The organism is Streptomyces sp. NPDC044002, assembly GCF_056434525.1.
This window is the reverse complement of the sequence record NZ_JBWKEZ010000057.1, coordinates 2563-54297: the sequence shown is the minus strand read 5'-3', so window position 1 is coordinate 54297 and position 51735 is coordinate 2563. Positions and strand designations below refer to the sequence as shown.

At 72.7% G+C, this 51735-nt stretch carries 48 protein-coding genes, 7 tRNA genes and 1 pseudogene; 36 read left to right on the top strand and 20 right to left on the bottom strand.

Features of this window, described 5'->3' with window-relative positions; genetic code table 11:
- Window positions 1-379 precede the first annotated feature (379 nt).
- Window positions 380-946, top strand: coding sequence for a TIGR03086 family metal-binding protein (locus tag AC07A6_RS31995; RefSeq protein ID WP_478779453.1), 567 nt, complete (start codon window positions 380-382; stop codon window positions 944-946).
- Between the two features lie 151 nt (window positions 947-1097).
- On the opposite strand, the gene AC07A6_RS31990 is transcribed toward AC07A6_RS31995, so the two are convergent.
- Window positions 1098-1949 (bottom strand): MBL fold metallo-hydrolase, encoded by an 852-nt coding sequence (locus AC07A6_RS31990; protein ID WP_478779452.1) that lies wholly within the window; start codon window positions 1947-1949, stop codon window positions 1098-1100.
- Between the two features lie 918 nt (window positions 1950-2867).
- On the opposite strand from AC07A6_RS31990, the gene cobA reads away from it, so the two are divergent.
- A complete protein-coding gene (gene cobA, locus AC07A6_RS31985) occupies window positions 2868-4091 on the top strand; it encodes a uroporphyrinogen-III C-methyltransferase (RefSeq protein WP_362474937.1) in 1224 nt (407 codons plus the stop codon).
- Between the two features lie 42 nt (window positions 4092-4133).
- Window positions 4134-4949: a TrmH family RNA methyltransferase gene (locus AC07A6_RS31980; protein ID WP_007263096.1), complete on the top strand. Its 816-nt coding sequence runs from the start codon at window positions 4134-4136 to the stop codon at window positions 4947-4949.
- A 46-nt stretch (window positions 4950-4995) separates the two neighbouring features.
- On the opposite strand, the gene AC07A6_RS31975 is transcribed toward AC07A6_RS31980, so the two are convergent.
- Entirely contained in the window at window positions 4996-6171 is a 1176-nt protein-coding gene (locus tag AC07A6_RS31975; protein ID WP_362473944.1) for a serine/threonine-protein kinase, read from the bottom strand.
- Window positions 6172-6698: 527 nt separating this feature from the next.
- On the opposite strand from AC07A6_RS31975, the gene AC07A6_RS31970 reads away from it, so the two are divergent.
- Complete coding sequence (locus AC07A6_RS31970) at window positions 6699-6908, top strand: hypothetical protein (RefSeq protein WP_385771627.1); 210 nt, start codon at window positions 6699-6701, stop codon at window positions 6906-6908.
- A gap of 205 nt (window positions 6909-7113) precedes the next feature.
- Here the strand turns inward: AC07A6_RS31970 and AC07A6_RS31965 are convergent.
- The 5 genes from AC07A6_RS31965 to AC07A6_RS31945 all read right to left on the bottom strand — a co-directional run bounded on the left by AC07A6_RS31965 (window position 7114) and on the right by AC07A6_RS31945 (window position 7588).
- Window positions 7114-7185 (bottom strand) — tRNA-Val (locus tag AC07A6_RS31965).
- Window positions 7186-7233: 48 nt separating this feature from the next.
- Window positions 7234-7305 (bottom strand) — tRNA-Val (locus AC07A6_RS31960).
- Between the two features lie 23 nt (window positions 7306-7328).
- Window positions 7329-7400 (bottom strand) — tRNA-Val (locus AC07A6_RS31955).
- A 1-nt stretch (window position 7401) separates the two neighbouring features.
- A tRNA-Cys gene (locus tag AC07A6_RS31950) sits at window positions 7402-7475 on the bottom strand.
- A gap of 40 nt (window positions 7476-7515) precedes the next feature.
- Window positions 7516-7588, bottom strand: a tRNA-Gly gene (locus tag AC07A6_RS31945).
- Between the two features lie 181 nt (window positions 7589-7769).
- On the opposite strand from AC07A6_RS31945, the gene AC07A6_RS31940 reads away from it, so the two are divergent.
- The 4 genes from AC07A6_RS31940 to AC07A6_RS31925 all read left to right on the top strand — a co-directional run bounded on the left by AC07A6_RS31940 (window position 7770) and on the right by AC07A6_RS31925 (window position 11231).
- Window positions 7770-8855 carry a chorismate-binding protein gene (locus AC07A6_RS31940; RefSeq protein ID WP_362473941.1) on the top strand — a complete coding sequence of 362 codons (1086 nt, stop codon included), beginning with the start codon at window positions 7770-7772 and terminating at the stop codon, window positions 8853-8855.
- Window positions 8852-9673, top strand: coding sequence for an aminotransferase class IV (locus AC07A6_RS31935; protein ID WP_478779451.1), 822 nt, complete (start codon window positions 8852-8854; stop codon window positions 9671-9673). Before AC07A6_RS31940 ends, AC07A6_RS31935 begins: the two co-directional genes overlap by 4 nt.
- A gap of 62 nt (window positions 9674-9735) precedes the next feature.
- Complete coding sequence (locus tag AC07A6_RS31930; RefSeq protein WP_478779450.1) at window positions 9736-10560, top strand: GNAT family N-acetyltransferase; 825 nt, start codon at window positions 9736-9738, stop codon at window positions 10558-10560.
- A gap of 11 nt (window positions 10561-10571) precedes the next feature.
- Entirely contained in the window at window positions 10572-11231 is a 660-nt protein-coding gene (locus AC07A6_RS31925) for a hypothetical protein (RefSeq protein WP_478779449.1), read from the top strand.
- On the opposite strand, the gene AC07A6_RS31920 is transcribed toward AC07A6_RS31925, so the two are convergent.
- Window positions 11228-11722 (bottom strand): DsbA family protein, encoded by a 495-nt coding sequence (locus AC07A6_RS31920; RefSeq protein WP_362473930.1) that lies wholly within the window; start codon window positions 11720-11722, stop codon window positions 11228-11230. The two genes, AC07A6_RS31925 and AC07A6_RS31920, sit on opposite strands and share 4 nt — an antisense overlap.
- Before the next feature lie 153 nt (window positions 11723-11875).
- On the opposite strand from AC07A6_RS31920, the gene AC07A6_RS31915 reads away from it, so the two are divergent.
- A complete protein-coding gene (locus tag AC07A6_RS31915; RefSeq protein WP_478779448.1) occupies window positions 11876-12319 on the top strand; it encodes a hypothetical protein in 444 nt (147 codons plus the stop codon).
- A 19-nt stretch (window positions 12320-12338) separates the two neighbouring features.
- On the opposite strand, the gene AC07A6_RS31910 is transcribed toward AC07A6_RS31915, so the two are convergent.
- Complete coding sequence (locus tag AC07A6_RS31910; protein WP_478779447.1) at window positions 12339-13016, bottom strand: dioxygenase family protein; 678 nt, start codon at window positions 13014-13016, stop codon at window positions 12339-12341.
- Between the two features lie 250 nt (window positions 13017-13266).
- On the opposite strand from AC07A6_RS31910, the gene AC07A6_RS31905 reads away from it, so the two are divergent.
- Window positions 13267-13482, top strand: coding sequence for a hypothetical protein (locus tag AC07A6_RS31905; protein WP_362473921.1), 216 nt, complete (start codon window positions 13267-13269; stop codon window positions 13480-13482).
- Between the two features lie 42 nt (window positions 13483-13524).
- On the opposite strand, the pseudogene AC07A6_RS31900 reads toward AC07A6_RS31905, so the two are convergent.
- Window positions 13525-14073: pseudogene (locus AC07A6_RS31900) on the bottom strand (CGNR zinc finger domain-containing protein); the annotation flags it as partial.
- A gap of 211 nt (window positions 14074-14284) precedes the next feature.
- The gene (locus tag AC07A6_RS31895; protein WP_030011909.1) at window positions 14285-14698 is read right to left on the bottom strand and encodes an SsgA family sporulation/cell division regulator; all 414 of its coding nucleotides are present in this window, start codon (window positions 14696-14698) and stop codon (window positions 14285-14287) included.
- A 177-nt stretch (window positions 14699-14875) separates the two neighbouring features.
- Here AC07A6_RS31895 and AC07A6_RS31890 point away from each other — a divergent pair, with 177 nt between their 5' ends.
- Entirely contained in the window at window positions 14876-15316 is a 441-nt protein-coding gene (locus AC07A6_RS31890; RefSeq protein ID WP_427707369.1) for a TIGR02611 family protein, read from the top strand.
- Window positions 15317-15400: 84 nt separating this feature from the next.
- Window positions 15401-15472, top strand: a tRNA-Val gene (locus AC07A6_RS31885).
- 140 nt (window positions 15473-15612) lie between these two features.
- On the opposite strand, the gene AC07A6_RS31880 is transcribed toward AC07A6_RS31885, so the two are convergent.
- Window positions 15613-17973, bottom strand: coding sequence for an SCO7613 C-terminal domain-containing membrane protein (locus tag AC07A6_RS31880; protein WP_478779446.1), 2361 nt, complete (start codon window positions 17971-17973; stop codon window positions 15613-15615).
- Window positions 17974-18102: 129 nt separating this feature from the next.
- Between AC07A6_RS31880 and AC07A6_RS31875 the strand changes: the two genes are divergently transcribed.
- Window positions 18103-18576, top strand: coding sequence for an SRPBCC family protein (locus tag AC07A6_RS31875; RefSeq protein WP_362474162.1), 474 nt, complete (start codon window positions 18103-18105; stop codon window positions 18574-18576).
- 38 nt (window positions 18577-18614) lie between these two features.
- Window positions 18615-18686: transfer RNA gene (locus tag AC07A6_RS31870), tRNA-Val, on the top strand.
- Window positions 18687-18765: 79 nt separating this feature from the next.
- Here AC07A6_RS31870 and AC07A6_RS31865 read toward each other — a convergent pair.
- Window positions 18766-19491 (bottom strand): 3'-5' exonuclease, encoded by a 726-nt coding sequence (locus AC07A6_RS31865; protein WP_362474165.1) that lies wholly within the window; start codon window positions 19489-19491, stop codon window positions 18766-18768.
- Window positions 19492-19721: 230 nt separating this feature from the next.
- Here AC07A6_RS31865 and AC07A6_RS31860 point away from each other — a divergent pair, with 230 nt between their 5' ends.
- The 3 genes from AC07A6_RS31860 (at window position 19722) to AC07A6_RS31850 (ending at window position 22290) form a co-directional block, all read left to right on the top strand.
- Window positions 19722-20300, top strand: a complete 579-nt coding sequence (locus AC07A6_RS31860; RefSeq protein ID WP_362474168.1) for a DUF4365 domain-containing protein — start codon at window positions 19722-19724, stop codon at window positions 20298-20300.
- The gene (locus AC07A6_RS31855) at window positions 20300-21493 is read left to right on the top strand and encodes a hypothetical protein (RefSeq protein ID WP_478779445.1); all 1194 of its coding nucleotides are present in this window, start codon (window positions 20300-20302) and stop codon (window positions 21491-21493) included. Before AC07A6_RS31860 ends, AC07A6_RS31855 begins: the two co-directional genes overlap by 1 nt.
- A gap of 86 nt (window positions 21494-21579) precedes the next feature.
- Window positions 21580-22290 carry a hypothetical protein gene (locus AC07A6_RS31850; protein WP_478779444.1) on the top strand — a complete coding sequence of 237 codons (711 nt, stop codon included), beginning with the start codon at window positions 21580-21582 and terminating at the stop codon, window positions 22288-22290.
- On the opposite strand, the gene AC07A6_RS31845 is transcribed toward AC07A6_RS31850, so the two are convergent.
- Window positions 22287-22754: a GNAT family N-acetyltransferase gene (locus AC07A6_RS31845; RefSeq protein WP_478779443.1), complete on the bottom strand. Its 468-nt coding sequence runs from the start codon at window positions 22752-22754 to the stop codon at window positions 22287-22289. The genes AC07A6_RS31850 and AC07A6_RS31845 overlap by 4 nt on opposite strands.
- Before the next feature lie 337 nt (window positions 22755-23091).
- Here AC07A6_RS31845 and thrS point away from each other — a divergent pair, with 337 nt between their 5' ends.
- Window positions 23092-25068 (top strand): threonine--tRNA ligase, encoded by a 1977-nt coding sequence (gene thrS, locus AC07A6_RS31840; protein ID WP_385766978.1) that lies wholly within the window; start codon window positions 23092-23094, stop codon window positions 25066-25068.
- A 98-nt stretch (window positions 25069-25166) separates the two neighbouring features.
- Window positions 25167-25727 (top strand): HIT family protein, encoded by a 561-nt coding sequence (locus AC07A6_RS31835; protein ID WP_362471971.1) that lies wholly within the window; start codon window positions 25167-25169, stop codon window positions 25725-25727.
- Window positions 25728-25744: 17 nt separating this feature from the next.
- On the opposite strand, the gene AC07A6_RS31830 is transcribed toward AC07A6_RS31835, so the two are convergent.
- The 3 genes from AC07A6_RS31830 to AC07A6_RS31820 form a co-directional block, all read right to left on the bottom strand.
- Window positions 25745-26146, bottom strand: a complete 402-nt coding sequence (locus AC07A6_RS31830; RefSeq protein ID WP_362471974.1) for a DnaJ family domain-containing protein — start codon at window positions 26144-26146, stop codon at window positions 25745-25747.
- Window positions 26147-26187: 41 nt separating this feature from the next.
- Window positions 26188-27870 carry a hypothetical protein gene (locus AC07A6_RS31825; RefSeq protein WP_478779442.1) on the bottom strand — a complete coding sequence of 561 codons (1683 nt, stop codon included), beginning with the start codon at window positions 27868-27870 and terminating at the stop codon, window positions 26188-26190.
- 170 nt (window positions 27871-28040) lie between these two features.
- A complete protein-coding gene (locus AC07A6_RS31820) occupies window positions 28041-30245 on the bottom strand; it encodes an elongation factor G-like protein EF-G2 (RefSeq protein ID WP_478779441.1) in 2205 nt (734 codons plus the stop codon).
- A 254-nt stretch (window positions 30246-30499) separates the two neighbouring features.
- Between AC07A6_RS31820 and pgsA the strand changes: the two genes are divergently transcribed.
- The 15 genes from pgsA (at window position 30500) to AC07A6_RS31745 (ending at window position 45727) form a co-directional block, all read left to right on the top strand.
- The gene (gene pgsA / locus AC07A6_RS31815; protein WP_478779440.1) at window positions 30500-31171 is read left to right on the top strand and encodes a phosphatidylinositol phosphate synthase; all 672 of its coding nucleotides are present in this window, start codon (window positions 30500-30502) and stop codon (window positions 31169-31171) included.
- Window positions 31171-32073 (top strand): phosphatidylinositol mannoside acyltransferase, encoded by a 903-nt coding sequence (locus AC07A6_RS31810; RefSeq protein WP_386273166.1) that lies wholly within the window; start codon window positions 31171-31173, stop codon window positions 32071-32073. Before pgsA ends, AC07A6_RS31810 begins: the two co-directional genes overlap by 1 nt.
- Window positions 32073-33236, top strand: coding sequence for a glycosyltransferase family 4 protein (locus tag AC07A6_RS31805; protein ID WP_362471987.1), 1164 nt, complete (start codon window positions 32073-32075; stop codon window positions 33234-33236). The genes AC07A6_RS31810 and AC07A6_RS31805 overlap by 1 nt, the downstream gene beginning before the upstream one ends.
- Window positions 33237-33264: 28 nt before the next feature.
- Window positions 33265-33807, top strand: coding sequence for a LemA family protein (locus AC07A6_RS31800; protein WP_042800642.1), 543 nt, complete (start codon window positions 33265-33267; stop codon window positions 33805-33807).
- 136 nt (window positions 33808-33943) lie between these two features.
- A complete protein-coding gene (pdxS, locus tag AC07A6_RS31795; RefSeq protein WP_007263067.1) occupies window positions 33944-34861 on the top strand; it encodes a pyridoxal 5'-phosphate synthase lyase subunit PdxS in 918 nt (305 codons plus the stop codon).
- Window positions 34862-34869: 8 nt separating this feature from the next.
- Window positions 34870-35460 (top strand): pyridoxal 5'-phosphate synthase glutaminase subunit PdxT, encoded by a 591-nt coding sequence (gene pdxT, locus AC07A6_RS31790; RefSeq protein WP_362471994.1) that lies wholly within the window; start codon window positions 34870-34872, stop codon window positions 35458-35460.
- A gap of 57 nt (window positions 35461-35517) precedes the next feature.
- Window positions 35518-36270, top strand: coding sequence for a YebC/PmpR family DNA-binding transcriptional regulator (locus tag AC07A6_RS31785; protein WP_362471997.1), 753 nt, complete (start codon window positions 35518-35520; stop codon window positions 36268-36270).
- Window positions 36271-36392: 122 nt separating this feature from the next.
- On the top strand, window positions 36393-36932 hold the full coding sequence (gene ruvC / locus AC07A6_RS31780) for a crossover junction endodeoxyribonuclease RuvC (RefSeq protein WP_362472000.1): 540 nt from the start codon (window positions 36393-36395) through the stop codon (window positions 36930-36932).
- Window positions 36929-37558, top strand: a complete 630-nt coding sequence (gene ruvA, locus AC07A6_RS31775) for a Holliday junction branch migration protein RuvA (RefSeq protein WP_362472003.1) — start codon at window positions 36929-36931, stop codon at window positions 37556-37558. Before ruvC ends, ruvA begins: the two co-directional genes overlap by 4 nt.
- 295 nt (window positions 37559-37853) lie before the next feature.
- On the top strand, window positions 37854-38915 hold the full coding sequence (gene ruvB / locus AC07A6_RS31770; RefSeq protein WP_042800641.1) for a Holliday junction branch migration DNA helicase RuvB: 1062 nt from the start codon (window positions 37854-37856) through the stop codon (window positions 38913-38915).
- 164 nt (window positions 38916-39079) lie between these two features.
- Window positions 39080-39523 (top strand): preprotein translocase subunit YajC, encoded by a 444-nt coding sequence (gene yajC / locus AC07A6_RS31765; RefSeq protein WP_386273171.1) that lies wholly within the window; start codon window positions 39080-39082, stop codon window positions 39521-39523.
- A gap of 150 nt (window positions 39524-39673) precedes the next feature.
- Window positions 39674-41485, top strand: a complete 1812-nt coding sequence (gene secD, locus AC07A6_RS31760) for a protein translocase subunit SecD (RefSeq protein ID WP_478779439.1) — start codon at window positions 39674-39676, stop codon at window positions 41483-41485.
- Between the two features lie 3 nt (window positions 41486-41488).
- Window positions 41489-42544 carry a protein translocase subunit SecF gene (secF, locus tag AC07A6_RS31755; RefSeq protein ID WP_478779438.1) on the top strand — a complete coding sequence of 352 codons (1056 nt, stop codon included), beginning with the start codon at window positions 41489-41491 and terminating at the stop codon, window positions 42542-42544.
- Window positions 42541-43098 carry an adenine phosphoribosyltransferase gene (locus AC07A6_RS31750; protein WP_478779437.1) on the top strand — a complete coding sequence of 186 codons (558 nt, stop codon included), beginning with the start codon at window positions 42541-42543 and terminating at the stop codon, window positions 43096-43098. The genes secF and AC07A6_RS31750 overlap by 4 nt, the downstream gene beginning before the upstream one ends.
- Window positions 43099-43303: 205 nt before the next feature.
- Window positions 43304-45727: a RelA/SpoT family protein gene (locus AC07A6_RS31745; protein ID WP_125817788.1), complete on the top strand. Its 2424-nt coding sequence runs from the start codon at window positions 43304-43306 to the stop codon at window positions 45725-45727.
- A 96-nt stretch (window positions 45728-45823) separates the two neighbouring features.
- Here the strand turns inward: AC07A6_RS31745 and AC07A6_RS31740 are convergent, their stop codons facing one another.
- The 3 genes from AC07A6_RS31740 to AC07A6_RS31730 all read right to left on the bottom strand — a co-directional run bounded on the left by AC07A6_RS31740 (window position 45824) and on the right by AC07A6_RS31730 (window position 49500).
- Window positions 45824-47068, bottom strand: coding sequence for a glycosyltransferase family 39 protein (locus AC07A6_RS31740; RefSeq protein ID WP_478779436.1), 1245 nt, complete (start codon window positions 47066-47068; stop codon window positions 45824-45826).
- A 230-nt stretch (window positions 47069-47298) separates the two neighbouring features.
- Window positions 47299-48528 carry a DUF349 domain-containing protein gene (locus AC07A6_RS31735; protein WP_362474323.1) on the bottom strand — a complete coding sequence of 410 codons (1230 nt, stop codon included), beginning with the start codon at window positions 48526-48528 and terminating at the stop codon, window positions 47299-47301.
- Window positions 48529-48717: 189 nt separating this feature from the next.
- Window positions 48718-49500 (bottom strand): peptidylprolyl isomerase, encoded by a 783-nt coding sequence (locus tag AC07A6_RS31730; RefSeq protein ID WP_362474321.1) that lies wholly within the window; start codon window positions 49498-49500, stop codon window positions 48718-48720.
- Between the two features lie 152 nt (window positions 49501-49652).
- Here AC07A6_RS31730 and AC07A6_RS31725 point away from each other — a divergent pair, with 152 nt between their 5' ends.
- Both AC07A6_RS31725 and hisS read left to right on the top strand, forming a co-directional pair.
- Window positions 49653-50363: an MBL fold metallo-hydrolase gene (locus tag AC07A6_RS31725; RefSeq protein WP_362474318.1), complete on the top strand. Its 711-nt coding sequence runs from the start codon at window positions 49653-49655 to the stop codon at window positions 50361-50363.
- A gap of 10 nt (window positions 50364-50373) precedes the next feature.
- Complete coding sequence (hisS, locus tag AC07A6_RS31720) at window positions 50374-51633, top strand: histidine--tRNA ligase (protein WP_362474316.1); 1260 nt, start codon at window positions 50374-50376, stop codon at window positions 51631-51633.
- The last annotated feature ends 102 nt before the right edge of the window (window positions 51634-51735 follow it).

Sequence of the window (51735 nt, the reverse complement as noted above, 5' to 3'; positions counted from 1 at the left end):
CGCCGGGCATCCGGGCCCTCAGATGCCCGGTTTCCGGGTCGCGGGCGCGGCTACCCGCACGAGAGGTTGATCTGGGCGACCTGCGGAGCCTCCAGGCGCAGCAGATCGCTACGCGCTCCTCGCGTCTCGGCGTCTGCGGCCCGTCCTGGGGTGTTACGGAGCCGACTCCGGGGGCCTCTGGTGACCGCACTCCAGGCGGGCTCCATCGGCGTCAGCCACTGTGCACTCGAAGGCGAGGTCCACACGCAGCTTGTTGCGTCCCGTTTCCGTCGAGATGCGGACCGAAGTTGTCCGCAAGTGGGTCCACTCTGGGGCTGTCGGCGATCCAGGGCCCCTGACCAGGGGCGGGAGGCGCACCATCGAGGAAGGCGCGATCATCATGACCCAGGACATCCAGCTGCTGGAGAAGGCACTGACCCACACGGCTCAGCTGCTCGGCAACACCACCCCCGGCCAGTACGGGCTGCCCACCCCGTGCGACGACTTCGACGTGCGGACCCTGGCCAACCACATGGTGGCCGGCAACCCCTACTTCGCGGCTCTTGCCGGTGGGGGAGCCGCCGACTTCGGTCTGTTCGGGCAGGACCATGTCGGTGAGCGGCAGCCCGGTGAGGTCTATGCCGAGGGGGCCAAGGAAGCGCTGGCCGCCTGGCAGGTGGAAGGTGCGCTCCAGCGGCACATGCCGCTGCCCGGAGGTCGGCTGGGGCCGCGCCTGGCTGATGTGTACCTGCTGGAAGCCGTGCTGCACGGCTGGGACCTCGCGACGGCCACCGGCCAGGACCGTGCTGGTGACCCGGACGCCGTCGAGGCCGTCTTCCGGACCTGGTACGGCAACTACCCCGATGCCGCCCGTCCCCAGACCGGCTTGTTCGGCCCCGCGAAGGCCGTTGCGGAGGACGCACCCTTGCTGGACCGGCTCGCCGCCTACTTCGGCCGCACGGTCTGACGCCATGACTCCGGCCCCGCCGGGAGGCGGGGTCAGGGCCGGATCACCCGCGCCACCCGCTGGATGAATGAGTCCAAGGGATGGCTGCCTTGTTCACGAGAACCGGTTCTGGCACACCTTCTGTGGTCCGAACACGGAGCTCCAACGCCGCTCACGTTCCCGACGGCCGCGGCTGCTCTGGCGGAACCGAGCTCTCGGCAGCCGCCATCCACTGGTCCAGGTCGGCCTGGGTGAACTCTGCCCACGGTGGGATTTCGGGGAGCTGGCGGAGGAGGTCGTAGGCCTCGGGGATCTGCGGGCCGCGGAGGACTGGGCAATGGCAGCCGGCGATGACCTCGGCGTTCAGGTGTTGGAAGTCGGTGACGACCGTCCCGAACTTCTGGGCGTCCAGCAGGGCGACCCAGGGGGAGACCAGGCGCCCGCCGAAGAACTGGCCGTCGCGGAATTCGTCTGGCGACATCGCTGCTGTTTCGGGCATGGGGGTCGGCACGTTCGTGGCGAAGGTGTCGACGGCCCACAGGACGTTGGCCTTCGGGTCGAAGAGGGCGCGGGTTGTGGGGTTGTCATACAGGGGTGGTCGCTTGGCGACCAGGGTGCGGTCGCCCGCGTCGATCGTGTCGCCGTCGGTCATGAAGCGGCACCGGTTGATGGGAGTCTCCCACTCCTCGGCCATGCGGCCGATGGAGAACCATGTCGTCAGCAGGGTCGCGTTCGGGCATTCCGCGAGGACTGCCAGGAGGTTGCCGGCGTGGTCGCGGTCGTCGTGGGTGAGGAAGATCCACCGTACGTCCAGGGGATCCACGACGGACCAGGCTGCCTCCAGCCACTGGGCGCGCACTGCGGGCGCCCCGGTGTCCACGAGGACCGGTTCGGCTCCCCGGATCACCATCGAGTTCATCGGGAAGTGGCCGACCGGCGGGGCCTCAAGGGCCCACGGGATGACGAACGTCTCCTCGGCGATCTTGTACGGCTGTAGAAGGTTGAACGTATCCATGGTTGTCATCGCTGCTCTCCCTAAGGCGGAGCCGCCGCAGCGTTCATAAATCCAGTGCAGCCCCGTGCCGGGCCGTCGTCAAACGCAAACGCAGGTAGGACCCATGCATACGGTTCGACCGCCTTCCGCGGCCCGGACACTCAGCACCAGCACTTGCGTGGGTTCAAGAACACGAGCCGGTCAACGTCCAGCGGTCGGTACGCCGCGTGCAGAGCGGCCGCTCCACCCGAGAAGGACGCTGCGATCACGTGCGGCGGGCCGGCCATGCCCCCTGACGTCAGGGAGCGGGAGGGGATTTCGGACGCCGAAGCGGACAGCCGTCGGCCTCTCGTGCGGGTATCGGCCCCCTACGGCCGGTGGACGCTGATAAGTGGGGAGCGCGTAGCGATCTGATGCGTCCGGGGGCTTCCCAGGTCGCTCCGGTCGGCCTTTCGTGCGGGTAGTCGCGCCCCTGGTCCGGGATCGCAGATCTGGGGGCCCGGATGCCCGGCGGGCCGGCGTCCGGCCCCTCGTCTCATCCGTGAGGGACCCGTCCCTCCGGCTCCTGCCCCGTGACCGTTTCTTCGGGGGTTTCCCGGCAGTCTTTCGGCGTTCCGGGGCGGGTCGGTCGGTCAAGGGTCGCCGAAGGCGATCACGCAGTGACGCGACCGGAGGGAGCGCCCTTGAGGGACCGGCCCGGCACGGAAGGACGATGGGACTGCCGGGAAACCCCCAGCCCTGCCCGATCCGGCCGGTGGGAATCCCGCCACCCCCACCCCGACCAGCCGAAACCCCCTCCCCGAAGTTCGCCCCCGCAGGTACCGGCGGCGGCCGTGGGACGTATCGTGGTCCCGGACGGGCGCCCCGCACCGTGTGCCCGACCAGCCGCTCCAGCGCAGCAGCGGCAGCCGCCGTCCACACCCCGCCGCATCAGGAGCCGCAACCGCCATGGCAAACCCGGCACACCCCGCCTACCCCGTAGGACTCCGTCTGGCAGGGCGCCGCGTCGTCGTCATCGGCGGCGGGCAGGTCGCCCAGCGCCGGCTGCCCGCGCTCGTCGCGGCCGGTGCCGACGTGCTGCTGATCTCCCCCTCCGCGACCCCCTCCGTGGACGTGATGGCGGAGACCGGCGAGATCCGCTGGGAGCGGCGCCGCTACCAGGACGGCGACCTCGACGGTGCCTGGTACGCGCTGATCGCGACCCGGGACCGGGCCGCCAACGACGCCGCCTCCGCCGAGGCCGAGGCCCGCCGGGTCTGGTGCGTGCGAGCCGACGACGCCGACGCCGCCACCGCCTGGACCCCGGCCACCGGCCGGGTGGAGGGCGTCACCGTCGCCGTGCTCAGCGGCAACGACCCGCGCCGTTCCGCCGCCGTGCGCGACGCGGTCGTCGAGGGGCTGCGCGACGGCTCCCTGACCGCCGCCCGCCCCCGCGTCCCCGGTGTCGCCCTCGTCGGCGGCGGGCCCGGCGACCCGGACCTGATCACCGTGCGGGGCCGCCGCCTGCTCGCCGAGGCCGACGTGGTCATCGCCGACCGGCTCGGCCCCCGCGACCTGCTCGACGAGCTCCCGCCGCACGTCGAGGTCATCGACGCCGCGAAGATCCCGTACGGCCGGTTCATGGCCCAGGAGGCCATCAACAACGCCCTGATCGAGCACGCCAAGGCCGGCAAGGCCGTGGTCCGGCTCAAGGGCGGGGACCCGTACGTCTTCGGCCGCGGCATGGAGGAGCTCCAGGCCCTCGCCGCCGAGGGGATCGCCTGCACCGTGGTGCCCGGCATCTCCAGCTCCATCTCGGTGCCCAGCGCCGCCGGGATCCCCGTCACCCACCGCGGGGTCGCGCACGAGTTCACCGTGGTCAGCGGCCACGTCGGACCGGACGACCCGCGCTCCCTCGTCGACTGGGCGGCCCTCGCCAAGCTCACCGGCACGATCGTCATCCTCATGGGCGTCGACAAGATCGGCCTGATCGCGGAGGCCCTGGTCCGCCACGGCCGCTCCGCCGACACGCCCGTCGCGGTCGTCCAGGAAGGCACCACCGCCACCCAGCGCCGGGTGGACGCCACCCTCGCCACGGTCGGCGAGACCGTCAAGGCGCAGGAGGTCCGCCCGCCGGCCGTCATCGTCATCGGTGACGTCGTACGCGTCAACGCACCCCTCACCGACGCCTGACAGGCCGTTGGCACCGCACCCAGGACAAGGCAGTATCACCCTGTGGCTGATCTCATCACCATCGAAGACCCCGACGACCCGCGCCTGCGCGACTACACGGGCCTGACCGACGTCGAGCTGCGGCGCCGCCGCGAGCCCGCCGAGGGCCTGTTCATCGCCGAGGGGGAGAAGGTCATCCGGCGGGCCAAGGACGCCGGGTACGAGATGCGGTCGATGCTGCTCTCGGCCAAGTGGGTCGACGTCATGCGCGACGTCATCGACGAGCTCCCCGCCCCCGTCTACGCGGTCAGCCCCGACCTCGCCGAGCGGGTCACCGGCTACCACGTGCACCGCGGCGCGCTCGCCTCGATGCAGCGCAAGCCGCTGCCCACGGCGCAGGAGCTGCTGGCGTCGGCGCGGCGGGTGGCCGTCATGGAGGCGGTCAACGACCACACCAACATCGGGGCCATCTTCCGCAGCGCCGCCGCCCTCGGCATGGACGCGGTGCTGCTGTCGCCCGACTGCGCGGACCCGCTGTACCGGCGCTCGGTGAAGGTGTCGATGGGTGCGGTGTTCTCCGTCCCGTACGCCCGCCTGGAGGCCTGGCCCAAGAGCCTGGACACGGTGCGGGAGGCGGGCTTCAAGCTCCTCGCCCTCACCCCGCACGAGAAGGCCTCGCCGATCGACGTGGCGGCCCCGCAGACCCTGGACCGGGTCGCGCTGATGCTGGGCGCGGAGGGCGACGGGCTGTCGACGCAGGCGCTGGTCGCCGCCGACGAATGGGTGCGCATCCCCATGGCGCACGGCGTGGACTCGCTGAACGTGGGCGCGGCCGCGGCCGTCGCCTTCTACGCGGTGGCCGGCAGCGGCCGCGCGTAGTCGCAGCCACGTACGAAGGGGTGCCCGCCGGCCGGCGGGCACCCCTTCAGAGTTTCTGCGCGAGCGCGATGCCCAGGGCGACGATCAGCGTCACCACGACGAACACGATCAGCCGCTGCCGCATCAGCTTCGGGTCCGGCCGCGACGGGCGGCGCCCCGTGCCGGTCGTACGCGGCCCGGGTCGGCCCCCGGTGCGCCCGGCGGTGGATCCCGGGTTGCGGGACGAGGAGGGCCGCGGCTGGGGCCCGCTGTGGGGGCCCTGCGGCCTGGCGACGGGGGTCGCGCCCCCGGTACGCCGCTCCGTGCTGCGGTCGGCCTGGCCCGGGCCCCGCCCGTCGGGCCGTGCCGCGGGCCGCTCCACACGGGCCCGCTGGGCCGGCGGGCGCCCGTCGCCCAGCCCCTGCGCCTCGCGGGCGGCGATCTCCTTCAGCCGCATCGACAGCTGGAGCGTGGTCGGCCGTTCCTCGGGGTCCTTGGCCAGGCAGGCCCGCACCAGCGGGGCGAGCGCGTCCGGGACCCCGACCAGGTGCGGTTCCTCGTGCACCACGCGGTACAGCATCACCTCGGAACTGCCGTGCCCGAAGGGCGAGTCGGCGGTGGCCGCGTAGGCGAGCGTGGCACCGAGCGCGAACACGTCCGTGGCCGGGGTGACGGCGGCGCCGCGCACCTGCTCGGGCGCGAGGAAGCCGGGGGAGCCGACCGCGGTGCCCACGTGGGTCAGGGTGCTGGCCCCGGTGGCCCAGGCGATGCCGAAGTCGATGATCCGGGGGCCCTTGGGGGAGAGCAGGATGTTCGAGGGCTTCAGGTCCCGGTGGACCACCCCCGCCTCGTGCACGGCGACCAGGCCCTCGGAGAGCGCGGCACCGATCGCGGCGATCTGCGCGGCCGTCAGGGGCCCTTCCTCGGCGACCTTGTCGTGCAGCGAGGGGCCGGGCACGTACTGGGTGGCGAACCAGGGGCGCTCCGCGTCCAGGTCGGCGGCCACCAGCCGTGCCGTGCAGCCGCCGCGGATCCGCCGGGCCGCGGACACCTCGCGGGCGAACCGGGAGCGGAACTCCTGGTCCTCGGCCAGGTCGGGCCGGATCACCTTGAGGGCCACGCGCTGGCCGCGCCGGTCCGACCCCAGGTAGACCACGCCCATGCCGCCGGCACCGAGCCGCCGGTGCAGTCTGAACGAGCCGACGACACGCGGGTCCTCGCGCCGGAGCCGCATCATCGCCATGTCCACCCCGCTGACGGTCGTCCTGCTGACCTGGCACAGCTTACGGACCATCCGGCACGAGCGCTCAGAGGCCGCGCCCTCCCGGAGGGATTCGATTGTCAGTGCGGGGCAGGCCACTTGAGGGTGCGACAGCTTCCGCACCCGACCGCGGCCCGCCCTCGGCGCTCCGGCCCAAACGGCCCTCGGGTCAAGGGGATTGGCAGCCCCGCAGCTTCCGCGGCGGGCCGGATCCGAGGGGGATCGGGCGGTCCAGGCGGGCGGGACCGTCAACGCCCCGTACGAAGACATGCGTGTGCGGGGAGTGACGGAAGTGAGCGAAGTCACTACGCTCCGAAAGCCCCCTCCGGGAAGACCCCCATCACGGGGGAGGGATCTCCACCCAGGGGAGTACGCGGGGGCCGGCCCCGTCATCCTCCTGGAGGCCCGGCAAGGGGTACGAGGGCATGAGGCCAGGAGCCTTCCGGCCACCTAGTGTTGAAGACAAGCGGCGGGTGGCGCACTCGTCCCCCGAGGTCACAAGCCCGCCGCTGCCAGACGACAGGGAGAGGACCATGGCGGACATCGCACGGCAGGGACGCAAGGCATTCGCGTTCAACGGCCATGAGTCCGGTAAGCGGCACCCGCTGGTGGCCGCGGCCATGGTCCTCCCCCTGGCCGCCCTCCTGCTCTTCCTCTTCGGGGGCTTCGAGCAGGTGGCGGCGCAGGCGTCGTCCGTGGGCGTGATGCTGGGGCGCTGAGCGGCGCCCCGGGCCCGGAAGAGCGGTCCGGGCCGGGACATCGGCCTGTCGCACCCCGTGGGGACGGGGGAGTGACGGACGGCAGGTGAAGGGTGCTGCCCGTACGACTGGGGAGTCGGACGGGCAGCACCCTTTTTCGCGTACCCGGACGTCCACGGCAACGCGGAAGCCCCGGCCGTCGTGACGGCCGGGGCTTCCGGTGATGTGCGCGATACTGGGATTGAACCAGTGACCTCTTCCGTGTCAGGGAAGCGCTCTCCCGCTGAGCTAATCGCGCGGGGACCTTCTTCGCGTGATGCGAAGCCGCAGGTCGGGCGGTGTTGCGTGCGCGATACTGGGATTGAACCAGTGACCTCTTCCGTGTCAGGGAAGCGCTCTCCCGCTGAGCTAATCGCGCGGGTGGATCCGTGGGGATCCAAGTGGACGATACTGGGATTGAACCAGTGACCTCTTCCGTGTCAGGGAAGCGCTCTCCCGCTGAGCTAATCGTCCTTGGAGGTGGAGACGGGATTTGAACCCGTGTAGACGGCTTTGCAGGCCGTTGCCTCGCCTCTCGGCCACTCCACCTCGGAGTGTGCAGGGGTTCTCGGGAAGATCCCCCACTCAGAGCGGACGACGAGACTCGAACTCGCGACATCCACCTTGGCAAGGTGGTGCTCTACCAACTGAGCTACGTCCGCAGTGTCACCGTGTTCGCTCCGGGGTTTTTCCCCGGCGCTCCCTGGCGACGTGTTGAACTCTAGCGGATTCCCGGGCCAGCTCAAAAACGCGTTTCCGCAGCGTGCTGCCACCCGATCACCGGAGGTCACCCGTCGGTCACCTCACCGGCGCCATCGCGCCACCGGTCATAGACTCGCAGCCGTGCACGACCTGCCTCCCCTGGCCCGCTTCGGCGGCCTTCTCGCGACCGACCTCCGAGACGTCACCAGCGACCCCTCGGCCCTCGACTCCACCGGGTTCTGGGCGGTGACCGCAGACTTCGAAGGCCGGCTGGTCTGCGCGCGCTTCGGCGACATACGCCCCGACCCCGTACCCGCGCCCGTGCCCGGGGCCTGGCGCGGACCGGCGGCCGACCGGTGGTCCTCCTCGCTCGACCGCTCCGCGTACGTGGCGGGCGTCCGGCGGATCCGCGAGTACATCGCGGCGGGGGAGGTCTACCAGGCCAATCTCTGCCGCGTGATGTCCGCGCCCCTGCCGGACCCGGCCGCCGCCGACGTGGACGCCCTGACCTCGCTCCTCGCGCGCGGCAACCCCGCCCCCTACGCAGGAACGATTCGGCTCAGGGCCCACGGCGTCGAGATCGCCACCGCCTCCCCCGAGCTCTACCTCAGCCGCGACGGCCGCCACATCGAGTCCGGACCCATCAAGGGCACCGGCCGCACCGCCGCCGACCTGCTGCCCAAGGACCACGCCGAGAACGTGATGATCGTGGACCTCGTACGCAACGACCTCGGCCGCGTCTGCTCCACCGGCTCCGTCACCGTTCCCGAGCTCTGCGCCCTGGAGGAGCACCCCGGCCTCGTCCACCTCGTCTCCACCGTCAGCGGCGAACTCGCCGAGGACGCCGGCTGGCCCGAGCTGCTCGCCGCCACCTTCCCGCCCGGCTCGGTCACCGGCGCCCCCAAGTCCTCCGCCCTGCGGATCATCGAAGAGCTGGAGACCGCCCCCCGCGGCCCCTACTGTGGGGGCATCGGCTGGGTCGACGCCGACCGCGGCACCGCCGCGCTCGCCGTGGGCATCCGCACCTTCTGGATCGACCGCGAGGCACCCGGCGGCCCCCGCCTGAGCTTCGGCACCGGCGCCGGGATCACCTGGGGCTCCGACCCCGAACGCGAATGGGCCGAGACCGAGCTGAAGGCCGCCCGGCTGGTCGCACTGGCCTCCGGCGGACCCCTGCCCGGCGTACACGAGACGACGCACGACCTGAGTGGAGGAACCGTACGGTGAGGATCTGGCTCGACGGCACGCTGCGCGACGCCGATGACGCGAAGGTTTCCGTGCTGGACCACGGGCTGACCGTGGGCGACGGCGTCTTCGAAACGGTCAAGGCCCAGGACGGCACCCTCTTCGCCCTCACCCGCCACCTGGAGCGGCTGACCCGCTCCGCGCGCGGCCTGGGCCTTCCGGACCCCGACCTCGACGAGGTCCGCCGCGCCTGCGCCGCCGTACTGGAGGCCAACCCCGTCCCGCTCGGCCGGCTCCGGATCACCTACACCGGCGGACTGTCCCCGCTGGGCTCCGACCGCGGCGACGCCGGCCCCACCCTGGTCGTCGCCGTCGGCGGGACCACCCGCCGCCCCGACACCACCGCCGTGATCACCGTCCCCTGGGTCCGCAACGAGCGCTCCGCGCTGACCGGCCTGAAGACCACCTCGTACGCCGAGAACGTCGTCGCCCTCGACCGGGCCGGCCGGGCGGGGGCCTCCGAGGCCCTCTTCGCCAACACCGTCGGACAGCTCTGCGAGGGCACCGGCTCCAACGTCTTCGTCGTCCTCGACGGCGAGATCCACACCCCGCCCGTCGCCTCGGGCTGCCTCGCCGGCATCACCCGCGCGCTGGCCGTCGAATGGACCGGCGCGAAGGAGACCGACCTTCCCTTCGACGTCCTGGAGCGCGCCGAGGAGGTCTTCCTGACCTCCACCCTGCGCGACGTACAGGCCGTCCACCGCGTCGACGGGCGCCTCCTGGCCGGCGCCCCCGGCCCCGTCACCGCCAAGGCCATGCGCGTCTTCGACGAGCGCGCCGCCTCCGACATCGACCCCTGAGCCTCCCCCCGGGCGCCCCACGCCCCGTGGTCACGGCGGCGCGGGGCGGGTAGAACTCGACGATGACCACCACCCTGCGGCCGAGCGGGCCGCTGCAGCAGAGCGACTCCGGCGCACGCTCGCGCCCGTACGAGGTCCGCGTCAACAGCAGGCGCGTCGGGGCGCTGCTCATCGCCGCCGACACGCCCTTCGGGCCGACGGTGGGGGAGATCCGGGACCTGGCCATCAACGAGCCGGACCGCCGCCGCGGCCGGGCCACCGTCGCGGCCCTCGCCGCCGAGGAGGTGCTGCGCGGCTGGGGCTGCCGCCGGGTGCGGATCTCGGTCCCGGCCGGCTCCCCGGGCGGCCTCCGGCTCGCCTCCGCCCTCGGGTACACCGAGTCCAGCCGCAACATGGCCAAGGAGCTCCCCACCGCCCCGCCCGCCCTCTCCGAGGGGGTCATGGGCCGGCCCATGACGCCGGACGAGTACGAGGCCTGGGTCGTACGGGCCCGCGCCGACTACGCGGCGAGCTGGGTCGCCCGGGGGATGCCGGAGGAGGCCGCCCGGGCCAAATCGCTGGCCGACCACGACGCGCAGCTCCCGCGGGGGCTCGCCACCCCCGGGGCCACCTTCGCCGTCCTGGAGGCGGCGGGCACCCCCGTCGGCCACCTGTGGGTGGCGCGGGCCGGGGAGGGCTCGTACGTCTACGACGTCGCCGTCGCCGAGGAGCACCGCGGGCGCGGGTACGGCCGCGACCTGATGCTGCTCGCCGAGCGCACGGCCATCGCCGCCGGGCACCGGACGCTGGCGCTGCACGTGTTCGCCGCCAACACCCCGGCCCTGCGCCTGTACGAGTCCCTCGGCTACCGGCCGACCGACCTCAACTTCGGCAAGGAGCTCATCTAGCCTGGGCGCCGATGGGTACCGAGGAGCGTGAGCGCAAGGTGTACCGGCCGCTGCGGCGGGCCGGGCTGGAGGTGATCCCGGACGCGGTGCCGGACGGCGTGATGCCGTTCGTCGGCTCGTACGGGCGCGAGGACGTCGCCGGGGGCTTCTCCCACGCGTACGACACCCCGCGGCTCGTGGAGCGGCTCAACGAGGACTGGTACGAGCTCGCCGTCTCCACGGGCCTCTTCGACCACCGGCGCGAGTTCCTCGTCATGCTCCCGCAGGGCACCTGGACGCACGCGGCCTGGCTGCGGAACATGCACGAGGGCTACCACCTGAAGCCGCCCGCGCTCTGGACCCGGGTCCGGCTGCTGGAGCGCTGGGACGTGATGGGCCGGGGCGCGGGTTCCGCCTTCCTGGGCGTGCACGCGGGCCACCCGGGCTTCGGCATGATGGCGCTCGACAGCAGCGTGTACATCATCTGCTCGACGGGTGAGAGGGGCGTCGACGTGGTCGCGGTGTCCCACCCGTACCGCTCGGAGAGCGTCCTGCGGCACCTGGAGTGGCTCGCGGGCTGGAGTTTCCCCGGGGACAATCCCGAGTTCAGGCGGCGGATCGCCGCCTGGCTCGCGGGCCGCCGGGAGCCCGCCACGGCGGAAGCAGCCGCCGGGGCGGGCGACGAGGTCTAGCCCGCGAGCAGCCGGTCGGCGATCTCCTCGATGCGGGCGCGCAGGCCCTCCTGGCTCTTGCCGCCGTCCAGGCGCTCGCCGCCGATCACGTACGTCGGGGTGCCGGTCACGCCGATGGCCTTGCCCTCGGCCTGGTCGGCGTCCACGATCAGGATGTGCCGGCCGTCGATCAGGGCGGTGTCGAACTCCTCGACGTCCAGGCCGAGTTCACGCGCCACGTCCAGCAGTACGGCCTCGCCCCGCTGGCCCAGTTCGGCGGTGCGGGCGAGCACGGCCTCCGCGTACGGCCAGCCCTGGCCCTGTTCCGCGGCCTCCTCGGCGGCCTGCGCGGCGGCGAAGGCGTGCTTGTGCTTCTCCAGCGGGAAGTGCCGCAGCCGGACGTCCAGCCGGTCGCCGTAGCGGGCCCGCAGGGCGCGCACGTCGTCCAGGGCGCTGTGGCAGTCCGGGCACTGGAGTTCGCACCAGACTTCGAGGATCACGGAATCGGTCATGCGGACAGTCTCCCAGACCCCCTGAGGAGGAGATCCGACCCCGAGATGTCCCGGAGATCCGTGCGGGCGGGGCCGCGGACATGGCCGCCGCGGCGGGGGCCGGTGCAGGATGGAAGGGACAGATCACCCGCCGCCGACCGCCGGAGGACCGCCATGCTCGCCGAGACCATTTGTTCCGCGGTGTCCGCGGCGGGCCTGGGCATCGCCGCAGTGACCGCGTACCGCAAGCGCTTCCTCGCCGCGACGCGGATCGCTGCGTACTCGCTGGTGCCGGTGGGCCTGGTGCTGACCGGCGTGGTGGAGTGGGTGTCCGGGATGGTCTTCAAGCCGACCGTCTGGATCGGCTTCGGCCTGCTGGGCCTGGCCTGGGTGCTGTTCATGACCACCCGGGCCGTGGAGCGCCGGGGCCTGGGCAGGGCCCCCAAGGCCCCGAAGCAGGCCAAGGGCGCCCCGGGCCGGGAGGCAGTCGCCCCCGGCGCCTCGGCCCCCTCCCTGGGCACGGGAGGCCGCCAGAGCGCCGGGCCGGCCCCCGCCGCGGCGGCCCCGGCCGACGACTTCTCCGACATCGAGGCGATCCTCAAGAAGCACGGGATCTAGAGCCTGGAGCCGTACGGAGCTACGCGAGGCCCACGGTGAACGCCGCGCGGTAGCCGGTGCCGTCCGGGGCCGGGGTCAGGGTCATCTTCCCGTCCGCGGCCCGGTAGCGGTCGTCGTTGCCGTTCGGGTCGCGCGGGGCCTTGCGGCGGGCGTACGGCTGCCGCCCGTAGACCTCCTTCAGGAAGGCGTCGGGCAGGAAGAACTGCGAGGTCGTCTCGGAGCGCTCGTCGGGCCGGACCTTGAAGTGGATGTGCGGCGCCAGCCCCGCGTACCAGCCCGGCACGATCGTCTCGAAGACGCAGCGGCCGGAGGCGTCGGTGACCTGGACCCCGCGCAGCCAGGTCTGTTTGCCCTCCGAGTACACGCCCGACGCGTCGGCCTGCCAGATGTCGACGGCGGCGCCCGCCAGCGGCCGGCAGCCGTCCTTCGCGCGCACCACCGTCAGCTCCAGCCGCAGCGGTACGCCCTCGCGGCCCTCGGTGACGTCCGAGCGGGTCCGGCCGCGGCCGGAGTAGTTCGGGCCGGCGCCGGAGGTCACGGCCAGTACGCAGCCCGGCGTGGCGCCCGATGCGGCCGGTGCGGCCCGGCCGGGTGCGGCCGGGCGGGCGCAGGCCGCCGTCAGCGCGGCGATCCCGGCGGATCCGGCGGTCAGCAGGAGGGCCCGCCGGCTGGTCGGGGTGGTGTCCTTGTCGGTCATGCGGAGCCTCTCGCGCGTGCGCCCGGGGCCGTCGCGTGCGGACGGCCGCCACCGCGCCCACCGTCCCGCACCGCGGCGGCCGGGCCCGCGACCGACACACGGCCGACCGGGTCCTCGTAGCGGATGCGGGGCCGGTGCGGGGGAGAAGCGCGGGGGAACCACCTGATCTGACGAGAGACGGCGAACTGCCGCGCCGGTCATGGCGTGTTGGGGGCGGGACCGGGGTGCGCTGCGCGATCATCGCCCCGACATGCTCGACACATCGCAGGGTGAGCCGACGGCTCCCGCCTCCGAGGCCCCCATCGCCCGGGCCGCCGCCGCTCTGGCCCCCGAGGCCGCCCCGCCCGCCGCGGCCGAAGGGCGCGGATGCCTCTTCGCGCTCTCCCAGCCGCCGCTGATGATCTTCCTAGCGGTGGTCGGGACCCTGCTGCTGCTCGCCGCCCTGCACGACCTCTACCTGCTCTGACGCCTGCTCCGACACCTGCTCCGAGCCCTCGGGCCGGACGTCCGCCTCCTTGCGGCGGGCCCGGTACGCGGCCACGTGCAGGCGGTTCCCGCAGGTCCGGCTGTCGCAGTAGCGGCGCGAGCGGTTCCGGGACAGGTCCACGAAGGCCCGCCGGCAGTCCGGGGCCTCGCAGCGGCGCAGCCGCTCCTGCTCCCCGGAGACCACGATGAAGGCGAGCGCCATGCCGCCGTCCGCCGCCAGGTGGTCGCCCACCGAGGCGCCCGGCGCGAAGTAGTGCACGTGCCAGTCGTAGCCGTCGTGGTCGGTGAGCTGCGGGGTGGTGCCGGCCGTGGCGACCAGCTCGTTGATCAGTGCGGCGGCCGCACGGGAGTTCGGTGCCGCGAAGACCTGGGCGAACTTGCCCCGGACCGTCCGCACCCCGGCGAGGTCGCGGGAGCCCAGCTCGCCGACGTCGCTGATCGCGTGCTCCTCGACGAAGCCGCGCAGCGCCCTGAGGTCGGAGAGGGCGTCGGGCTGCTCCGGTTCGGCCGCGGTGTTCACCAGCGCGACGACGACGTCGAGCGCGCGACGGGTGTCGTGGGGGATCTGCACGGGGTCGCTCCCTGGGTGCCGGGCCTTGCGGCGGCGGGCCGCTGCCGCCCGCTGGGGGCCGACAATAGCGCTTACCGCCGGAAAGGTACCCGAGCACACCGGCGCCGCCCCCGCGGACGGCTTCCGCGGAGACAGCGCCGGCACTGCCGTATGTGGTTGTCCGTCGCGCACCGTCGCCCCGAGTCGGACGGTGGCGGGCCGGGGGCCTGGCTCAGCTTTCGGCCAGGATGTGGGACAGCTCCTTGTCGAGGTCGAAGTGCCGGTGCTCGGTCCCGGGTGGGACCGCGGCGTCCGTCCGCTTGAGGAACGACTCGAGGGCTCGTGCGGGTGCTTCGAGCAGCGCTTCTCCCTCCGGTGAGCTCAGGGCGATGCAGACGACGCCCTGACCGTGGCTGCGGGACGGCCAGACGCGGACGTCGCCGGTACCGGTGGGCCGGTGGAGGCCCTCGGCGAGGAGGTCGCGGGCGAACACCCATTCGACCGTCTCCTCGGCGCCGGTGTGGAAGGTGGCGTGCACGGCGTAGGGGTCGGCCGTGTCATACCGCAGGCCCGCGGGAACAGGCAGTGAGGACTCGCTCGACACAACGAGGCGCAGGTGCAGCTCGCAGCTGACCGTGGTGTTCATAAGCGCCAGGGCCTTTCGCTCAGTGTGCGCTCGGGGATTCGCACGTCGGCGAAATCGACATGCCACCTACGGTGCCGTTGTAAACCCCTCTGACCGTTTTGCGGACCTCTGGGTCCCTCGGACGGCGGATCCAAACCGGCATTCACGTGTGCTTCCGACTCGGGTAGATTCGGCGCCATGAATACGGGGAGTGACCGCGGAACCAACGAATCCGCCCGCAGCGAGCCGACCGCCGAAGAGGCGCCGCAGCACGAGTCGAAGGCACCCGCCTTCATCAAGGCCAACCGCAGCCTGCACCTGAGCTGGCAGGTCGGCGTCTTCATCGTCGGCCTCGCCGTCATCGGCGCCGGCGTCGCCATGCTCGTCCTGCCCGGCCCCGGCTGGGTCGCGATCTTCGCGGGTCTCGCGATCTGGGCCACCGAGTTCGCCTGGGCCTCCCTCGTCCTGCGCTGGACCAAGCGCAAGGTCACCGAGGCCGCGCAGAAGGCCCTCGACCCCAAGGTGCGGCGCCGCAACATCATCCTCACCAGCGTCGGCCTCGCCATCGCGGCTGCGCTGATCGGGTTCTACCTGTGGAAGTACGGCCTCACCCTGCCGTGGAACATCAAGGACCAGTGACCGGCCGGTCCGGTGCCCGGCCGGCGCCGGCTCCGGGGGTGTCACGGAGCACCGCTGACATGCGGTAATGTTTGCGGTGCGTCCGGGCGATTAGCTCAGTGGGAGAGCACTTCGTTCACACCGAAGGGGTCACTGGTTCGAACCCAGTATCGCCCACCCGGAGCAGAGGCCCGGAGACTCGGAAGAGTCTCCGGGCCTCTGTCGTACGCCCGGGCTCCCGTGCCCCGTTCCCCCGGGTTCCCGTTCCCCCGGGCTCCCGGGTTCCCGTGCCCCCGTTCCCCCGGGCTCGCGTGCCCTCAGCGCAGCCGCCCGATCGCCGCCCGCAGCCGACGGGCGTCCCGCAGCCGCTTCTCGTACGTCGCGCCCACCACCAGCAGCAGCAGGCCCGCCAGCGCCGGCGGCAGCCAGCGCGGCAGCACGCCCACCACCTGCACCACGTACGGGGCCAGCTCGTGCAGCGCCACCGCCGCCAGCACCGCACCGCCCAGCAGCAGCGGCGCCTGGAGCCGGCGGTGCGCCCCCGCCAGGGTGAGGGCCAGCGCCGCCGTCCCCAGCAGCAGCGGCCGCTGCCAGTACGCGTCGCCCCAGGCGGCCACCAGGCTCGGCAGCAGCGCCGCCCCCAGCCCCGGCCCGTACGCGGACCAGGACGAGGCTCCCGGATCCCGGCGGCGGCGCAGCAGCCCCACCGCCAGCACCGGCACCGCCACCGGCAGCGCGTACGCCTCCGGCACCACCACCCCCCACGCCGCCAGCCGCACCCAGGCCGCCGCCGTGAACAGCACCCCCGCCGCCCAGCCCAGCGCGCGCCGATCCACCCGCAGGGCCGCCCCGGCGCACACCGCCCCGGCCAGCCCGAGCACCAGCGCCAGCACCGGCACGTCCCCGGCGGCGAGGGCCAGGGCCACCGCCGGGACCCCCACCGAAGCCGCGGCCGCCTCCGCCGCGACCCGCACCGGGCCCAGCCGGGGCGCCAGGGCCGCCACCAGCGCCGGGACGGCCACCGCCGCCACCGCCCGCCAGGACCACGGCAGCCCCGCCACCGCGCCCACCGCCACCACCAGGGCGGCCGCGTACCCGACGGCGCCCACCGCGCAGCCGGCCCGCACCGCCGGCGCGGCGGCCCTGTGGGCGGCTCCCAGGGCGCAGCCGGCGCCCAGCAGCCCGAACACCGCGAAGGTGGCCGCCCGGCCGTCCAGCGCCGCCAGGGACACGCTGAGGGCCCCCACGGCCGCGCACCCCCCGGCTGCGAACGCCACCGCCCGCGCCGGAGCCCGCACCGCCGTCACCCCGGCCGCCGCCACCACCCCGAGCTGCACCGCGAACACCGCCCAGGCCGGCAGGCCCGGCCGCATCGGCGCCGCGAACAGCGCCGCCGAGGCGCACACCACCGCCGACGCCCCCGCCACCGGCCGCGGCAGCACCCCGCCCGGCAGCCACAGCGCGCCCGCCGCGAGCAGCAGCGCCACCGCGAGCCCCGCACCCGGCCCGCCCTGCTGCGGGGCCGTCGCCGCCCACACCTCGCGCAGCACCGCCCCCCGGGCCACGAGCGCCACCGCCACCGCCGACAGCCCCGCGAGCGCCCCGACGGCGGCCACCGCCGCCCCCGCCCGCAGCAGCCCGCGCCGCACCGCCCCCGGGACGGCGCCCGCACCCGAGCCCGCCCGCACCGCCGCCGCCGACAGCGCGAGCGCCGCCGCCACCCGCACCGCGACCGCCCACCACGCGGAGCCCGCCCCGGCCGGGACCAGCGCCCCGGCCGCCGACACCACCGCCAGCCCCCCGGCCAGGGCGGCCGCCGAAGCCCGCGGCTCGCGCCGGGCCACCGCCACGCCCAGCAGGCCCCCCGCCGCCAGCAGCAGCGCCGGCCCGGCCGCACCCGGCTCCCCGAGGGACCGGGCCAGCCCCACCGCCAGCGCCGCCCCGCCCAGCACCCCCGAGCACACCCACGCGGGCACCCGTACCGCCCGGCGCGCCACCGCCACCGCCAGGGCCGCGTCCAGCGCCGCCGTCGCGAGCAGCGCCGCCCCGGCCCCCAGCGGGCCCGCCCCCGCCGCGGCCGCAGCCAGCGGCAACGGCAGCTGCGCGGCCCCCACCGCGGCGAGCGCGGGCAGCCGCAGCCGGCCCAGGGCCGCCCCGTACCCGGCCCAGCCCCCCGCCAGCACCGCCGCCGCCCACGCCGCGTACGCCACCCCGTCGGCACCCGGCAGCCCGACCGCGCGCACCGCGTACGCGTCCAGCACCGTCAGCAGCAGCCCCACCCCCGCGACCGCCTCGGCCGTCGACCGCAGCCCGCGCCGCAGCAGCGCGGCGGGCGCCGCCAGCGCCGCGGCCGTCAGCACCGCCAGCACCGCCGAGCGCCCCCCGATCCCCAGGGAGCCCCAGCTGACCAGGGTGAACGCCAGCGCGGCCACCGCCAGCAGCACCGCGCCCAGCGCCAGCAGCACGTTCTGGGCGCTCGGCTTCGCCGCCGGGGCCACCGCCGCGGGCGGCCCGAACGGCGCGGCGGGCCCGAACTGCCCCGACGGCACCGGCTGCGCCGCCAGGAGCCGCAGCAGCCAGTCCCGGCGGGCCAGCAAGTACCCGCGCCGGGCCTCCAGTCGGGCCAGCTCGCCGTCGATGAGCGCCAGCTCGTGGGCCGGCGGAAGGGGGGAGTCCATAGCCGGAGTGTGGCGCCCGTCACGCCATCAGGACATGGGCGTGCGTACTCAGATCGCCGCTGAGTAGCTACTCGGCGAACTCCGCGGAACACCCCGCACCGCCGCGCCCCGCCGGGCCAGACTGGAACCATGCCGCGCTGGACGCACTACCGCTTCCGCAGCGTGTGGGACCTCGACGCCCCGCCCGCGCTCGTCTACTCCCTGCTCGCCGACGCCGCCCGCTACCCGGACTGGTGGCCCCAGGTCCGCAGGGCCGAGCGGATCGACGGGCGCACCGGGACCGCGCTGATCCGCTCGGTCCTCCCGTACGGGATCCGCGTCACCGTCACCGACCTGCTCCACGACCCGGAGCGCGGAGTCCTCGAAGCCGCCCTGGACGGGGACATCGAGGGCTGGGCGCGCTGGACCGTACGCCCCCGGGGCGCGGCCGGCGCCGGCCGCACGCGGGCGGTCTACGAGCAGGAGGTCGAGGTGCGGGCCGCCCTGCTGCGGAGGTTCGCGCTCGCCGGGCGGCCGCTGTTCCGGCTCAACCACGCGCTGATGATGAGGGCCGGGCGGCGCGGCCTGCGGGCCCTGCTGGCCGCCCCGCACGAAGCGGTTTGATCCGGCCCCGAGGCTCTTGTATTGTTCAGTGCGTTCCCGGGCGATTAGCTCAGCGGGAGAGCACTTCGTTCACACCGAAGGGGTCACTGGTTCGATCCCAGTATCGCCCACCGGGACAGGCCGGTCCGCCTTATGGCGGGCCGGCCTTCCGCATTTCCCCGGCCCTTCGGCCCCGTTCCCGGCCGCCACTCAGGCGGCCTGCGGCAGCTCCGGGCGCAGCGGCCAGTGCGGATCAACCGCCTCCGGAGTGCCCTGCCGGGCGAACCACGCCTGCAGCCCCCGCGCCTGTGCCGCGTGCCACACCGCCTGGAGCGTGTGCAGCTCCGCCGGGGTCAGCCGCTCCAGCCGCGCCGCGAACCTGCGCCCGACCGCCCGTACGACCTCCAGCGCGGCCTGCGCGTCCACCGAGGCGTCGTGCGCCCCCTCCAGCTCTATCCCGTAGTGCGCGCACAGGTCCGTCAGCGTGCGGCGGCCCTTGCGGTAGCGGTCCAGGTGCTTGTCCAGGACCCGCGGATCCAGCACCGTCAGCGGCCTGTTGTCCAGGTACCGCGCCAGCGTCGACGCCCGGTGCCGACGCAACTCCCGGTCCAGCAGCGTCAGATCGAACGGCGCGTTCATCACCACCACCGGCCTCCCCGCCACCTGCTGCTCGCCCAGCGCACGGGCTATCTCCTCCACCACCGGCGCCGGCCACCGGCCGTTGCGCTGGAGGTGCTCGTCGGTCAGGCCGTGCACTTCCGTGGCGCCCGGCGGCACCGGGACGCCGGGATTGACCAGCCACCGCGTGGAGCGGACCCGGCCGCCCGCACATTCCTGCACGACGAGCGCGGCGGACACGATCCGGTCCTGCTCGACGTCCACCCCGGTGGTCTCCGTGTCGAAAGCGGCCAACGGCCCCTCGTACCAGCGTGTCATGGCGAACTCCTCGTCCCCGGTCGGCGGACGGGCCGCACCGGGCACCTCCGCCCCATGACGCGCCGACCCCCGCCGAATCCCTGATACCCGTGCCGTTCACCCCGTACGCCGTTTGGCGGCAGCCGCGTACGGAGACAACTCCCTCGGGGGGTAGCACGCATGACCGGTCGTCACCCCGCCACTCCCGTTCACCGTTCACGGCAGGGCCCGGAAGGCATGGGGAGCCGGCCATGGCGCTCACACAGCCCGAACCGGGCGGGGTGCTGCACGGACAGGGCGATCCGCCGACCGGACCGCTGCGCGGCACACTCGCCACCACCGCCTGCATGGAGACCCTCCAGGTGGGCTACCTGCACGCCGTAGCGGCCGCCGCCGGCTGCTCGCTCTCCCAGCCCTTCCCCGACAACGGCGTCGACTGGCACGTCAGCCACGGCGCGCCCGAGCACGTCGTCGACGACGAGGTGACCATCAAGGTGCAGCTGAAGGCGACCTACCAGATACCGCCCCGCCCCGCCGGGGCCAGCTTCGGCTTCACCCTGGACAACGAGCACCTGGTGAAGCTGGCGCGGACACCCGTCGCCGTCCACAAGATCCTCGTGGTGATGCTCGTACCCCGGCAGCGGGAGCAGTGGCTGAGCGCCGGCCACGACCGGCTCGACCTGCGGCACTGCTGCTACTGGACCAACCTCGCCGGTCACCCCGTGACCGGCCGGCGCCGCACCACCGTACGGATCCCCACCGAGCGGATCTTCGACGACCGGGCGCTGTGCGAGATCATGACCCGGGTCGGGTCGGGAGGGACACCCTGATGGACCGGTACCCCGCGCACCTCGAACCGCTGCCCCGCCCCGGACCCGCCCCCGGCACCCCCGACCCCGGGCAGGTCGACCCGCAGGTCCTCGGCGCGCTGCTGCACCGGCACGGCTGGCTGCGGCGCGGCGGCGCGGTGGGCCGCTACGGGCGCTGGACCCCGCCGGACCGGGCCGGGACCAGCCTGCTCGTCCCCGAGAGCCGGGGCCTGGCCGACTGCGCCGACCTGGTGGAGGAGGCGCTCACCGCGCTGTCCCGCAGCGGGGTGCCGTCCGCGCGGGAGGTGCTCCTCGGGCTGAGCGTGCCCAGCGACGAGGTCCGGTGGGAGCGGGAGGTGCCGCAGGGACCGTACGGCTTCCAGGGCGAGGCCGCCTGGCCCGCGCAGGAGCGGCTGCGCTCGGCCGCCCGCCGGCTGCTGCTGGCCGGGGCCCTCGCCGACCGCGCCCGCGCCGGGTACTACGGCGCCCGCCACCGCGCACAGGCCGAACGCTTCCTGGACGGAGTGCTGGTGGGGCCCGCCCCGGGCGGGCGCAGGCTCGCCGCGTACGTACCCGTGGCCGGGGGGCGCGGGGCGGTGACGCGGCTGCACCACGCGCTGCACGCGGCACGGGAGGCGGTGGACTACCGGAGGGCGACCGGCGGCATGGAGGCCTTCGACGCCGCGGTGGCGGCCGGGGTCAGCCGCGAGCTCGCCGAGGCGCTGGTCTCCCTGGTCCGGGGCTCGGAAGGGGCCCGGATCGCGCTGGCCTGGGCACCGGCGGCCGGGGTCCCGGCGGGGTGCGCGGCCCGGCCCGAGCCGGTGGAGTTCTCGCCCGGCGACCTGCCGGTGCTGCGCGAGGCCGCCGCCCGCTACACCCGGGCCGAGCCGGCCGTCGCCGTGCGGCTCACGGGGGCCGTGGTCCGGATGCGGCGCTCCGCGTCGGGCGGCGGGGGGACGGTCCGGCTGCGGGTGCTGTCGGGCGCGGACGTCCCGTACGTACGGGCCGCGCTCGACGAGGAGGGCTACCGCATCGCCGTCCACGCCCACCTCGCCGGCATGCCGGTCCGGGTCAGCGGCCGGCTCTCCCGCCGGGGCGGCTTCCGCAGGCTCACGCGGGCCTCGGACGTGACGCCGGTCCCGCTTGACGAGATGGAGCGGGACCGGCTGATGAAGTCCCTGGACGCGGCCTTCGACCCGGAGGACGTGCTCTAGGGGGTGTCCGGCGGGGGAACCGGTCGGCGGGCGGGTACGTCCCAGGGGAGCCCGAAGCACAGGGGACCCAGGGGGAACGAGGAATCATGCGCCGTACCGCAGTCACGCTCACCTGCATCGCCGCCGCGCTGCTCACCGGCTGCGGCGCCGCCGACGGTTCCGGCGCCGCGGCCAAGCCGCCCGCGCCGCCCGCACCGGTGTCCGCGGCGCCCTCCGCGTCGCCGTCCGCGGGCGGGGCACCGGCCTGCCCGGGGGCCGAGCGCCCCGAGCCCGGCGCGCCGCCCACCACCATCGACGGGACGCCCGCGAACACCCCCGAGGCCGTGAAACTGTCCCAGGCCGTCGGCGCCCAGGGGTACGGGGCCTTCGCGGACGTGTACGGCACCCACACCACCGACCGGCCCGCCGGCCGGGTCGCGGTGTGCGTGACCGACCTCGCCCGGGGCCGCCTGCTCCTGGAGGCCGCCCGGAAGGCCGACCCCTCCGTCGACCCGGGCCGCGCCGACCTCTACCTGAGCCGGTACACGCACCGCGAGCTCAGTGCCGCCGTGGAGCGGCTCACCGCCGACCAGGGCCGGCCGGCCTTCCCGCTGTACAGCTTCTCGGCGGCCAGGGACGCGTCCGGGGTCGTGGTGACGAGCACCGAGGCGGGCGCCGCGTCGAAGGAGCTGAAGGCCCGGCTGGAGAAGATCACCGGCGGCGTCCCGGTCACGGTCGAGCGGGGCGACCCGGCGAACTCCCTCGTGGGCACCAAGCCCCCGAAGAGCCCGGACACCGCGGCACCGGTAACCCCCTAGCGGGTTCCCGCCAGAGTGAAGGAGGCCATCCGCAGGCCCGGGACGGGGGTGAAGTCCGTGCCGCGGGTGAAGCCGAGGCGCTCGTACAGGGAGACCGCCGGGGTGTTGGCCGCGCCCGTGGTGACCTCGACCCGGCGGCCTGGGAAGAGCTCCGCCAGGGCGTGGCGCAGCAGCAGCGAGGCGACGCCCCGGCGGAACCAGGCCGGGTCCACGCACAGCCGGTCCACGGACACGCCGTCCCGCGTCTCCTCCCAGGCCAGGAACCCCGCGACGGCGCCCGCCTCCGTCACCGCGCCCAGCCAGCGCAGCGGCTGCGCCCGCATCTCCTCCAGGCCCTCGCCGAGCGCCGGGATGCCGTCGAAGCCGATCAGCTCCGCCTCGACGGCGTACGCGGCCAGGCCGATCCGGTGCACGGCGGCGGCCGTCGCGTCGTGGGCGAGGTCCAGTGGGCGGGGCTGCGGCATCGCGGGCCGCTCCTTTCGGGGGGTCGGGCGGTATCGGCCACGCTACCCGCGCCGCGGCGGCGGGCCGGGGGATTTTCCCGGCCGGACCCGCGGCAGGGCCGCCCCGGCGCCCCGCCCTGACGGCCCGGCGTCCTGCCCTGCCCCGGCGGGGCGCGTCCACCTGGCCCACGGGGTCCGCTGACCGGGCCCGTCGGCCGGTTTCGCGGCGCGCACGCGGGCCGGGTCCGCGGCGGGGCTCGGGGGCGCCCCGGTAACCGTTTCGCGGCGCGGCCACTCGGCTCGGTACGATTCAGGCGCGCAGCGTTCGCCTGCGTACCCCCAGAGTCAGGAGAGACCGGTGTCAGACGTCCGTGTGATCATCCAACGCGATTCCGAGCGGGACGAGCGCGTGGTGGCCACGGGCACTACGGCGGCGGAGCTCTTCGCCGGTGAGCGCACCATCGTCGCCGCGCGCATCGCCGGTGAGCTGAAGGACCTCTCGTACGAGGTGCGGGACGGCGAGACCGTCGAGCCGGTGGAGATCTCCTCCGAGGACGGCCTCAACATCCTGCGCCACTCGACCGCGCACGTCATGGCGCAGGCCGTGCAGGAGCTGTTCCCCGAGGCCAAGCTCGGCATCGGCCCGCCGGTCCGCGACGGCTTCTACTACGACTTCGACGTCGCCAAGCCCTTCACTCCCGATGACCTGAAGACCATCGAGAAGAAGATGCAGGAGATCCAGAAGCGCGGGCAGAAGTTCGCCCGCCGCGTGGTCTCCGACGAGGCGGCCCGCGAGGAGCTCGCGGACGAGCCGTACAAGCTGGAGCTCATCGGCATCAAGGGCTCCGCGTCGACCGACGACGGTGCGAACGTCGAGGTGGGCGGCGGCGAGCTGACCATCTACGACAACCTGGACGCCAAGACCGGCGAGCTGTGCTGGAAGGACCTCTGCCGCGGTCCCCACCTGCCCACCACCCGCAACATCCCGGCGTTCAAGCTGATGCGCAACGCGGCCGCCTACTGGCGCGGCAGCGAGAAGAACCCGATGCTCCAGCGCATCTACGGCACCGCCTGGCCCTCGAAGGAGGAGCTGAAGGCGCACCTCGACTTCCTCGCCGAGGCCGAGAAGCGCGACCACCGCAAGCTCGGCAACGAGCTCGACCTCTTCTCCATCCCGGACGAGATCGGCTCCGGCCTCGCCGTCTTCCACCCGCGCGGCGGCATCATCCGCCGGGTGATGGAGGACTACTCGCGCCGCCGGCACGAGGAGGAGGGCTACGAGTTCGTCTACTCCCCGCACGCCACCAAGGGCGCCCTCTTCGAGAAGAGCGGCCACCTGGACTGGTACGCGGAGGGCATGTACCCCCCCATGCAGCTCGACGGTGGTACCGACTACTACCTCAAGCCCATGAACTGCCCGATGCACAACCTGATCTTCGACGCGCGCGGCCGCTCCTACCGTGAGCTCCCGCTGCGCCTGTTCGAGTTCGGCACCGTGTACCGGTACGAGAAGTCCGGCGTGGTCCACGGCCTGACCCGGGCCCGCGGCTTCACCCAGGACGACGCGCACATCTACTGCACCCGTGAGCAGATGGCCGAGGAACTCGACCGCACCCTCACCTTCGTGCTGAACCTGCTGCGCGACTACGGTCTGACCGACTTCTACCTGGAGCTGTCCACCAAGGACCCGGAGAAGTTCGTCGGCTCGGACGAGGTCTGGGAGGAGGCCACCGCGGTCCTCCAGCAGGTCGCCGAGAAGCAGGGCCTCCCGCTGACCCCCGACCCGGGCGGCGCGGCCTTCTACGGCCCGAAGATCTCCGTGCAGGCGCGCGACGCCATCGGCCGCACCTGGCAGATGTCGACCGTGCAGCTGGACTTCAACCTGCCGGAGCGCTTCGACCTGGAGTACACCGGCCCGGACGGCTCCCGCCAGCGCCCGGTCATGATCCACCGCGCGCTGTTCGGCTCCATCGAGCGGTTCTTCGCGGTGCTGCTGGAGCACTACGCGGGCGCCATGCCGCCGTGGCTGGCCCCGGTCCAGGCCGTCGGCATCCCGATCGGCGACGGGCACGTGGAGTACCTGCAGGAGTTCGCCGCCGCGGCGAAGAAGCAGGGCCTGCGGGTCGAGGTGGACGCGTCCTCCGACCGCATGCAGAAGAAGATCCGCAACCACCAGAAGCTCAAGGTCCCGTTCATGATCATCGTCGGTGACGAGGACATGGCCGCGGGCACCGTCTCCTTCCGCTACCGCGACGGTTCGCAGGAGAACGGCATCCCGAAGGACGAGGCGCTGGCGAAGCTGGCCAAGGTCGTCGCCGACCGCGTCCAGGTCTGATCCAGGTCCGGCCCGGCCCGCCCGGCCGGCCGACGAGCGGGGCCCCCGGAAAGCGATCACTTTCCGGGGGCCCCGCTCGTTCCTCCGGACGAGGTCATATGCTGCATGGCATGACGATTGAGCCGGAGCGGCAGAACGGTGTGGGCACGCACGACGGGTTCCAGCGCCTGTGGACCCCCCATCGGATGGCCTACATCCAGGGCGAGAACAAGCCGACCGGCCCCGATGCCGGGGACGGCTGCCCCTTCTGCGGGATTCCGGAGATGTCCGACCAGGACGGCCTGATCGTGGCGCGGGGCAAGCACGTGTTCGCGGTGCTGAACCTCTACCCCTACAACGGCGGCCACCTCATGGTCGTCCCGTACCGGCACGTCGCCGACTACACGGAGCTCGACGGTCCGGAGACGGCCGAGCTGGCGGACCTGACCAAGCGGGCCATGGTCGCGCTGCGGAAGGCGTCGGGCGCGCACGGCTTCAACATCGGGCTCAACCAGGGCAGCGCCGCCGGCGCCGGCATCGCCGCGCACCTGCACCAGCACATCGTGCCCCGCTGGGGCGGCGACACGAACTTCATGCCTGTCGTCGGGCACACCAAGGTGCTGCCGCAACTGCTCGCGGACACCCGCCAGATGCTCGCCGACGCCTGGCCGAACGACTGACCCGACCCGGTCGGCGGTCAGCCCGTACGGCCCTCGCGCCGCTCGGCCAGGACCGCCTCCACGTCGAACTCGGCGAGGCCGAGCGGCGGGCCGGGCGGGGGCCGGCGCAGGGCCGTGCGGATCTTCTCGTTGACCTCCGCCAGCACCTCCCGGGCCCGGCGCTCCGTCGGGGCCGCCAGGGCCGCCTCACGGGCGTCCTCGGCCTCCTTGCGCAGGGCCAGCGCCGGCGGCAGCGTCGAGAAGCCCTCGCCGTGCAGCTTGCGCCTGATCCACCACAGCTCGTCGTACGGGGCGTCCAGCGAGGCCAGCGGCTTGCCCCAGCCGGGCAGCTTCTCGAACTCGCCCCGGTCGGCGGCCTCTCTGATCTGCCGGTCCACGAAGGACTCGAAGCTGATCCCCGGCGGCTTGCGCTCGGTCATGACGGCTCCTCCCCGGGGCGGCCGGTACTCCTCCAGCCTACCTACGCGTCGTAGACGTCCGCCTTGCGCGGGGACGGCTCCTGGATGAGGCCGTTCATGATCGAGGAACGGTTGGTGAAGGCCGCGGTGTCCACGCCGTTCTCCTCCAGCACCTTGAACGTGGCCGTGTGCACCGACCGCAGCACGGGGGCCACGGTGCGCAGCGCGTCGTCCGCCATGAAGCGGTGGCGCCACATGGAGCCCGCCCAGACGTGCCGCAGGCCGAAGGGCTCGGGCAGGACCAGCTTGCCGCCGAAGTACTCCAGCAGCGGCGGGTACCAGGTCAGCGGGGCGCGCGCGGCGAGGCGCACCACCTCCATGGTGTCCACCAGCGGCAGCGGGCGCTCCACCGTCTCCCAGAAGCGGATGGACTTGGGGACCTCGACCACCGGGGGCTTGGACTTGGTGGTGAAGAGGCCGTGCACCGGACCGAGGGCGTGGGCGGTGACGTCCACGCGCAGGGTCTTGTAGAGGACGGTGACGGTGACCAGCATCGTGATGACGAGCTGGCCGTCCCAGAGCGGGTACTGGATGCCGAGGTAGTGCCGGTTGCCGGCGCTGAACTGCTGCTCGTTGCAGATCCGGGTGATCTCGTGCGGCTTGACCATGAAGGTGTCGATGTTCTCGCCGCTGGGGCGGGCCACCTCGCCGGCGCCCTCGCCGACGGGGGTGACGATCCAGTGCTGGATGGAGGCGGCCGGGAAGCCGCCGGTGTGCAGGGGCCCGCGCTCCAGCTTGCGCAGCTGCGCGTCGATCGCGCGTATGACGTCCCAGCTGCGGAAGGGGTGGATCTCGTGCCCGTCCGCCTTGGGGTTCAGCTCCTCGGCCATCTGCCAGCTGCCCCAGCGGGTGCCCATGCCGAGGATGCCCTTGGGGCCGGCGTAGAAGACGGAGTTGCTGCGGTCCTCGGCGGTCAGTTTCGCCAGCTGGTGGCGCAGGTCCTCGCGGGCCTTCTCGTCGGGGTTGCCGGGGACCGCCTCGGGGATCTTGGCGGCGACGGGGGCGCCGCCGCCGAGCAGGCCGTCCCAGCGGGAGCGCAGGTCGGCGGCGGTGTTCTCGCAGATCCGGCGGGCCAGGTACCAGCCGAGGACGGGGGCGATGATCGCGCCGAGCAGGTACAGCTCCAGCAGGCCGCTGCCGGGCTGGCGGTACACCACCCGGTAGAGCAGTACGGAGCCGACGAGGACCACGCCGACGAGCAGGGCGGTGCCGATCCAGGTGCTCTTCCTGCCCTCGCCCTTGGACAGGGTCTTGCGCAGCTGGAAGAGGCCGAGCCAGAGCAGCAGTCCGGGCAGGAACACGATGCCGGCGACCAGCATGATCAGGCGCAGCTTGCGGTCGCGTTCCTTGCGGATGCGGGAGGCGGCCAGGCAGTGCTCGACGACGGTCTGCGGGTCGGCGCCGAAGGACTGGATGAGCGGTTTGCGGCCGGCGCCGAGGGTGCGGGCCTCGACGGCGCGGCAGAAGGCCTCGCCGAGGTTGGGTTCGAGGAGGGAGACCTTCGGGGCCTTGACCGAGGCCGGGTGGTTCTCGCTGTTCGCCCCGAGTATGGAGGACAGGGCGGTGTCCTTGCCGCCGTCGCGGTACGCGGCGGACGCGAGGGCGTTGGTCGCCGCGGTCTGGCCGCCGCCCCCCTGGAGAGGAATCTGTGCTCCGGGCCTGAAGTCGAAACCGTCGTCCGCCACCGCTGCCCCCATCGCCGTGCCACTGTGCTCTTTGCCCGTGGTGCCGTATTGCTAGTCGTGCCGCCACTCTCCGTCGCGGCGAAGAGCCTATCCGTGTACCCGCCCCCATGGTCATGGGACAGGGAAATACCGCCCACCGCAAGCCGGTTGGGTGGGCGGTACTCGGGGTGCTATGTCAACTGGCTTCCCTTCTCGGCCTGTTCGCGCACCTTGTCCGCGAGGTGCGGCGGCATGGGTTCGTGCCGGGCGTACGCGCGGCTGAAGCGGCCCGTGCCGTGGGAGACGGAGCGCAGGTCCACGGCGTAGCGGCCGATCTCGATCTCGGGGATCTCGGCGCGCACCCGGGACCGGCCGGGTCCCGCCTGTTCGGTGCCGACGACGCGGCCGCGGCGGCCCGCGAGGTCGCTCATGACCGGGCCGACGTACTCGTCGGGGACCTCGACGTCGAGCTGTGCGACGGGCTCCAGCAGGTGGATCGGGATGTCGGCGGCGGCTTCGCGCAGGGCGAGGGCGCCGGCCGTCTGGAAGGCGGCGTCGGAGGAGTCCACCGAGTGCGCCTTGCCGTCGCGCAGGGTGATGCGTACGTCGACCAGCGGGTAGCCGGCCGCGATGCCGCGGGCGGCCTGGGCCCGTACGCCCTTCTCGACGGAGGGGATGAACTGGCGCGGGACGGCGCCGCCGACGACCTTGTCGACGAACTCGATGCCGCTGCCGGGCGGGAGGGGTTCGACCTCGATCTCGCAGATGGCGTACTGGCCGTGGCCGCCGGACTGCTTGACGTGCCGTCCGCGTCCGGCGGCCTTGGCGCCGAAGGTCTCGCGGAGGCTGACCTTGTGGGGGACGGGGTCGACCTGGACCCCGTAGCGGGTCTTGAGGCGTTCCAGCACCAGGTCCTGGTGGGCCTCGCCCAGGCACCACAGGACGAGCTGGTGGGTGTGCGGGTTCTGCTCCAGCCGCAGGGTGGGGTCCTCGGCGACGAGGCGGGCCAGGCCCTGGGAGAGCTTGTCCTCGTCGGCCTTGCTGTGGGCCTCGACGGCGAGGGGGAGCAGCGGCTCGGGCATAGGCCAGGGCTCCATGAGGAGCGGGGCGTCCTTGGCGGAGAGGGTGTCGCCGGTCTCGGCGCGGGTGAGTTTGGCCACGCAGGCGAGGTCGCCGGCGATGCAGGTGCCGAGGGTGCGCTGCTGTTTGCCGAAGGGGGAGGTGAGGGTGCCGATCCGCTCGTCGACATCGTGGTCCTCGTGCCCGCGGTCCTCCAGACCGTGCCCCGACACGTGGACGGTCTCCTCGGGGCGCAGGGTGCCGGAGAAGACGCGGACCAGGGAGACGCGGCCGACGTAGGGGTCGGAGGAGGTCTTGACGACCTCGGCGAGCAGCGGCCCGGCCGGGTCGCAGGTGACGGCGGGGCGGGGGGAGCCGTCGGGGGCGGTGACGGCGACGGGGGCGCCTTCGGCGGGGGTGGGGAAGCCGCCGGTGATCAGTTCGAGGAGTTCCACCGTGCCCAGGCCCTGGCGGGCGCCGTCGGCGGCGGGCGCGGCCATCAGGACGGGGTGGAAGGTGCCCCGGGCGACGGCCCGCTCCAGGTCGTCGATCAGCGTCTTGACGTCGATGTCCTCGCCGCCGAGGTAGCGGTCCATGAGGGTCTCGTCCTCGCTCTCGGCGATGATCCCCTCGATGAGGCGGGAGCGGGCGGCGTCGATGAGGGCGAGCTCGGCGGGGTCCGGGTCGCGTTCGGCGCGCTCGCCGGAGGTGTAGTCGTACACGCGCCGGGAGAGCAGGCCCAGCAGGCCGTGGACGGGGGCGTGGCCGTCGGCTCCGGCCGGTCCGTGCAGCGGGAGGTAGAGCGGGATGACGGCGTCCGGGTCCTCGGCGCCGAACGTCTCTCCGCAGACGGCTGTCATCTGGGAGTAATCGGCGCGGGCTGCCTCCAAATGGGTGACGACGATGGCGCGCGGCATGCCGACGGCCTCGCATTCGTCCCAGACCATCCGGGTGGCTCCGTCGATCCCGTCGGAGGCGGAGACGACGAAGAGGGCCGCGTCCGCGGCACGCAGACCGGCCCTGAGTTCCCCGACGAAGTCGGCGTATCCGGGGGTGTCCAGGATGTTGATCTTGATTCCGGCCCATTCGACGGGGACCAGGGAGAGCTGGACGGAACGCTGGCGGCGGTGCTCGATCTCGTCGTAGTCCGAGACCGTGCCCCCGTCCTCGACCCGTCCGGCCCGGTTCACGGCCCCCGCGGTGAGGGCCAGGGCCTCGACCAGAGTGGTCTTCCCGGCGCCGCTGTGGCCGACCAGCACGACGTTCCGTACGGAATCGGGGCGGTCGGCCGTCAGTGCCCTGCCGGCGGCTCCGGCTTGGTGTGATGTGGCTCCCATGCTTCTCGTGCCTCCTGGTGTCGCGGTGAGGAGGGTGATCGGGGTCCTTCGAGCTTTGCACTGCCGTCACACTGCGTCCATACGTGGTACCGGCCACAGTCGGCTGCGCGGCGGGAGGGTGACGCGGGCCCGTGGCGGGCAGGGAGCCGGAGCGAACCGGTGGGTGCGAGGCGTTGCGGGCGCGGGGCGCTGGCTACGATGGGCCAGCCGGTGGCCGTGGTGGCCCCTCGGCCCAGCGACCCTCTGGGAAGGCCATGCTGAACAAGTACGCGCGTGCGTTCTTCACGCGTGTTCTCACGCCGTTCGCCGCATTTCTCCTGCGCCGGGGGGTGAGCCCGGACGCCGTCACCCTCATCGGCACCGCCGGAGTGGTGGCCGGAGCGCTGGTCTTCTTCCCCCGGGGCGAGCTCTTCTGGGGAACGATCACCATCACGCTCTTCGTCTTCTCCGACCTGGTGGACGGCAACATGGCCCGCCAGGCCGGCAGCTCCAGCCGGTGGGGCGCGTTCCTCGACTCCACGCTCGACCGGGTGGCCGACGCGGCGATCTTCGGCGGCCTCGCGCTCTGGTACGCGGGCCTGGGCGACGACAACGTGCTGTGCGCGGTGGCGATCTTCTGCCTGGCCAGCGGGCAGGTGGTCTCGTACACGAAGGCCCGCGGCGAGGCGATCGGCCTGCCGGTCGCCGTCAACGGCCTCGTCGAGCGCGCCGAACGCCTGGTGATCTCCCTGGTCGCGGCCGGCCTGTCCGGGCTGCAGACCTTCGGCGTCCCCTCGTGGATCGGCGTGCTGCTGCCGGTCGCGCTGTGGGTCGTGGCGGCGGGCTCGCTGGTCACGCTGGTCCAGCGGGTGGTCACCGTACGCCGCGAGGCGGCCGAGGCCGACGCGGCCGCGGCCGCCGCCGGTGCCGAAGGCGGGGCGCTCTGATGGGCACGGCACAGGACAAGCTGGTCGACGGGCTGTACGGGCTCGGCTGGGCGGGCGTGAAGAAGCTCCCCGAGCCGGCCGCGGTGGCCCTCGGCCGCAAGATCGCGGACGTGGCGTGGAAGCGGCGCGGCAAGAGCGTGCTGCGCCTGGAGTCCAACCTGGCCCGGGTGGTGCCCGACGCGACCCCCGAGCGGCTGCGCGAGCTGTCGCACGCGGGCATGCGCTCGTACATGCGCTACTGGATGGAGTCCTTCCGGCTGCCCGCCATGGACCCGACGCGGTTCGGCGAGGACGTCCAGCTGAAGGACGACCACATCCTGCGCGAGGCCCTCGCCTCCGGCCGCGGGGTCATCGCCGCCCTGCCGCACCTGGCCAACTGGGACCTCGCCGGAGCGTGGGTCACCGGCCACCTCGGCGTCCCCTTCACCACCGTCGCCGAGCGGCTCAAGCCCGAGTCCCTCTACGACCGCTTCGTCGCCTACCGGGAGAGCCTGGGCATGGAGGTCCTGCCGCACAACGGCGGCGCCTCCTTCGGCACCTTGGCCCGCCGGCTGCGCTCCGGCGGGCTGATCTGCCTGGTCGCCGACCGGGACCTGTCGGCCTCCGGGGTCGAGGTGGACTTCTTCGGCTCCCGGGCCCGGATGCCCGCGGGCCCCGCGCTGCTGGCGCAGCAGACCGGGGCGGTGCTGCTGCCGGTCACCCTGTACTACGGCGACAGCCCGAAGATGTACGGCCGCTTCCACCCCGAGGTGGAGGTGCCGAAGCAGGGCACGCGCACGGAGAAGACCGCCGCCATGACCCAGGCGGTGGCCGACGCCTTCGCCTCGGGCATCGCGGAGCACCCGGAGGACTGGCACATGCTGCAGCGGCTGTGGCTCGACGACCTGGAGGAGCGCCCGTAGTGAAAATCGGCATCGTGTGCCCGTACTCGTGGGACGTGCCGGGCGGCGTCCAGTTCCACATCCGCGACCTGGCCGAGCACCTGATCCGCCAGGGCCACGAGGTGTCGGTGCTGGCCCCGGCGGACGACGAGACCCCGCTGCCCCCCTACGTGGTCTCGGCGGGGCGGGCGGTGCCGGTGCCCTACAACGGGTCCGTCGCCCGGCTGAACTTCGGCTTCCTCTCCGCCGCCCGGGTACGCCGCTGGCTGCACGAGGGCGTCTTCGACGTCATCCACATCCACGAGCCGGCCTCGCCCTCGCTCGGCCTGCTGTCCTGCTGGGCGGCCCAGGGCCCGATCGTGGCGACGTTCCACACCTCCAACCCCCGCTCGCGCGCGATGATCGCCGCGTACCCGATCCTCCAGCCGGCGCTGGAGAAGATCAGCGCCCGGATCGCGGTGAGCGAGTACGCCCGCCGCACCCTCGTCGAACACCTGGGCGGGGACGCGGTGGTCATCCCCAACGGCGTCGACGTCGACTTCTTCGCCAAGGCCGACCCCAACCCCGAATGGTCCGGGCAGACCCTGGGCTTCATCGGCCGCATCGACGAACCCCGCAAGGGCCTCCCCGTCCTCATGGCCGCCTTCCCCGCCATCGCCCTGGCCTGCCCGGACGTACGCCTCCTCGTGGCCGGCCGCGGCGACGAGGAGGAGGCGGTGGCCTCCCTCCCGGAACACCTGCGCTCCCGGGTGGAGTTCCTCGGCATGGTCTCCGACGAGGACAAGGCCCGCCTGCTGCGCAGCGTGGACGTCTACGTGGCCCCGAACACCGGCGGCGAGAGCTTCGGCATCATCCTCGTCGAGGCCCTCTCGGCGGGCGCGGCCGTCCTGGCCTCGGACCTCGACGCCTTCGCCCAGGTCCTGGACCAGGGCGCGGCGGGCGAACTGTTCGCCAACGAGGACGCCGCCTCCCTGGCCGCGGCGGCGACCGCCCTCCTCCACGACCCGGCCCGCCGCGCGGAACTGAGCGCCCGCGGCTCGGCGCACGTACGCCGCTTCGACTGGTCGACGGTGGGCGCGGACATCCTGGCGGTCTACGAAACGGTCACGGCCGGCGCGGCCGCCGTCGCCACCGACGAACGCGTCCCCCTCCGCACCCGGCTGGGCTTCACGCGGGACACGTAGGGGCCCGTAGCGGGTAGTGTCGCCGCCCGTGATCGAAAACCTTGTCTGGATCGCGGTGGCGCTCGCCGTCGTCGGGGTCTACCTCAGCTGGACCGCCGGGCGGCTGGACCGGTTGCACACGCGGATGGACGCCGCCCGGGCCGCACTCGACGCGCAGCTCGTGCGGCGGGCTTCCGTGGTGCTGGAGGTGGCCACCTCCGGGGCGCTCGACCCCGCGTCCTCGCTCGTGCTGTACGAGGCCGCGCACGCCGCGCGGCAGGCCGAGGAGGAGTACCGGGAGGTCGCCGAGAGCGAGCTCAGCCAGGCGTTGCGGGCGGTGTTCGCCGACGCGGACCAGGTGGAGGTGCTCAAGGCCGCCCCGGGCGGGGTGGAGGCCGCCGAGGAGCTGGCCGCGGCGGTGCGCCGGGTGCCCATGGCGCGCCGGTTCCTCAACGACGCCGTACGGGCCGCCCGCGCGCTGCGCCGCCACCGGAAGGTCCGATGGTTCAGACTGGCGGGACACGCGCCGTTCCCGCTGGCCTTCGAAATGGACGATGAGCCTCCGGTGGACCTCGCGGACCGCCCCGCCTGATGTTCATAGGGCCGCGGGGGACAAATGAAAGAGCCACCGGCTCCACATTGGCCCTTGTAGTGGACTGGTCGGTGGGGTTTTCTCAGCCGAGTACCACCAGTCTTCCCTTCGCGTTCGTTTCGAGTGAGGTCAACCCGTGAGCACGCTTCCCACCTCTTCCCAGTCCGCTGAGTCGGCGATCGGCACCTCCCGCGTCAAGCGCGGCATGGCCGAGCAGCTCAAGGGCGGCGTGATCATGGACGTGGTCAACGCCGAGCAGGCGAAGATCGCCGAGGACGCCGGCGCCGTGGCCGTCATGGCCCTGGAGCGGGTTCCCGCCGACATCCGCAAGGACGGCGGCGTGGCCCGCATGTCGGACCCGAACATGATCGAAGAGATCATCGAGGCCGTCTCCATCCCGGTCATGGCCAAGTCCCGCATCGGCCACTTCGTCGAGGCCCAGGTCCTCCAGTCCCTCGGCGTCGACTACATCGACGAGTCCGAGGTCCTGACCCCGGCCGACGAGATCAACCACTCCGACAAGTGGGCCTTCACCACCCCCTTCGTGTGTGGCGCCACCAACCTGGGCGAGGCCCTGCGCCGCATCGCCGAGGGCGCGGCCATGATCCGTTCGAAGGGCGAGGCCGGCACCGGCAACGTCGTCGAGGCCGTCCGCCACCTGCGCCAGATCAAGAACGAGATCGCCCAGCTGCGCGGCTACGACAACAACGAGCTGTACGCCGCCGCCAAGGAGCTGCGCGCCCCGTACGAGCTCGTCAAGGAGGTCGCCGAGCTCGGCAAGCTCCCCGTCGTGCTGTTCTCCGCCGGTGGTGTCGCCACCCCGGCCGACGCCGCCCTGATGCGTCAGCTCGGCGCCGAGGGCGTCTTCGTCGGCTCCGGCATCTTCAAGTCCGGCGACCCGGCCAAGCGCGCCGCCGCCATCGTGAAGGCCACCACCTTCTTCGACGACCCGAAGGTCATCGCGGACGCCTCCCGCAACCTGGGCGAGGCCATGGTCGGCATCAACTGCGACACCCTCCCCGAGGCCGAGCGCTACGCCAACCGCGGCTGGTAGTCACTGCCATGACCACCCCCGTTATTGGTGTCCTGGCCCTCCAGGGCGACGTACGGGAGCACCTGATCGCCCTGGCCGCGGCTGACGCCGTGGCCAGGCCGGTCCGGCGCCCCGAGGAGCTCGCCGAGGTCGACGCGCTGGTGATCCCCGGCGGCGAGTCCACGACCATGTCGAAGCTCGCCGTGCTGTTCGGCATGCTGGAGCCGCTGCGCGAGCGCGTGCGCGCCGGCATGCCCGTCTACGGCACCTGCGCCGGCATGATCATGCTCGCCGACAAGCTGCTCGACGGCCGTGAGGACCAGGAGACGCTCGGCGGCATCGACATGATCGTGCGCCGCAACGCCTTCGGCCGCCAGAACGAGTCCTTCGAGGCGCAGATCGACTTCGCGGGCATAGAAGGCGGCCCCGTCGAGGGCGTCTTCATCCGCGCCCCGTGGGTCGAGTCGGTCGGCGGCAGCGTCGAGGTGCTCGCGACGTACGACGGCCACACGGTCGCCGTGCGCCAGGGCAACGTCCTGGCGACCTCGTTCCACCCCGAGCTGACCGGCGACGATCGCGTGCACGCGTACTTCGTCGACATGGTGCGCGCGGGGCTGTGACCCGGTCCCGGTAGGATCGGAGACGAACACTGTTGGTTACGCGAAGGAGACAGGCGGATGTCCGGCCACTCTAAATGGGCTACGACGAAGCACAAGAAGGCCGTGATCGATGCCAAGCGCGGCAAGCTCTTCGCGAAGCTGATCAAGAACATCGAGGTCGCGGCCCGTATGGGCGGTGCCGACATCGACGGCAACCCGACGCTCTTCGACGCCGTTCAGAAGGCCAAGAAGCAGTCGGTCCCGAACAAGAACATCGACTCCGCGGTCAAGCGCGGCGGCGGCCTCGAGGCCGGCGGCGCCGACTACGAGACGATCATGTACGAAGGCTACGGCCCCAACGGCGTCGCGGTGCTCATCGAGTGCCTCACCGACAACCGCAACCGTGCCGCCTCCGACGTCCGCGTCGCCATGACCCGCAACGGCGGCTCCATGGCCGACCCGGGCTCGGTCTCGTACCTGTTCAACCGCAAGGGCGTCATCCTGCTGCCCAAGGCCGAGCTCTCCGAGGACGACGTCCTGGACGCGGTCCTGGAGGCCGGCGCCGAAGAGGTCAACGACAACGGCGAGACCTGGGAGATCATCAGCGAGGCCACCGACCTGGTCGCGGTCCGCACCGCGCTCCAGGAAGCCGGCATCGACTACGACTCCGCCGACTCCAGCTTCGTCCCGACCATGCAGGTCGAGCTCGACGAAGAGGGCGCGCGCAAGATCTTCAAGCTGATCGACGCGCTGGAGGACAGCGACGACGTGCAGAACGTCTTCGCCAACTTCGACGTCTCGGACGAGGTCATGGAGAAGGTCGACGCCTGACCGGCGCCGCACCCTCCCGCTCTGCCTTCGGCGGGCCGACAGGACACACCCTGTCGGCCCGCCGTCGCATTGTCGGTGCGGGCGGATAGCCTGCACGGACAGGTGTCGGAAGAGGGGGCGGAGTGCGCGTACTGGGTGTGGACCCGGGGCTGACCAGGTGCGGTGTCGGCGTGGTCGAGGGAGTCGCCGGGCGGCCCCTGACCATGATCGGCGTCGGGGTCGTGCGGACGCCCGCCGACGCCGAGCTGGGGCAACGGCTCGTCGCGATCGAGGCGGGCATCGAGGAATGGCTCGATGCGCACCGTCCCGAGTTCGTCGCCGTGGAGCGGGTTTTCAGCCAGCACAACGTGCGCACCGTGATGGGGACCGCCCAGGCCAGCGCCGTTGCCATGCTGTGCGCCGCGCGCCGGGGGATACCGGTCGCCCTGCACACCCCGAGCGAGGTCAAGGCCGCCGTCACCGGCAGCGGCCGTGCCGACAAGGCGCAGGTCGGGGCGATGGTGACCCGGCTGCTGCGGCTCGCCGAACCGCCGAAGCCGGCCGACGCCGCCGACGCGCTCGCCCTCGCCATCTGCCACATCTGGCGGGCCCCCGCCCAGAACCGCCTCCAGCAGGCGGTAGCCGCCCAGCACGCCTCCGTTTTGAAGGGCCGTACCCGATGATCGCCTTCGTCAGCGGCCAGGTCGCCGCGCTCGCCCCCACCCTGGCCGTGATCGAGGTCGGGGGGGTCGGCATGGCCGTGCAGTGCACGCCGAACACCATCGCGGGGCTCCGGGTGGGCGAGCAGGCGAGACTGGCCACCTCCCTGGTCGTGCGCGAGGACTCGCTCACCCTGTACGGCTTCGCCGACGACGACGAACGCCAGGTGTTCGAGCTGCTCCAGACCGCGAGCGGGGTCGGCCCCCGGGTGGCCCAGGCGATGCTCGGGGTGCACAGCCCGGACGCGCTGCGCGTGGCGTTCGCCGCGGGCGACGCGAAGGCGCTGACGGCGGTGCCGGGGATCGGGCCGAAGGGGGCGCAGAAGCTGCTGCTGGAGCTGAAGGGGAAGCTGGGCGCGCCGGGCGGTGTGGCGGTCGGTGCGCAGCGTGCGCCCGCGGCGGCGGGGCCGGCGCCGTGGACGGAGCAGCTCACGGCCGCGCTGATCGGGCTGGGGTACGCGTCGCGGGACGCGGAGGAGGCGGTGTCGGCGGTGACGCCGCAGGCCGAGGCCGCCGTTGCCGCCGGCGGGTCGGCGCCCGTTCCGCAGCTGCTGCGGGCCGCGCTCCAGTCCCTGAACCGGGCCCGCTGACGGGCTCCCGCTGCGCGGGGCTGGTCCCCTACCCGCCCTTCCGCCGTTCCCAGGGGCTCCGCCCCTGACCCCGATACCGGGCGCTGCGCGCCCGGTGCGCTCAAACGCCGCGCGGGCTGGATACATCCAGCCCCGCCGGCGTTTGAGGCGCGGGGGTCCGGGGGCGGAGCCCCCGGGGAACGGGCGAAGGGCGGGTAGGGGACCGGCCCCGCGCAGCGGCACACGCGCAGCCCCCGCACCGGCACCGGCCCACCCCGCCCACCACCGCAACGACGTAGAAGGCAGACTGAACACCGTGAACTGGGACGACGAGAGCGACGACCGGATCGTGGCGGCCGCCGCCGACGGGGAGGACACCGCCGTCGAGGCGGCGCTGCGCCCGAAGGACCTCGGCGAGTTCGTCGGCCAGGAGAAGGTCCGCCAGCAGCTGGACCTCGTGCTGAAGGCCGCCCGCCAGCGCGGCGCCACCGCCGACCACGTGCTGCTGTCCGGCGCGCCCGGCCTCGGCAAGACCACCCTCTCCATGATCATCGCCGCCGAGATGGGCGCGCCCATCCGGATCACCTCCGGCCCCGCCATCCAGCACGCCGGGGACCTCGCCGCGATCCTGTCCTCCCTCCAGGAGGGGGAGGTCCTCTTCCTCGACGAGATCCACCGCATGTCCCGGCCCGCCGAGGAGATGCTGTACATGGCCATGGAGGACTTCCGCGTCGACGTGATCGTGGGGAAGGGGCCGGGCGCGACCGCGATCCCGCTGGAGCTGCCGCCGTTCACCCTCGTCGGGGCGACGACCCGGGCCGGCCTGCTGCCCCCGCCGCTGCGGGACCGCTTCGGCTTCACCGGGCACATGGAGTTCTACGCCCCCGCCGAGCTGGAACGCGTCGTCCACCGCTCCGCCGGCCTCCTCGACGTCGAGATCGACACCGCCGGGGCCGCCGAGATCGCCGGACGCTCCCGCGGCACCCCCCGCATCGCCAACCGGCTGCTGCGCCGCGTGCGCGACTACGCCCAGGTGAAGGCCGACGGGGTGATCACCCGTGAGGTGGCCGCGACCGCCCTCCAGGTGTACGAGGTGGACGCGCGCGGGCTCGACCGGCTCGACCGGGCCGTGCTGGAGGCGCTGCTCAAGCTGTTCGGCGGCGGTCCCGTCGGGCTCTCCACCCTCGCCGTCGCCGTGGGGGAGGAGCGCGAGACGGTCGAGGAGGTCGCCGAGCCCTTCCTCGTCCGGGAGGGGCTGCTCGCCCGCACCCCCCGAGGCCGGATCGCGACCCCCGCCGCATGGGCCCACCTGGGGCTCGTCCCGCCCCAGCAGGGCGGCGGCGGAACAAGCGGACAACAGGGCCTGTTCGGGGCCTGACGGCGCGGAGGTTCGACCGGTCAGGAACTGCGGTGCCATGCTGGGCGTTGTTCCATCGGTGCGGACTCGCCTAGACTCCGCCGATGCCGACCCTTCGGGTCGGCGTGCCCACCCCCGTAGAAATGGCCGCTCCCTGGCGCGGCCGTGCGAAGGATCCTCGTCCCGTGAACAACATCAGCTTCTTGCTCCCGTTCATCGTGCTCATCGGGGCGATGTTCCTGATGACCCGGTCCGCCAAGAAGAAGCAGGCCCAGGCCGCTTCGATGCGCGACCAGATGACGACCGGCACCGGCGTGCGCACCATCGGCGGCATGTACGCCACCGTCAAGGAGATCGGTGAGGACACCGTCACCCTGGAGGTGGCCCCCGGTGTCCACGCGGTCTACGCGAAGAACGCCATCGGCGCCGTGCTGGAGGACGCCGAGTACAACCGGATCGTCCACGGCTTCTCCGAGGCCTCCGAGGACGACGCGCCGGTGGTCCCCGACGACGCCTCCTCGCTGACCGAGGGCGACGCCCCCAAGCTCGACCTGGGCAAGAAGGACGAGCCCAAGGGCGACGACGAGCCGAAGGACGGCAAGACCGACGGCGAGCCCGGCGCCAAGTAGCGGCCGGCAGGGACCGCGGTGGTGTCCGACCGGCATCCGCCGCGGTTCCCGCAGTGAACTTCTGCGGGGGGCAGGGGTCCCCACCACACATTTCGTGGCCGTCCGCGCGCTGACCCGGCGCGGGACGGTTGGACAGGGAGAAACGACAAGGTGGCAGCACCGAAGAAGGGCCGGCGGCCCACGGGGGCTCAGGGGAGGCCGGGGCGCGCCCTGGCCTTCATCCTGATCGCGATGGTGGCGCTCACCGCGGGGATGTTCCTCACGAAGCAGACGACGCCCCGCCTGGGCATCGACCTCGCCGGCGGTACGAGCATCACGCTCAAGGCGAAGAGCGAGCCCGGCAAGCCGGACGCCGTCAACGAGACCAACATGAACACGGCGGTCGGCATCATCGAGCGCCGCGTCAACGGTCTCGGCGTCTCGGAGGCCGAGGTCCAGACGCAGGGCCGCGACCACATCATCGTGAACATCCCCAAGGGGGTGAACGAGCAGCAGGCCCGCCAGCAGGTCGGTACCACCGCCCAGCTGTACTTCCGCCCCGTACTGGCCTTCGCCGACGGTGCCCCCGTCGCTCCCGAGCCGAAGCCGAGCACCTCCGCGAGCTCGTCCCCGAGCCCCTCCGCGAGCGGCTCCGGCGCCCCGAAGGCCGAGGGCTCCAAGCCCTCCGCGTCGGCCACCCCGTCGTCCAGCGCCACTTCCCAGGGCCGTGTGCTCAGCGAGGCCCTCAAGGCCCCGGGCACCCCCACTCCCTCGCCCTCGGCGAGCGAGTCGAAGAAGGCAGACGACAGCAAGGCCACGCCCTCCGCCTCCGCCCCGGCCCCCGCCCCGACCCCGTCGGCCGACCCGGCCGTCGCGGACCTCCAGGCGAAGTTCGCCGCGCTGGACTGCACCAAGGAAGACCAGCGCGCCACGGCAGGCAAGGGTGTGAAGCCCACCGACCCGATGATCGCCTGTGGCCAGCGCGGCAACGCCTGGGGCAAGTGGGTCCTCGGTCCGGCCCAGGTCGACGGCCAGGACGTGAAGGACGCCAAGGGCATCATCGACCAGCAGCGCGGTCAGTGGATCGTCACCATGCAGTTCACCGACAAGGGCGCCGACAAGTTCGCCAAGATCACCGGTGAGCTCGCCACCAAGCAGTCCCCGCAGAACCAGTTCGCGATCGTGCTCGACGGCGAGGTCATCTCCGACCCGTCCGTCAGCCAGGCGCTGACCGGCGGCAACGCCGAGATCTCCGGCGGCTTCACCCAGCAGTCCGCGCAGGACCTGGGCAACATGCTCTCGTACGGCGCCCTGCCGCTGTCCTTCCAGGAGGACAGCGTCACCACCGTCACCGCCGCGCTCGGCGGCGAGCAGCTGAAGGCGGGCCTCATCGCCGGCGCCATCGGCCTCGCGCTCGTGGTGATCTACCTGCTGGTGTACTACCGGGGCCTGGCCTTCATCGCCATCGTCAGCCTCCTGGTGTCCGCGATCCTCACGTACACGATCATGGCGCTGCTGGGCAAGGGAATCGGCTTCGCCCTGAACCTGCCCGCCGTCTGCGGCGCGATCGTCGCGATCGGCATCACCGCCGACTCGTTCATCGTGTACTTCGAGCGCATCCGCGACGAGATCCGCGAAGGCCGCACCCTGCGTCCGGCCGTCGAGCGCGCCTGGCCGCGTGCCCGCCGCACCATCCTGGTCTCCGACTTCGTGTCGTTCCTCGCCGCCGCGGTGCTCTTCATCGTCACCGTCGGCAAGGTGCGGGGCTTCGCGTTCACGCTGGGTCTGACGACCCTGCTCGACGTGGCCGTGGTGTTCCTGTTCACCAAGCCGGTCATGACCCTGCTGGCCCGTACGAAGTTCTTCTCCAGCGGGCACCCGTGGTCCGGGCTGGACCCGAAGCGGCTGGGCGCCAAGCCGCCGCTGCGCCGGTCCCGCCGCAGCGCGCCCGTTCCCGCCCCCGTCGACGCAAAGGAGGCGTGAGAGATGTCGAAGCTGGGAGATCTCGGCGCCAAGCTGTACCGCGGTGAGGTCGGCTACGACTTCGTCGGCAAGCGCTTCGTCTGGTACGGCGTTTCCATCCTGATCACCATCACGGCGATCGTGGCCCTGGCCGTTCAGGGCCTCAACATGGGCATCGAATTCAAGGGCGGCGCCGTCTTCACCACCCCGAAGACGGCCGCCTCCGTCGCCCACGCGACGGAGAGCGCGGAGAAGGCCTCGGGGCACGACGCGATCGTCCAGAAGCTCGGCAACGGCGGCCTGCGCATCCAGATCTCCGGTCTGGACACCGACTCCGCCGCCTCGGTGAAGAAGCAGCTCGGCACCGACCTCAAGGTCGACGCGGCCCAGATCAACGCCGACCTGGTCGGCCCGAGCTGGGGCGAGCAGATCGCGAACAAGGCCTGGACCGGCCTCGGGGTCTTCATGGTCCTCGTGGTGATCTACCTCGCCATCGCCTTCGAGTGGCGGATGGCCGTCGCCGCGCTGATCGCGCTGATCCACGACCTCACCATCACCGTCGGCGTGTACGCGCTGGTCGGCTTCGAGGTCACCCCGGGCACCGTGATCGGTCTGCTCACCATCCTCGGCTACTCCCTCTACGACACCGTCGTCGTCTTCGACGGTCTGAAGGAGGGGTCGAAGGACATCACCAAGCAGACCCGCTACACCTTCAGCGAGATCGCCAACCGCAGCATCAACGGCACGCTGGTCCGCTCGATCAACACCACCGTCGTCGCGCTGCTCCCGGTCGCGGGCCTGCTCTTCATCGGCGGCGGCTTCCTCGGCGCGGGCATGCTCAACGACATCTCGCTGTCGCTGTTCGTCGGCCTCGCGGCCGGTGCGTACTCCTCGATCTTCATCGCGACCCCGCTGGTCGTGGACCTGAAGGAGCGCGAGCCGGCGATGAAGGCGCTGACCAAGCGGGTCCTCGCCAAGCGCGCCGCCGCGGCCGCCAAGGGCGAGGACGCCGAGGGTGCCGACGCGGACGACGCCCCGCAGGTCGTGGCCCAGGGCGGCCAGGGGAGGCGGCGCCGGTGACCGCGCCCTCTTCCACGCCCGAACTCCGCGAGCTGCTGCTCGGCCGGATCAAGGACGTCCCGGACTACCCGAAGCCCGGCGTGGTGTTCAAGGACATCACCCCGCTGCTCGCCGACCCGAAGGCCTTCGCGGCGCTGACGGAGGCGCTGGTGGAGCTGGCCGTCCGGTACGGCGCCACCAAGATCGTCGGCCTGGAGGCGCGCGGGTTCATCCTCGCCGCCCCGGTCGCCGTCCAGGCGGGCATCGGCTTCATCCCCGTACGCAAGGCCGGCAAGCTGCCCGGCGCCACGCTCGCACAGTCGTACGAGCTGGAGTACGGCACCGCCGAGATCGAGGTCCACGCGGAGGACCTGTCGGCCGGTGACAAGGTCATGGTCATCGACGACGTCCTCGCGACCGGCGGTACCGCCGAGGCGTCGCTGGAGCTGATCCGGCGGGCCGGTGCCGAGGTCGCCGGAGTGGCGGTCCTGATGGAGCTGTCGTTCCTCCCGGGCCGGGAGAAGCTGGCTCCCGCGCTGGGCGGCGCCCCGCTGGACGCGCTGATCGTGGTCTGACCTCTGCTCCGCCGAAGCGGCGGGTGCCCGGGACGTTCCGGGTACCCGCCGTCGTCGTGTGCGGCGCCGCTGCCGGAATACAGGCGGGCCGGAGCGGGCCTGGGGCCGCGTCCCAGTGGGCGACCGAGGAGAACGGGGCGGCGGAACGCTCGCTACCATGGGTTATCCGGACCTGACCGGGGCCCCGGATCCCAGAGGAGCGCTCTTGCCAGACGAGGTCCAGCCACTCTCCGCCGCACAGCCCGACCCGAAGGCCGACCCGGCCGCGGCGGCCGCAGCCACGCCCCCGCCGGCCCCGCCGGTCAAGCCCGTTCCGGCCAGGCCGGCCGGTTCCTCCAACCGGGTGCGCGCCCGGCTGGCGCGCCTCGGTGTGCAGCGTTCCAACCCGTACAACCCGGTACTGGAACCCCTGCTCCGTATAGTCCGCAGCAACGACCCGAAGATCGAGACGGCGACGCTGCGCCAGATCGAGCAGGCCTACCAGGTCGCCGAACGCTGGCACCGCGGCCAGAAGCGCAAGAGCGGCGACCCGTACATCACCCACCCGCTCGCGGTGACCACCATCCTCGCCGAGCTCGGCATGGACCCGGCCACCCTGATGGCGGGACTGCTGCACGACACCGTCGAGGACACCGAGTACGGCCTGGAGCAGCTCCGCCGCGACTTCGGCGACGCCGTGGCCCTCCTCGTCGACGGCGTCACCAAGCTCGACCGGGTCAAGTTCGGCGAGGCCGCCCAGGCCGAGACCGTCCGCAAGATGGTCGTCGCCATGGCCAAGGACCCGCGCGTCCTGGTCATCAAGCTCGCCGACCGCCTGCACAACATGCGCACCATGCGCTACCTCAAGCGGGAGAAGCAGGAGAAGAAGGCCCGCGAGACCCTCGAGATCTACGCGCCGCTGGCCCACCGCCTCGGCATGAACACGATCAAGTGGGAACTGGAGGACCTCGCGTTCGCGATCCTCTACCCCAAGATGTACGACGAGATCGTGCGGCTCGTCGCCGAGCGGGCGCCCAAGCGCGACGAGTACCTCGCCGTCGTCACGGACGAGGTGATGGTCGACCTGCGCGCGGCCCGGATCAAGGCCACCGTCACGGGCAGACCCAAGCACTACTACAGCGTCTACCAGAAGATGATCGTCCGCGGCCGTGACTTCGCGGAGATCTACGACCTGGTGGGCATCCGCGTCCTCGTGGACACCGTCCGGGACTGCTACGCGGCCCTCGGCACGGTGCACGCGCGCTGGAACCCGGTCCCCGGCCGGTTCAAGGACTACATCGCGATGCCCAAGTTCAACATGTACCAGTCGCTCCACACGACGGTCATCGGGCCCAGCGGCAAGCCGGTCGAGCTCCAGATCCGCACCTTCGACATGCACCGCCGCGCCGAGTACGGCATCGCCGCGCACTGGAAGTACAAGCAGCAGACCGTCGCCGGAGCCTCCAAGGTCCGCACCGACGTCCCGCAGGCCGCCAAGGGCAGCGCCGGCCAGGACACCGTCAACGACATGGCCTGGCTGCGCCAGCTGCTCGACTGGCAGAAGGAGACGGAGGACCCGGGCGAGTTCCTCGACTCGCTGCGCTTCGACCTCTCCCGCAACGAGGTCTTCGTCTTCACCCCCAAGGGCGACGTCATCGCGCTGCCCGCCGGGGCGACCTCCGTGGACTTCGCGTACGCGGTCCACACCGAGGTCGGCCACCGGACCATAGGGGCGCGGGTCAACGGGCGGCTCGTACCGCTCGAATCGACCCTGGACAACGGCGACCTGGTCGAGGTGTTCACATCCAAGGCCGAGGGCGCGGGCCCGTCCCGCGACTGGCTCGGCTTCGTCAAGTCCCCGCGGGCCCGCAACAAGATCCGCGCCTGGTTCTCCAAGGAGCGCCGCGACGAGGCCATCGAGCACGGCAAGGACGCCATCGCGCGGGCCATGCGCAAGCAGAACCTGCCGATCCAGCGCATCCTGACGGGCGACTCCCTCGTCACCCTGGCGCACGAGATGCGCTACCCGGACATCTCCTCCCTGTACGCGGCGATCGGCGAGGGCCACGTGGCCGCGCAGGGCGTCGTGCAGAAGCTGGTGCAGGCCCTCGGCGGCGAGGAGGCCGCCAACGAGGACATCGAGGAGAGCGTCCCGCCGTCGCGCGCCCGCACCAAGCGGCGCGGCAACGCCGACCCGGGTGTGGTCGTCAAGGGCGTCGAGGACGTGTGGGTGAAGCTGGCCCGCTGCTGCACCCCGGTGCCGGGCGACCCGATCATCGGCTTCGTCACGCGCGGCAGTGGCGTATCGGTTCACCGGGCCGACTGCGTCAACGTCGACTCCCTCTCCCAGCAGCCCGAGCGGATGCTGGAGGTGGAGTGGGCGCCGACCCAGTCCTCCGTCTTCCTGGTGGCCATCCAGGTCGAGGCGCTGGACCGGTCCCGGCTGCTGTCGGACGTCACCCGGGTCCTGTCGGACCAGCACGTGAACATCCTTTCGGCGGCCGTGCAGACCTCCCGCGACCGGGTGGCGACCTCCCGGTTCACCTTCGAGATGGGCGACCCCAAGCACCTGGGGCACGTCCTGAAGGCCGTACGCGGTGTCGAGGGCGTCTACGACGTGTACCGCGTCACCTCGGCCCGCAGGCCGTAGCGGAACCGAACCGGAACCGGAAACGGAACCCGGAAGCGCGAGTGGGCGCCACCCCCGAGGGGGTGGCGCCCACTGCCGTCACGGGCGGCCGGCGGATCAGGGATTGGCCCACCAGACGAAGTTCAGGTTGCCGCCGAAGAGCGCGGACACCACCGTGGCCGTCCCGACGATCCACAGCACCGTGGTCCGCCGGGCCCTGGCCAGGGCCAGTGCGAAGGGGAAGAGCAGCGGGAAGGCGGGCATGATGAAGCGCATCTTCGAGTAGTAGAAGCCCGCGCCGCCCAGTGCGACCAGCATGATCATGGCCGTGTAGATCCACACGACCGCCGGGGGCCGGCGCTTGCGCGTGATCATGACGAAGAGCACCACGGCCGCGACCACCGTCAGCGACACCACGACGTGGTTGAGGGTGAGGTGCGTGTCGGTGAACGTCTTCTTCAGCGACCGGAGCGTGTCGATGCCGCCGTCGTACTTCGAACCCCAGCGGTCCTGGAGCTCGAAGTAGCCGTCCCACCGGCCGGAGTGCAGGCCCACGAAGCCCACGTAGCCGAACCAGCCCAGCGGGGCGATCAGCGAGGCCGTGAGGATCCGCCCCACGGGCGGACGCTGCACGCGCCGCCTGCGGCGCCACTGCACGATCTCCCAGACGCCCGCCAGCACCACGGCCGCGACGATCGCCGACCCCGAGGGACGCGTGGCGCCGGCGAGGAAGGCCAGCACCCCGGCCGTCAGCCAGGACTTCGTCAGCACCGCGTACATCGCCCACGCCGACAGGGCGATGAACACCGGCTCGGTGTACGCCATCGACTGGACCAGTGCCGCCGGCACGATCGCGAACAGCGCGCAGGTGAAGAGGGCGACCCGGCGCCCGTAGATCTTGTCGGTGACGGCGAAGATGCCCCACGCGGCGATCACCGACGCGAGCAGCGCCACCCCGATCGCCGCCCAGTTCACGGGCAGGTGCGTGACGTTCACGGTCCACCGCACCAGCAGCGGGTAGACGGGGAAGAACGCCATCTGGCAGTCCGGCCCCACCGGGCCGCAGGACGCGGGCATCTCCGTCGTCAGGCCGTGCTCGGCCATGTGGAGGTAGAAGTCGGAGTCCCAGCGCCCGCCCAGGACCTCCAGCGGCCCCACGCCCTCGCGGCGGGCCCAGAAGGCCATCACCGCGAGCCCGACGGCGCGCAGCCCGATGTGGATCAGCAGCGCCTTCCGGGCCCGCTGCAGACTGGCGAGTACCCGCCGCCCGCCCCCCCGGCGCCCCGGTGCCCTCCGGCCGGCGGCGTGCCGCGCGACGGGACGGGTCTCTGGGACATCCGCGCGTATGTGGGTATGCGTCACTTTCGATCCTGGTCCTCGCCCGGCTGGAGGTCCGCCGAGGCGGCACCGTACAACGGTACACATGATCGAGGTGCGACATACCCGCAGGCTGCGTCGACCTGATAACGGAGGGCCGTGCGGAACGCGCCGTGCGCGGACCCCGGCCGCCCGGAACGACGGACGGGCACCACCGGGCCGAAAACCGGTGGTGCCCGTCCGGCGTACAGCCGGGGCGGCGGAAGTGCGCGGCGTCAGCCGCCGAACTCCTCCAGGCCCTTCAGCGCCTGGTCCAGCAGGGCCTGCCGGCCCTCCAGCTCCCGGGCCAGCTTGTCCGCCTTCGCGTTGTTGCCGGCCGCGCGCGCCGCGTCGATCTGCTCACGCAGCTTGTCGACGGCCGCCTGCAGCTGACCCGTCAGACCGGCCGCACGGGCCCGCGCCTCCGGGTTCGTACGGCGCCACTCGCCCTCCTCGGCCTCCTGGATCGCCCGCTCCACGGCGTGCATCCGGCCCTCGACCTTGGGACGGGCGTCGCGCGGCACGTGGCCGATGCCCTCCCAGCGCTCGTTGATGGAGCGGAACGCGGCCCGCGCCGCCTTCAGGTCCGTCACCGGGACGAGCTTCTCCGCCTCGACGGCCAGCTCCTCCTTCAGCTTCAGGTTCTCGACCTGCTCGGCGTCGCGCTCCGCGAACACCTCGCTGCGCGCCGCGAAGAACACGTCCTGGGCCCCGCGGAAACGGTTCCACAGGTCGTCCTCGGACTCGCGCTGAGCCCGGCCCGCCGCCTTCCAGCTGTCCATCAGCTCGCGGTAGCGGGCGGCCGTCGGACCCCAGTCCGTCGACTTCGACAGCGACTCGGCCTCCGCGACCAGCTTCTCCTTGGCCTTGCGGGCGTCCTCGCGCTGCGCGTCCAGCGCGGCGAAGTGGGCCTTGCGGCGCTTGGAGAAGGCGGAGCGGGCGTGCGAGAAGCGGTGCCACAGCTCGTCGTCCGACTTGCGGTCGAGCCGCGGCAGACCCTTCCAGATGTCCACCAGCGCGCGCAGCCGCTCGCCGGCACTGCGCCACTGGTCGCTCTGCGCCAGCTGCTCCGCCTCGGTGACCAGGGCGTCCTTGGCCGTACGGGCCTCGTCCGCCTGCTTGGCCTTCTGGACCTTGCGCTCCTCGCGGCGCGAGTCCACCGTCGCCACCAGCTTGTCGAGCCGGACGCGCAGCGCCTCCAGGTCGCCCACGGCGTGGTGCTCGTCCACCTGGGTACGCAGGTGCTCGATCGCCGTCTGGGCGTCCTTGGCGGACAGATCGGTGGTCCGCACCCGCCGTTCGAGGAGGCCGATCTCGACCACCAAGCCCTCGTACTTGCGCTCGAAGTAGGCCAGGGCCTCCTCAGGGGTGCCCGCCTGCCACGAGCCGACGACCTGCTCGCCCTCGGAAGTACGCACGTACACGGTGCCGGTCTCGTCGACTCGGCCCCACGGGTCGCTGCTCACAGCGCCTCCTCCACCTGATGCCCGCCGGGGGTGGACCCCCGGGCATCGTCCACAGTTTCCTGGGGCGGGCAGCGCCCGCCCTGCACAACGCCAACATAGGCGACCGCCGGGCCGGCTGTCCGCATCCCGCACGACGGAATATCGACGTACGGGCGGCGGGCCGGCCGGGCCCGGGGCCGCGCCGCCCCGTCAGTTCTTGGTGACGGTGCCCTTCTCGATGGTCACGGGGGTCTTGGGGGCCCCGTCCTGGGCGCCGTCGGAGGTCCCGGCCTTGGCCACCTCCTCCAGCACCTTCAGACCGGCCGCGTCGATCTTCCCGAAGGGGGTGTAGGACGGGGCGAGCGGGCTGTCCTTGTAGACGAGGAAGAACTGGCTGCCGCCGGTGCCGGGGCGGCCGGTGTTGGCCATCGCGACCGTGCCGGCCGGGTAGACCACCTGCCCCTGCTCGTTGGGCTTGCCCAGGGAGTCCAGGTTCTCGTCCGGGACGTTGTAGCCGGGACCGCCCATGCCGGTACCCTCCGGGTCGCCGCACTGGAGGACGAAGATCCCGCCGGTGACCAGGCGGTGGCACTTGGTCTTGTCGAAGAAGCCCTTGTCGGCGAGCGACTTGAACGAGTTCACGGTCTGCGGGGTCTTCGCCGCGTCCATCTCGAACTTCACGTCGCCCGCGCTGGTCTTCAGGTCGAAGGTGTACTTCGCCTTGTCGTCGATCGCCATGGCGGGCGAGGGCGACTTCTTCGGCGTCGGCGCCGACGGGGACGACGAGGGGTCGGCCGCGGAGTCCTTCTTGTCCCCGCTGTCGAACACACCGCCCACGACGAGGCCGACCAGCGTGGCGATCACCACGGCCGAGGCCGCACCGATGACCGCCAGGCGCTGTCGCGACTTGCGCCGGGCCTCCACGCGGCGCTTCTGCTGGCGCTCGTACTTCTCCCTGGCGAGCTGTCGCCGACGCTGATCGCTCGTGACCACCGGGTCGTCTCCTTGTGCGTCTCTGGTACCGCTGTCCGGGCTGGGTTAGGCCGTACCGTATATGGGTTCGCTGTGTGATGAGGGGCGCCGGTAGGCTCTGAGCAGCAGATTCCGATCCGATGCCTGCCACCGGACGACGATTGAGGACGAACGTGCTGATTGCCGGATTCCCCGCCGGGGCCTGGGGCACCAACTGCTACCTGGTCGCCCCCGCCGCCGGTGAGGAGTGCGTCATCATCGACCCGGGCCACCAGGCCGCCCAGGGCGTCGAGGAGACGTTGAAGAAGCACCGTCTCAAGCCCGTCGCCGTCGTCCTCACCCACGGCCACATCGATCATGTGGCCTCGGTGGTCCCGGTGTGCGGAGCACACGACGTACCGGCCTGGATCCACCCCGAGGACCGCTACATGATGAGCGACCCGGAGAAGGCGCTCGGCCGCTCCATCGGAATGCCGCTCATGGGGGAGCTGACCGTGGGCGAGCCGGACGACGTCCGCGAGCTCACCGACGGCGCCGCCCTGAAGCTGGCCGGGATGGAGTTCTCGGTGGCGCACGCGCCCGGGCATACCAAGGGGTCGGTGACCTTCCGGATGCCCGAGCAGGCGGACGTCCCGCCCGTCTTCTTCTCGGGCGACCTGCTGTTCGCCGGCTCCATCGGACGCACCGACCTGCCCGGCGGCTCCCACGCCGAGATCCTCCAGTCGCTGGCCCGCGTGTGCCTGCCGCTGGACGACTCGACGGTGGTGCTGTCCGGCCACGGTCCCCAGACCACCATCGGCCGCGAGCGCGCGACCAACCCGTACCTGCGGGAGGTCGCCGCCGGCCTGGGGGGCGGCACCGCCGCCCCACGACGAGGAATGTGACGAGAGTTTCGTGGCTACTTTTCAGGCCCCCAAGGGCACGTACGACCTGATCCCGCCGGTCTCCGTGAAGTACCTGGCCGTTCGCGAGGCCATCTCCGCGCCCCTGCGGAACTCCGGCTACGGCTACATCGAGACCCCCGGCTTCGAGGACGTCGGCCTCTTCGCCCGCGGTGTCGGCGAGTCCACCGACATCGTCTCCAAGGAGATGTACGCCTTCACCACCAAGGGCGGCGACCAGCTGGCCCTGCGCCCCGAGGGCACGGCCTCCGTGCTGCGCGCGGCCCTGGAGTCGAGCCTGCACAAGAAGGGCAACCTGCCGGTCAAGCTCTGGTACTCGGGCTCGTACTACCGCTACGAGAAGCCGCAGAAGGGCCGCTACCGCCACTTCTCGCAGGTCGGTGCCGAGGCCATCGGCGCCGAGGACCCGGCCCTGGACGCCGAGCTGATCATCCTGGCCGACCAGGCGTACCGCTCGCTGGGCCTGCGCAACTTCCGCATCCTGCTGAACTCGCTCGGCGACAAGGAGTGCCGCCCGGTGTACCGGGAGGCGCTCCAGGGCTTCCTGCGCGGCCTCGACCTCGACGAGGAGACCATCCGCCGGGCCGAGATCAACCCGCTGCGCGTCCTCGACGACAAGCGGCCCGAGGTGCAGAAGCAGCTGGTGGGCGCCCCCGTGCTGCGCGACTACCTGTGCGACGCGTGCAAGGCGTACCACGAGGAGGTCCGGGCCCTGGTCACGGCCGCCGGGGTCGCCTTCGAGGACGACGAGAAGCTCGTGCGCGGCCTCGACTACTACACCCGCACCACCTTCGAGTTCGTCCACGACGGCCTGGGCTCGCAGTCCGCGGTCGGCGGCGGCGGCCGCTACGACGGCCTGTCCGAGATGATCGGCGGACCGGCGCTGCCGTCGGTCGGCTGGGCGCTCGGCGTGGACCGCACCGTCCTCGCCCTGGAGGCGGAGGGCGTGGAGCTGGACATCCCGGCCTCGACGGCGGTGTTCGCGGTCGCGCTGGGCGAGGCCAAGCCGGCCGTCTTCGCACTGGTGACCGAGCTGCGCAAGGCCGGGGTCGCGGCCGACATGTCCTACGGTGGAAAGGGCCTCAAGGGCGCCATGAAGGACGCGAACCGCAGCGGTGCGCGCCTCGCCATCGTCGCGGGCGACCGCGACCTCGCCGAGGGCGTCGTCCAGCTCAAGGACATGGAGTCCGGCGAGCAGGCCGCCGTGGCCGTCGCCGACGTGGTCGCCGAGGTGCGGGCCCGCCTGGCCTGACGTCCGAGCCGCCCGCCGGGGGGGGGGGGGGGGGGGGGGGGGGCGGCCCCCCCCCCCCCCCCCCCCCTCTTGTCGTCCCCGGGTCTTCTCTTCCCTCCCTTC

What these genes read in the sequence shown, in the direction of transcription:
- AC07A6_RS31995 (WP_478779453.1), top strand. Translation starts at nt 380, where the DNA reads ATGACCCAGGACATCCAGCTGCTGGAGAAGGCACTGACCCACACGGCT.
- AC07A6_RS31990 (WP_478779452.1), bottom strand. Translation starts at nt 1,949, where the DNA reads ATGACAACCATGGATACGTTCAACCTTCTACAGCCGTACAAGATCGCC.
- cobA (WP_362474937.1), top strand. Translation starts at nt 2,868, where the DNA reads ATGGCAAACCCGGCACACCCCGCCTACCCCGTAGGACTCCGTCTGGCA.
- AC07A6_RS31975 (WP_362473944.1), bottom strand. Translation starts at nt 6,171, where the DNA reads ATGGCGATGATGCGGCTCCGGCGCGAGGACCCGCGTGTCGTCGGCTCG.
- AC07A6_RS31930 (WP_478779450.1), top strand. Translation starts at nt 9,736, where the DNA reads ATGACCACCACCCTGCGGCCGAGCGGGCCGCTGCAGCAGAGCGACTCC.
- AC07A6_RS31925 (WP_478779449.1), top strand. Translation starts at nt 10,572, where the DNA reads ATGGGTACCGAGGAGCGTGAGCGCAAGGTGTACCGGCCGCTGCGGCGG.
- AC07A6_RS31920 (WP_362473930.1), bottom strand. Translation starts at nt 11,722, where the DNA reads ATGACCGATTCCGTGATCCTCGAAGTCTGGTGCGAACTCCAGTGCCCG.
- AC07A6_RS31915 (WP_478779448.1), top strand. Translation starts at nt 11,876, where the DNA reads ATGCTCGCCGAGACCATTTGTTCCGCGGTGTCCGCGGCGGGCCTGGGC.
- AC07A6_RS31910 (WP_478779447.1), bottom strand. Translation starts at nt 13,016, where the DNA reads ATGACCGACAAGGACACCACCCCGACCAGCCGGCGGGCCCTCCTGCTG.
- AC07A6_RS31905 (WP_362473921.1), top strand. Translation starts at nt 13,267, where the DNA reads ATGCTCGACACATCGCAGGGTGAGCCGACGGCTCCCGCCTCCGAGGCC.
- AC07A6_RS31895 (WP_030011909.1), bottom strand. Translation starts at nt 14,698, where the DNA reads ATGAACACCACGGTCAGCTGCGAGCTGCACCTGCGCCTCGTTGTGTCG.
- AC07A6_RS31890 (WP_427707369.1), top strand. Translation starts at nt 14,876, where the DNA reads ATGAATACGGGGAGTGACCGCGGAACCAACGAATCCGCCCGCAGCGAG.
- AC07A6_RS31880 (WP_478779446.1), bottom strand. Translation starts at nt 17,973, where the DNA reads ATGGACTCCCCCCTTCCGCCGGCCCACGAGCTGGCGCTCATCGACGGC.
- AC07A6_RS31875 (WP_362474162.1), top strand. Translation starts at nt 18,103, where the DNA reads ATGCCGCGCTGGACGCACTACCGCTTCCGCAGCGTGTGGGACCTCGAC.
- AC07A6_RS31865 (WP_362474165.1), bottom strand. Translation starts at nt 19,491, where the DNA reads ATGACACGCTGGTACGAGGGGCCGTTGGCCGCTTTCGACACGGAGACC.
- AC07A6_RS31860 (WP_362474168.1), top strand. Translation starts at nt 19,722, where the DNA reads ATGGCGCTCACACAGCCCGAACCGGGCGGGGTGCTGCACGGACAGGGC.
- AC07A6_RS31855 (WP_478779445.1), top strand. Translation starts at nt 20,300, where the DNA reads ATGGACCGGTACCCCGCGCACCTCGAACCGCTGCCCCGCCCCGGACCC.
- AC07A6_RS31850 (WP_478779444.1), top strand. Translation starts at nt 21,580, where the DNA reads ATGCGCCGTACCGCAGTCACGCTCACCTGCATCGCCGCCGCGCTGCTC.
- AC07A6_RS31845 (WP_478779443.1), bottom strand. Translation starts at nt 22,754, where the DNA reads ATGCCGCAGCCCCGCCCACTGGACCTCGCCCACGACGCGACGGCCGCC.
- AC07A6_RS31835 (WP_362471971.1), top strand. Translation starts at nt 25,167, where the DNA reads ATGCTGCATGGCATGACGATTGAGCCGGAGCGGCAGAACGGTGTGGGC.
- AC07A6_RS31830 (WP_362471974.1), bottom strand. Translation starts at nt 26,146, where the DNA reads ATGACCGAGCGCAAGCCGCCGGGGATCAGCTTCGAGTCCTTCGTGGAC.
- AC07A6_RS31820 (WP_478779441.1), bottom strand. Translation starts at nt 30,245, where the DNA reads ATGGGAGCCACATCACACCAAGCCGGAGCCGCCGGCAGGGCACTGACG.
- pgsA (WP_478779440.1), top strand. Translation starts at nt 30,500, where the DNA reads ATGCTGAACAAGTACGCGCGTGCGTTCTTCACGCGTGTTCTCACGCCG.
- AC07A6_RS31810 (WP_386273166.1), top strand. Translation starts at nt 31,171, where the DNA reads ATGGGCACGGCACAGGACAAGCTGGTCGACGGGCTGTACGGGCTCGGC.
- pdxT (WP_362471994.1), top strand. Translation starts at nt 34,870, where the DNA reads ATGACCACCCCCGTTATTGGTGTCCTGGCCCTCCAGGGCGACGTACGG.
- AC07A6_RS31785 (WP_362471997.1), top strand. Translation starts at nt 35,518, where the DNA reads ATGTCCGGCCACTCTAAATGGGCTACGACGAAGCACAAGAAGGCCGTG.
- ruvA (WP_362472003.1), top strand. Translation starts at nt 36,929, where the DNA reads ATGATCGCCTTCGTCAGCGGCCAGGTCGCCGCGCTCGCCCCCACCCTG.
- secF (WP_478779438.1), top strand. Translation starts at nt 41,489, where the DNA reads ATGTCGAAGCTGGGAGATCTCGGCGCCAAGCTGTACCGCGGTGAGGTC.